At 38.4% G+C, this 57,671-nt stretch carries 44 protein-coding genes, 1 tRNA gene and 3 pseudogenes (1 of these 48 cut by a window edge); 33 read left to right on the forward strand and 15 right to left on the reverse strand.

The features are described 5' to 3' along the window. The 3 genes in view from PVV57_RS00805 to lpdA are tightly spaced (at most 32 nt apart) and all read left to right on the forward strand, a layout consistent with a single transcriptional unit that may run on beyond the window. Positions 1 to 2,231, forward strand: partial view of a 2-oxoglutarate dehydrogenase E1 component gene (locus tag PVV57_RS00805; protein WP_273717398.1) — the 3' portion only. 769 nt of this gene lie to the left of the window's left edge; 2,231 of the gene's 3,000 nt are visible here — the last part of the coding sequence; the start codon falls outside the window, past its left edge; the stop codon is at positions 2,229 to 2,231. Between the two features lie 32 nt (positions 2,232 to 2,263). Beyond that, positions 2,264 to 3,475, forward strand: a complete 1,212-nt coding sequence (odhB, locus tag PVV57_RS00810) for a 2-oxoglutarate dehydrogenase complex dihydrolipoyllysine-residue succinyltransferase (RefSeq protein WP_273717397.1) — start codon at positions 2,264 to 2,266, stop codon at positions 3,473 to 3,475. Between the two features lie 31 nt (positions 3,476 to 3,506). Continuing rightward, positions 3,507 to 4,913 carry a dihydrolipoyl dehydrogenase gene (gene lpdA, locus PVV57_RS00815; RefSeq protein ID WP_273717396.1) on the forward strand — a complete coding sequence of 469 codons (1,407 nt, stop codon included), beginning with the start codon at positions 3,507 to 3,509 and terminating at the stop codon, positions 4,911 to 4,913. A 1,264-nt stretch (positions 4,914 to 6,177) separates the two neighbouring features. On the opposite strand, the gene PVV57_RS00820 is transcribed toward lpdA, so the two are convergent. Continuing rightward, positions 6,178 to 7,416 carry a saccharopine dehydrogenase family protein gene (locus tag PVV57_RS00820; protein ID WP_273717395.1) on the reverse strand — a complete coding sequence of 413 codons (1,239 nt, stop codon included), beginning with the start codon at positions 7,414 to 7,416 and terminating at the stop codon, positions 6,178 to 6,180. 53 nt (positions 7,417 to 7,469) lie between these two features. Then, the gene (locus PVV57_RS00825; RefSeq protein ID WP_273717539.1) at positions 7,470 to 8,567 is read right to left on the reverse strand and encodes a carboxynorspermidine decarboxylase; all 1,098 of its coding nucleotides are present in this window, start codon (positions 8,565 to 8,567) and stop codon (positions 7,470 to 7,472) included. A gap of 160 nt (positions 8,568 to 8,727) precedes the next feature. Here PVV57_RS00825 and PVV57_RS00830 point away from each other — a divergent pair, with 160 nt between their 5' ends. The 7 genes from PVV57_RS00830 (at position 8,728) to mnhG (ending at position 15,509) form a co-directional block, all read left to right on the forward strand. Beyond that, positions 8,728 to 9,225, forward strand: a complete 498-nt coding sequence (locus PVV57_RS00830; protein ID WP_273717394.1) for a BA14K family protein — start codon at positions 8,728 to 8,730, stop codon at positions 9,223 to 9,225. A 232-nt stretch (positions 9,226 to 9,457) separates the two neighbouring features. Continuing rightward, complete coding sequence (locus PVV57_RS00835) at positions 9,458 to 12,379, forward strand: monovalent cation/H+ antiporter subunit A (protein ID WP_273783253.1); 2,922 nt, start codon at positions 9,458 to 9,460, stop codon at positions 12,377 to 12,379. Beyond that, positions 12,379 to 12,720 carry a Na+/H+ antiporter subunit C gene (locus tag PVV57_RS00840; RefSeq protein WP_012232609.1) on the forward strand — a complete coding sequence of 114 codons (342 nt, stop codon included), beginning with the start codon at positions 12,379 to 12,381 and terminating at the stop codon, positions 12,718 to 12,720. Before PVV57_RS00835 ends, PVV57_RS00840 begins: the two co-directional genes overlap by 1 nt. Further along, positions 12,720 to 14,342, forward strand: coding sequence for a monovalent cation/H+ antiporter subunit D (locus PVV57_RS00845; RefSeq protein WP_273717392.1), 1,623 nt, complete (start codon positions 12,720 to 12,722; stop codon positions 14,340 to 14,342). The genes PVV57_RS00840 and PVV57_RS00845 overlap by 1 nt, the downstream gene beginning before the upstream one ends. Then, positions 14,339 to 14,824: a Na+/H+ antiporter subunit E gene (locus PVV57_RS00850; RefSeq protein WP_273717391.1), complete on the forward strand. Its 486-nt coding sequence runs from the start codon at positions 14,339 to 14,341 to the stop codon at positions 14,822 to 14,824. Before PVV57_RS00845 ends, PVV57_RS00850 begins: the two co-directional genes overlap by 4 nt. Beyond that, entirely contained in the window at positions 14,821 to 15,102 is a 282-nt protein-coding gene (locus tag PVV57_RS00855) for a K+/H+ antiporter subunit F (protein ID WP_120121498.1), read from the forward strand. Before PVV57_RS00850 ends, PVV57_RS00855 begins: the two co-directional genes overlap by 4 nt. Beyond that, the gene (gene mnhG / locus PVV57_RS00860) at positions 15,099 to 15,509 is read left to right on the forward strand and encodes a monovalent cation/H(+) antiporter subunit G (protein ID WP_273717390.1); all 411 of its coding nucleotides are present in this window, start codon (positions 15,099 to 15,101) and stop codon (positions 15,507 to 15,509) included. The genes PVV57_RS00855 and mnhG overlap by 4 nt, the downstream gene beginning before the upstream one ends. A 16-nt stretch (positions 15,510 to 15,525) precedes the next feature. Here the strand turns inward: mnhG and PVV57_RS00865 are convergent, their stop codons facing one another. From PVV57_RS00865 to PVV57_RS00880, 4 genes and pseudogenes are all read right to left on the reverse strand, one after another. Continuing rightward, the gene (locus PVV57_RS00865) at positions 15,526 to 15,918 is read right to left on the reverse strand and encodes an MliC family protein (RefSeq protein WP_273717389.1); all 393 of its coding nucleotides are present in this window, start codon (positions 15,916 to 15,918) and stop codon (positions 15,526 to 15,528) included. Between the two features lie 17 nt (positions 15,919 to 15,935). Then, positions 15,936 to 16,319 (reverse strand): MliC family protein, encoded by a 384-nt coding sequence (locus PVV57_RS00870; RefSeq protein WP_273717388.1) that lies wholly within the window; start codon positions 16,317 to 16,319, stop codon positions 15,936 to 15,938. A 403-nt stretch (positions 16,320 to 16,722) separates the two neighbouring features. Then, positions 16,723 to 17,856: a 3-dehydroquinate synthase gene (gene aroB / locus PVV57_RS00875; protein WP_273717387.1), complete on the reverse strand. Its 1,134-nt coding sequence runs from the start codon at positions 17,854 to 17,856 to the stop codon at positions 16,723 to 16,725. Beyond that, positions 17,831 to 18,464 (reverse strand): annotated as a pseudogene (locus PVV57_RS00880) (shikimate kinase). Before PVV57_RS00880 ends, aroB begins: the two are co-directional and overlap by 26 nt. Before the next feature lie 254 nt (positions 18,465 to 18,718). Between PVV57_RS00880 and PVV57_RS00885 the strand changes: the two are divergent. The 3 genes from PVV57_RS00885 (at position 18,719) to PVV57_RS00895 (ending at position 21,482) form a co-directional block, all read left to right on the forward strand. Further along, positions 18,719 to 19,657, forward strand: a complete 939-nt coding sequence (locus tag PVV57_RS00885; RefSeq protein ID WP_273717385.1) for a site-specific tyrosine recombinase XerD — start codon at positions 18,719 to 18,721, stop codon at positions 19,655 to 19,657. Between the two features lie 79 nt (positions 19,658 to 19,736). Further along, positions 19,737 to 20,693, forward strand: a complete 957-nt coding sequence (locus tag PVV57_RS00890; RefSeq protein WP_273717384.1) for an acetyl-CoA carboxylase carboxyltransferase subunit alpha — start codon at positions 19,737 to 19,739, stop codon at positions 20,691 to 20,693. A 39-nt stretch (positions 20,694 to 20,732) separates the two neighbouring features. Then, positions 20,733 to 21,482, forward strand: coding sequence for a murein L,D-transpeptidase family protein (locus PVV57_RS00895; RefSeq protein ID WP_273717383.1), 750 nt, complete (start codon positions 20,733 to 20,735; stop codon positions 21,480 to 21,482). An 864-nt stretch (positions 21,483 to 22,346) separates the two neighbouring features. Here the strand turns inward: PVV57_RS00895 and PVV57_RS00900 are convergent. The 3 genes from PVV57_RS00900 to PVV57_RS00910 all read right to left on the reverse strand — a co-directional run bounded on the left by PVV57_RS00900 (position 22,347) and on the right by PVV57_RS00910 (position 27,348). Then, positions 22,347 to 23,405: a GTP-binding protein gene (locus PVV57_RS00900; RefSeq protein ID WP_273717538.1), complete on the reverse strand. Its 1,059-nt coding sequence runs from the start codon at positions 23,403 to 23,405 to the stop codon at positions 22,347 to 22,349. 409 nt (positions 23,406 to 23,814) lie between these two features. Further along, positions 23,815 to 24,906: a D-alanyl-D-alanine carboxypeptidase family protein gene (locus PVV57_RS00905; RefSeq protein ID WP_273717382.1), complete on the reverse strand. Its 1,092-nt coding sequence runs from the start codon at positions 24,904 to 24,906 to the stop codon at positions 23,815 to 23,817. 1,635 nt (positions 24,907 to 26,541) lie between these two features. After that, positions 26,542 to 27,348 (reverse strand): 1-acyl-sn-glycerol-3-phosphate acyltransferase, encoded by an 807-nt coding sequence (locus tag PVV57_RS00910; RefSeq protein ID WP_273717381.1) that lies wholly within the window; start codon positions 27,346 to 27,348, stop codon positions 26,542 to 26,544. A gap of 129 nt (positions 27,349 to 27,477) precedes the next feature. Between PVV57_RS00910 and thiD the strand changes: the two genes are divergently transcribed. Next, positions 27,478 to 28,332 (forward strand): bifunctional hydroxymethylpyrimidine kinase/phosphomethylpyrimidine kinase, encoded by an 855-nt coding sequence (gene thiD / locus PVV57_RS00915; RefSeq protein WP_273717380.1) that lies wholly within the window; start codon positions 27,478 to 27,480, stop codon positions 28,330 to 28,332. Between the two features lie 564 nt (positions 28,333 to 28,896). Here thiD and PVV57_RS00920 read toward each other — a convergent pair. Continuing rightward, the gene (locus PVV57_RS00920) at positions 28,897 to 29,613 is read right to left on the reverse strand and encodes a GNAT family N-acetyltransferase (protein ID WP_273717379.1); all 717 of its coding nucleotides are present in this window, start codon (positions 29,611 to 29,613) and stop codon (positions 28,897 to 28,899) included. Between the two features lie 804 nt (positions 29,614 to 30,417). Next, positions 30,418 to 30,492 (reverse strand) — tRNA-Gly (locus tag PVV57_RS00925). Positions 30,493 to 30,678: 186 nt separating this feature from the next. Here PVV57_RS00925 and PVV57_RS00930 point away from each other — a divergent pair. The 8 genes and pseudogenes from PVV57_RS00930 (at position 30,679) to PVV57_RS00965 (ending at position 38,523) form a co-directional block, all read left to right on the forward strand. After that, positions 30,679 to 31,656: an ABC transporter substrate-binding protein gene (locus PVV57_RS00930; RefSeq protein WP_273783254.1), complete on the forward strand. Its 978-nt coding sequence runs from the start codon at positions 30,679 to 30,681 to the stop codon at positions 31,654 to 31,656. Positions 31,657 to 31,718: 62 nt separating this feature from the next. After that, positions 31,719 to 32,615 (forward strand): ABC transporter permease, encoded by an 897-nt coding sequence (locus PVV57_RS00935; RefSeq protein WP_273717377.1) that lies wholly within the window; start codon positions 31,719 to 31,721, stop codon positions 32,613 to 32,615. After that, positions 32,608 to 33,402, forward strand: a complete 795-nt coding sequence (locus PVV57_RS00940) for an ABC transporter ATP-binding protein (RefSeq protein WP_273783255.1) — start codon at positions 32,608 to 32,610, stop codon at positions 33,400 to 33,402. Before PVV57_RS00935 ends, PVV57_RS00940 begins: the two co-directional genes overlap by 8 nt. Before the next feature lie 4 nt (positions 33,403 to 33,406). Beyond that, positions 33,407 to 34,447 carry a DNA polymerase III subunit delta gene (gene holA / locus PVV57_RS00945; RefSeq protein WP_273717375.1) on the forward strand — a complete coding sequence of 347 codons (1,041 nt, stop codon included), beginning with the start codon at positions 33,407 to 33,409 and terminating at the stop codon, positions 34,445 to 34,447. A gap of 48 nt (positions 34,448 to 34,495) precedes the next feature. Beyond that, positions 34,496 to 34,746, forward strand: a pseudogene (locus PVV57_RS00950) (hypothetical protein); the annotation flags it as partial. 327 nt (positions 34,747 to 35,073) lie between these two features. Then, the gene (locus PVV57_RS00955; RefSeq protein ID WP_273717374.1) at positions 35,074 to 36,006 is read left to right on the forward strand and encodes a prephenate/arogenate dehydrogenase family protein; all 933 of its coding nucleotides are present in this window, start codon (positions 35,074 to 35,076) and stop codon (positions 36,004 to 36,006) included. 1,153 nt (positions 36,007 to 37,159) lie between these two features. After that, the gene (locus PVV57_RS00960; protein WP_273717373.1) at positions 37,160 to 38,011 is read left to right on the forward strand and encodes a YihY/virulence factor BrkB family protein; all 852 of its coding nucleotides are present in this window, start codon (positions 37,160 to 37,162) and stop codon (positions 38,009 to 38,011) included. A 35-nt stretch (positions 38,012 to 38,046) separates the two neighbouring features. After that, entirely contained in the window at positions 38,047 to 38,523 is a 477-nt protein-coding gene (locus tag PVV57_RS00965; RefSeq protein WP_273717537.1) for a YaiI/YqxD family protein, read from the forward strand. Position 38,524: 1 nt separating this feature from the next. Here the strand turns inward: PVV57_RS00965 and PVV57_RS00970 are convergent, their stop codons facing one another. Continuing rightward, positions 38,525 to 39,223 (reverse strand): TlpA disulfide reductase family protein, encoded by a 699-nt coding sequence (locus PVV57_RS00970; protein ID WP_273717372.1) that lies wholly within the window; start codon positions 39,221 to 39,223, stop codon positions 38,525 to 38,527. A gap of 33 nt (positions 39,224 to 39,256) precedes the next feature. Between PVV57_RS00970 and argH the strand changes: the two genes are divergently transcribed. From argH to PVV57_RS00995, 5 genes are all read left to right on the forward strand, one after another. Beyond that, positions 39,257 to 40,657 (forward strand): argininosuccinate lyase, encoded by a 1,401-nt coding sequence (argH, locus tag PVV57_RS00975; RefSeq protein WP_273717371.1) that lies wholly within the window; start codon positions 39,257 to 39,259, stop codon positions 40,655 to 40,657. 51 nt (positions 40,658 to 40,708) lie between these two features. Further along, on the forward strand, positions 40,709 to 40,891 hold the full coding sequence (locus PVV57_RS00980) for a hypothetical protein (RefSeq protein WP_273717370.1): 183 nt from the start codon (positions 40,709 to 40,711) through the stop codon (positions 40,889 to 40,891). Between the two features lie 9 nt (positions 40,892 to 40,900). Continuing rightward, the gene (gene lysA, locus PVV57_RS00985) at positions 40,901 to 42,175 is read left to right on the forward strand and encodes a diaminopimelate decarboxylase (protein WP_273783256.1); all 1,275 of its coding nucleotides are present in this window, start codon (positions 40,901 to 40,903) and stop codon (positions 42,173 to 42,175) included. 116 nt (positions 42,176 to 42,291) lie between these two features. Continuing rightward, positions 42,292 to 44,703 (forward strand): TIGR02302 family protein, encoded by a 2,412-nt coding sequence (locus PVV57_RS00990; RefSeq protein ID WP_273717368.1) that lies wholly within the window; start codon positions 42,292 to 42,294, stop codon positions 44,701 to 44,703. 225 nt (positions 44,704 to 44,928) lie between these two features. Then, positions 44,929 to 45,699, forward strand: a complete 771-nt coding sequence (locus PVV57_RS00995; protein ID WP_273717367.1) for a class I SAM-dependent methyltransferase — start codon at positions 44,929 to 44,931, stop codon at positions 45,697 to 45,699. A gap of 765 nt (positions 45,700 to 46,464) precedes the next feature. Here PVV57_RS00995 and PVV57_RS01000 read toward each other — a convergent pair. From PVV57_RS01000 to tsaD, 3 genes are all read right to left on the reverse strand, one after another. Next, entirely contained in the window at positions 46,465 to 47,145 is a 681-nt protein-coding gene (locus PVV57_RS01000; RefSeq protein WP_273783258.1) for a response regulator transcription factor, read from the reverse strand. Positions 47,146 to 48,045: 900 nt separating this feature from the next. After that, the gene (locus PVV57_RS01005; RefSeq protein WP_273717365.1) at positions 48,046 to 48,474 is read right to left on the reverse strand and encodes an EVE domain-containing protein; all 429 of its coding nucleotides are present in this window, start codon (positions 48,472 to 48,474) and stop codon (positions 48,046 to 48,048) included. A 675-nt stretch (positions 48,475 to 49,149) separates the two neighbouring features. Continuing rightward, complete coding sequence (gene tsaD / locus PVV57_RS01010; protein ID WP_273717364.1) at positions 49,150 to 50,244, reverse strand: tRNA (adenosine(37)-N6)-threonylcarbamoyltransferase complex transferase subunit TsaD; 1,095 nt, start codon at positions 50,242 to 50,244, stop codon at positions 49,150 to 49,152. Positions 50,245 to 50,620: 376 nt separating this feature from the next. Here tsaD and PVV57_RS01015 point away from each other — a divergent pair, with 376 nt between their 5' ends. The 6 genes and pseudogenes from PVV57_RS01015 to PVV57_RS10480 form a co-directional block, all read left to right on the forward strand. After that, positions 50,621 to 51,799: a COG4223 family protein gene (locus PVV57_RS01015; RefSeq protein ID WP_273783259.1), complete on the forward strand. Its 1,179-nt coding sequence runs from the start codon at positions 50,621 to 50,623 to the stop codon at positions 51,797 to 51,799. An 11-nt stretch (positions 51,800 to 51,810) separates the two neighbouring features. Beyond that, positions 51,811 to 53,373 (forward strand): heme biosynthesis protein HemY, encoded by a 1,563-nt coding sequence (locus PVV57_RS01020; RefSeq protein WP_273783260.1) that lies wholly within the window; start codon positions 51,811 to 51,813, stop codon positions 53,371 to 53,373. Positions 53,374 to 53,522: 149 nt separating this feature from the next. Continuing rightward, positions 53,523 to 54,269 (forward strand): glutamine amidotransferase, encoded by a 747-nt coding sequence (locus PVV57_RS01025; RefSeq protein WP_273783262.1) that lies wholly within the window; start codon positions 53,523 to 53,525, stop codon positions 54,267 to 54,269. Positions 54,270 to 55,203: 934 nt separating this feature from the next. Beyond that, positions 55,204 to 56,190, forward strand: coding sequence for a DUF2125 domain-containing protein (locus PVV57_RS01030; RefSeq protein WP_273783263.1), 987 nt, complete (start codon positions 55,204 to 55,206; stop codon positions 56,188 to 56,190). A gap of 308 nt (positions 56,191 to 56,498) precedes the next feature. Then, on the forward strand, positions 56,499 to 56,780 hold the full coding sequence (locus tag PVV57_RS10475) for a hypothetical protein (RefSeq protein ID WP_404977233.1): 282 nt from the start codon (positions 56,499 to 56,501) through the stop codon (positions 56,778 to 56,780). Between the two features lie 83 nt (positions 56,781 to 56,863). Beyond that, positions 56,864 to 56,998, forward strand: a pseudogene (locus PVV57_RS10480) (integrase); the annotation flags it as partial. Positions 56,999 to 57,671 lie beyond the last annotated feature (673 nt).

Raw genomic sequence — 57,671 nt, forward strand, 5'->3', positions numbered from 1 at the left:
CGAAATATAAAGGGACAAAACGTTTTGGACTTGATGGTGGTGAGGCGCTGATTCCTGCTCTTGAGCAGATTATTAAATGCGGTAGTGCTTTAGGGGTGCGGGAAGTTATTTTAGGAATGGCCCATCGTGGTCGTTTAAATGTTCTTTCACAAGTTCTCGCTAAGCCGCATAGAGCCATCTTTCATGAATTCAAAGGGGGATCTTATAAGCCAGACGATGTAGAGGGATCAGGTGATGTTAAATATCATTTAGGAACGACGGCTGATTTGGACTTTGATGGGAATAAAGTGCATTTATCACTTTTGGCTAATCCCTCGCATCTTGAGATTGTTGATCCGGTTGTTATGGGAAAAGCACGTGCTAAACAAGATCAACTTGTGGGACCTACACACACTGATTCACTCCCATTAAGTGAGCGTTCAAAAGTGTTGCCATTGCTTATTCATGGTGATGCTGCTTTTGCAGGACAAGGCGTTATCCAAGAAACTTTTGGTCTTTCAGGTCTTAAAGGTTATCGTGTTGCAGGCTCACTTCATGTTATTATCAATAATCAGATTGGTTTTACAACAGCGCCACGTTTTTCACGTTCTTCGCCTTATCCATCTGATGTTGCAAAAATGATTGATGCTCCTATTTTCCATGTGAATGGTGATGATCCTGAAGCTGTTGTTTTTATTGCAAAAATAGCAATGGAGTTTCGTCAAATTTTCCATAAACCGGTGGTCATTGATATGTTTTGTTATCGCCGATATGGACATAATGAAGGCGATGAACCTTCCTTTACGCAGCCACTTATGTATAAAGCAATTCGTAGTCATAAAACAACACTTCAGCTTTATAGTGATCAATTGATAGCAGAAGGAATGGTTTCTTTAGAAGAGATTGAGCAACAAAAAAAGCTCTGGCGTGATAAACTTGAAGGTGAGTTTGAAGCAAGTGCTTCTTATAAGCCTAATAAGGCTGATTGGCTTGATGGAAGCTGGACGGGCATTAAAGCTTTTAGTCATACTGACGAGCAACATTCTAGAACAACGGGTGTTGAGTTAAAGACTTTAAAGGAAATTGGTCAGAAACTTGTCGAAGTTCCAGCAAATTTTAATGTTCATAAAACGATACAGCGTTTTTTAAACAATCGTGCTAAAATTTTTGAAACGGGTGAGGGGGTTGATTGGGCAACCGCTGAAGCTTTAGCTTTTGGTTCACTTTGTTTAGAAGGAGCGCCAGTTCGTCTTTCCGGTGAAGATGTTGAACGGGGAACTTTTTCACAACGTCATTCAGTTCTTTATGACCAAGAAAATGAAGCGCGTTATATTCCTTTGAATCATTTACAAAAGGGGCAAGCGCTTTATGAAGTTGTTAATTCTATGCTTTCTGAAGAGGCTGTTCTTGGTTTTGAATATGGATATTCTCTTGCTGAACCACGGGGATTAACACTTTGGGAAGCTCAATTTGGTGACTTCTCTAATGGTGCGCAGGTCATCTTTGATCAATTTATTTCATCCGCAGAGCGTAAATGGCTTCGTATGTCTGGTCTTGTGTGTTTATTGCCTCATGGTTTTGAAGGACAAGGACCGGAACATTCTTCTGCACGTCTAGAGCGGTTTCTTCAACTTTGTGCGGAAGATAATATGCAGGTTGCTAATTGTACAACCCCTGCAAATTATTTTCATATTTTGCGTCGACAAATTAAGCGTGATTTCCGTAAGCCTTTGATTTTAATGACACCAAAATCACTTTTGCGTCATAAGCGGGCTGTTTCTCTTCTCAGCGAAATGGGGCCAGAAACGAGTTTCAGTCGTGTGTTGCTTGATGATGCAGAATGTCTCAAAGATTCTATCGTTAAGTTGCAAAAAGATAATAAAATTCGCCGTGTCGTTCTTTGTACGGGTAAGGTTTATTACGACCTTTATGAAGAACGTGAAAAAAAGGGTATCGATGATGTTTATCTCCTTCGTGTTGAACAATTGTATCCTTTCCCTGCAAAAGTTTTGGTGAATGTGTTGTCGCGCTTTTTGCAGGCAGAAGTTTTTTGGTGCCAAGAAGAGCCAAAAAACATGGGGGCTTGGTCATTTATTGAGCCTTATTTGGAATGGGTTTTGACGCATATTAATGCGCAATATTCACGTGCTCGTTATGCTGGACGTTCGGCGAGTGCGTCACCGGCCTCTGGGTTAATGGTGAAACACCTTGAACAACTGACTGCGTTTCTTAAAGACGCGTTAGGTTCTTAATTTGTTACTACTCTGATGTATGGAAAAATATTATGACTACTGAAATCCGTGTTCCTACTTTGGGCGAATCGGTTACTGAAGCAACGGTTGGCAAATGGTTTAAAAAACTTGGCGAAGCTGTCGCTATGGATGAGCCTTTGGTTGAATTAGAAACTGATAAGGTAACCGTTGAAGTTCCTTCTCCTGTTGCTGGGAAATTATCTGAAATCATCGCAAAGGAAGGCGATACGGTTAAAGTCAATGCTCTTTTAGGAGCGGTGGAAGCTGGCAAAGCTGGTGTCTCCCAATTATTTTCGCCTTCTGCTACACCTGTTCCAGCGGCTTCATCTGAATCGGAGAAGTCTGCTTCGAGCAGTACCATGCCTCCCTCACCCTCAGCCGCAAAATTGATGGCTGAAAATAATGTTGCAAAAAGCGATATTTCAGGTTCTGGAAAACGTGGACAAATTCTTAAAGAAGATGTTCTTGGTGGATTAGAACAAAGGACAAGCACTCCTACACCTTCTTCCTCTGTGACGAGCTCTTCTGTAACTCCTGTTTCAGAAATGCGTGAAGAGCGGGTTCGTATGACGAAATTGCGTCAAACAATTGCGCGCCGTCTTAAAGATGCGCAAAATGTAGCAGCAATGTTAACCACATTTAATGAGGTTGATATGTCAGCGGTGATGGATTTGCGCAAGCGTTATAAGGATCTTTTTGAAAAGAAACATGGTGTTAAACTTGGTTTTATGGGATTTTTTACCAAAGCTGTTTGTCATGCATTAAAAGAACTTCCTGCTGTTAATGCCGAAATTGATGGAACAGATATTGTTTACAAAAACTATGTCAATGTTGGAATTGCTGTTGGAACGGATAAAGGACTTGTCGTTCCAGTGGTGCGTGAAGCAGATCAAATGTCATTGGCAGAGATTGAAAAAGAGATTGGCCGTTTGGGACGTCTTGCACGTGATGGAAAATTAGCCGTTTCTGATATGCAAGGCGGAACTTTTACCATTACCAATGGTGGTGTGTATGGGTCGTTGATGTCAACACCGATTTTGAATGCACCACAATCTGGTATTTTGGGAATGCATGCGATTAAAGAGCGAGCAATGGTTGTTGAGGGCCAAGTGGTAATCCGCCCTATGATGTATTTAGCGCTTTCTTATGATCACCGTATTGTGGATGGGCAAGAAGCTGTAACTTTCCTTGTGCGTGTTAAGGAGAGCTTAGAAGATCCAGAACGCCTTGTTCTTGATTTGTAAAATACAGTTTTCAGGATGAAAGGAGAAACGGATGTCTTATGATGTGGCTGTGATCGGAGCGGGTCCAGGTGGTTATGTAGCAGCAATAAAGGCGGCACAACTAGGGCTTAAAGTAGCGATTATTGAAAAGCGTACAACATTAGGGGGAACATGTCTCAATGTTGGTTGTATACCTTCTAAAGCGTTGTTGCACGCTTCAGAAGTGTTTGCTGAAACCCAGCATGGTTTTGAAACGCTTGGTATTTCTGTTGGCAAATCTAAGCTTAATCTTGAACAAATGATGGTTCATAAGAAAGCTGTGGTGACAGCCAATACAAGTGGCGTTTCTTTTTTGATGAAAAAAAATAAAGTTGATACTTTTTTGGGGACAGCCAAAATTTTGAGTGCGGGTCATGTGGAAGTTGTTGCCAGAGATGGTAGTCAGCAAACAATTGAAACAAAAAATATTATTATTGCTACGGGTTCAGAGAGTTCGGGCATTCCAGGGGTAAATGTTGAAATTGATGAAAAGACGATTGTTTCTTCGACGGGAGCCCTTTCACTTGAAAAAGTACCAGCGCGTATGATTGTGGTTGGTGCTGGTGTCATTGGTTCAGAACTTGGATCGGTTTGGAGCCGTTTAGGGGCTAAAGTGACCATTATTGAGTATCTTAATAAAGTTTTGGGCTCAATGGATGGTGAAGTTTCACGTCAATTTCAGAAATTAATGGAAAAACAAGGGATTCAATATAAAACGGGTGCAAAGGTAACAGCTGTCACAAAATCTGATTCAACAGCTCAGGTGAGCTTTGAATCTGTCAAAGGTGGCGAATCTGAAACCTTAGAGGCTGATGTTGTGCTTATTGCGACTGGGCGTTCTCCTTATACGCAAGGGCTTGGCTTAAGTGAGGCTGGTGTTCAGTTAGATGAACGCGGATTTATTGGAATTGATGCCCATTGGCAGACGAATATTCCAGGAATTTATGCGATTGGTGATGTCGTAAAAGGGCCAATGTTAGCACATAAAGCAGAAGAAGAAGGCGTTGCTGTGGCAGAAATTTTGGCAGGTCAAAAAGGGCATGTTAATTTTGATGTTATTCCTAGTGTTGTTTATACGCAGCCGGAAATTGCGAGTGTAGGAAAGACAGAAGAAGAACTGAAAGCAGCCGGTATTGAATATAATGTTGGCAAATTTCCTTTTATGGCTAATGGTCGTGCACGTGCGATGCAAAGGAGTGATGGGTTCGTTAAAATTCTTGCTGATAAAAAAACAGATCGGGTTTTGGGGGGGCATATTCTTGGATTTGCTGCTGGTGAAATGATCCACGAAATTGCAGTTTTAATGGAGTTTGGTGGTTCATCAGAAGATTTAGGCCGCTGTTGTCATGCGCACCCTACCTTATCAGAAGCAGTGCGTGAAGCAGCGTTGGCAACATTTGCTAAACCGCTTCATATTTAAAAATCTTTTAAAAAGTACATTTTAAAAGGCACAAGGCGCAGTAAATATTTGTGAAGCATGCAACCAAAATTTTAGAAAGAATGAAACCAATAGTATGAGGTGTTTCACTTAATTTGTTGTGTGCTTTTCAATAATTGTTGTTTTAGATTTCAGTTGTGCAGTTCTGATTGATTATCTTGTTGTGCACACTCTGTTTAGAGTGATGGTATTTAGTCGCATTTAGTCTATGTAAAGTTTTACATATGAGGTATTTTTATGCTGTTATAAAATATTCAAGATAGGATTTTCAGCCTATTTGCGTGCTTTGTTTTAAGAAAACAGCTCTCAAAACCCTCAAGTCTATTTTGCGAGAGTATGCTTGTGGACGGTATAATCGTAAAGTTTTTCGTGAAGTATATAAAACCCATTATGCACTATTATCTTTATGCTTAATAAAAGGTATAAGTCGGTACCATAAGTTATATTTACGAGCCTTCAATTATACAATTTTTGGTTATTTGAAAGCGTTTATAAGAGGTATTTTTTCTTTTCTTGCTCTTTTATTTACACGGACCTCTTCCGCTTGTGACATGTAAAAGAAATGGTTTTGATTAATTCAATATAAACAGATTTGAAGTGAGAGAATCCTAGGGTATTAGGGCCCTCATTCAACGTGCAAAACAATAAGTTATATTTACAGTTTGTTGGATATTCAGAGCAAAGTTTGCTTATAGCGTTCAATGGAGTGTAAAGCTAAGCGGAAGGTTTTCGATCAGAAGCTGGATTATTTACAGACTATTGTGTTTATAGAAACGATATGTTAATGATTATAAATCAATAGGTTATATATAACATGAATCTCGATGAGAAGAGAAGCCAAGGGGAATTTTCTTAAAGAAATAGGATTGTTTAATGATTGCTGCGGATTGAGGGTCTTTGTCCTTAAAAAGGAAGAAGCCGATCAAATATTTCACAAAATACCACTCTTTTAAAAAAAGAGCGGTATTTTTATATCTTTTGTTGAGACACTCTCTTTTTGATGACAATAGCAGATCATACAATGTGATTAAATCAGTTTTGCTTCTTTGTTCTTCTTGATCATTGTTTGCTGTGTCTTAAAAAGGTGATCTCGATTTCCTTTAAGGTTTTTAAGAAATCCCAATGTTGCCAAAATATAACCTATAGCTGAATTTTTCGGAAAAACATAATTTCATAAGAACATTAAGTTTGTTTTCATTTGACAGTTTTGTGATAATTTAAAAAATCAAACCTAATAAGGATAAATCTAAAATTGTAATTTTTTATCCTCTTCTTGTTCTCTTATAAAGGTGGAAAGCCCCATATGATCAAGATATTTGAGGAAAGGGTGGGGTGGTAATTCTTCTACGTTGACCATCGTTTTAACATCCCATTCGCCTGTGGCAATGAGAAGAGCAGTTGCGGCTGCTGGTACACCAGCTGTATAGGAAATACCTTGTGCTCCTGTTTCATGAAAAGCTTGTTTGTGATCGGCTACGTTATAGATAAAAATTTCTTTTGGTTTTCCATCTTTTTCGCCTTTGATCAGATCTCCGATACAGGTTTTTCCTGTGTAGTCTGGAGCAAGAGAGGAGGGGTCAGGTAAGACAGCTTTTACAACTTTTAAAGGGACGACTTCTTGTCCTTCTGCGGTTTTAATGGGCTGTTCGGATAAGAGACCAAGATTTTTCAAAACGGTAAAAACAGTGATATAACGATCACTAAATCCCATCCAGAAGCGGACATTTTGGACATCAAGATTTTTGGAAAGTGAATGAATTTCATCATGTCCTGTCATATAGGTTTTTTGTTTTCCGACAACGGGAAGATCCCATTCATGGCTGACTTCAAACATTTTATTGGAAGTCCATTTTTTATTTTGCCATGACCATACTTGTCCTGTAAATTCACGGAAATTAATTTCTGGATCAAAATTTGTAGCAAACCAACGCCCATGACTTCCAGCATTAATATCAATAATATCAATATCTGTGATTTTATCAAAATAACATTCATGTGCTAGCGCCGCATAGGCATTTACCACACCTGGATCAAAGCCTGCGCCTAAAATAGCAGTGATACCCGCTTGTTCACATTCTTGACGCCGAGGCCATTCATAATTGCCATACCAAGGGGGTGTTTCACAAATTTTAAGAGGATCTTCATGAATGGCAGTATCGATATAAGCGCATTTTGTTTTTATACAAGCTGAAAGAACAGACATATTAAGAAAAGCTGAACCAACATTAATGACAATTTCGCATTTGGTTTTTTGGATGAGCTTTACAGTTTCTTCTACATTCATGGCATTGAGCGAATGGCCTTTGAGAACACCTTGTTCTTTCATGGTGTTTTTTTCTTTAATAGAAGCAATAATGGCCTCACATTTTTTGAGTGTTCGTGAAGCAATATGAATTTCACCAAGAATATCGTTGTTTTGAGCACATTTGTGCGCAACAACTTGTGCAACACCTCCAGCACCAATAATGAGAACATTTTTTTTCATTGTAGGTTCATCTCCTTTTTAATACTGTTATATGACGTTTTTTGTGGTTATCTTTATGAAAGGCTTGTCCGATAGTCATTGTAGCTAAATTGGCGTTGCAGCGTTAATGTACCATCGCATTCTTTGAGAACAATAGCAGGCATTTTCACACCATTAAACCAGTTTTTCTTGACCATTGTATAACCTGCTGCATCTTGAAAAGACAGTCTATCCCCTATTTTAAGAGGTTTTTGAAATTGAAATGTTCCAAAAATATCGCCAGCAAGACATGATTTTCCGCAGATCATAATTTCGTGTTCTCCTTGATTGGGTTCTAATTTAGCATTTTCACGATAAATGAGAAGATCAAGCATATGGGCTTCAATTGAGCTATCAACGATGGCAAGATTCTTTTCGTTGTACAATGTGTCAAGAACGCTGACTTCTAGAGTGGTGCTTTTGGTGATGGCGGCTTCTCCTGGTTCTAGAAAAAGAGTGACACCATGGGTTTTGGAAAAACGCTTTAAGCGTTCTGCGAAAGCTTCTAGAGGATAATTTTCAGCCGTAAAATGAATTCCACCGCCAAGGCTTATCCAGTCTACAGCAGCAAAAAGCTCTGAAAACTTTTCTTCCATAATCCCAAGCATTTGGTTAAAAAGATTAAAGTCAGCATTTTCACAATTGTTATGGATCATCAAGCCATTGATGAGAGGCAAAACTTCTTTAATAGCACTTTGGTTTGTTTCTCCTAAGCGACTAAAAGGGCGGGAGGGATTAGCAAGATCAAAATTGGATGCACTTATTCTTGGATTTAATCTTAGACCTCGTTGAATGGTTTTTGTTGCATCAGAAAAGCGTTGAAGTTGTTGGATTGAGTTAAAGATAATTTTATCTGCATAACCACAAGCTTCATCAATTTCATGATCGGCCCAAGCAACCGAATAGGCATGGGTTTCTTTGCCAAATTTTTCTCTTCCTAAACGAAGTTCATAAAGGGATGATGAGGTGGTTCCATCCATGAATTCAGACATTAAATCAAAAACACTCCACGTGGCAAAACATTTCAAAGCGAGTAAAACTTTTGCTTCTGACATTTCTCGTAAACGAGAAATTGTTTGCATATTTTTGATGAGTTTCGATTTGTCTATAAGGTAGTAGGGGGTTTTTATCATCATTTATTCATTCTTTTTTGAAGGATCTTATTGCTAAGATTAGCGTTTAGTACAAAGAGTAACAGAATGTTTCAAGAAAAAAGAATCTTAAGAAAAGAATCTGTTTCTGTCTAGCAATAGAAAAGCTTTCTGTAACGGCTGTTGTTTATTGTTTTGAGTTTTGCGTATGAAAAAAAAATTATATTATGCTTTAGCTTTTGTATTTGTGAGTAGTTTTTTCCTTATAACAACTGCTCTTGTTCATTGGGGGCAAAATAGAGGTGATGCTAAAGCAAAACTGGTCTCTCAGACCTCTGTCCAAGAGAGTTTGGTGCCTTTGATTTTTACGGGGCGTAGAGAACTGAATGGTTTTAAGGGTTATCATCATTATCGGCGTGGTTATGTTAAGTATAAAGATAATTGGTGGTATCCTGAAGCGGCTTTTGTTACATCACCGCACTTAAGCACAAAAGGCGCATCATTAAAAGTTGTATCAGATGCTAACAGAGTGTTTTTAACTTCCTTCTCAGAAAAGCCAGAAAAAAAAGAGCCATGGATGCTTAAACAACATATTGAATCTTGTCGTGCCCGTTATCGCTCTTATAATAAAAATGATAATAGTTTTCAGCCTTTTCATGGGCCTCGTAAACAGTGTTTATCGCGCTTTTTTAAAGGATAGAAATGATTAAATAAAATTTCAATTGCTTCTTGTCGTGAGCGTTATTGTTCTTACAATAAAAAGAAAACTTGTGTGGTACGCTGCATTTCCATGCAAGGGTTGTTTTTTGAAAAATTTAAGTGCTTTTAAGTTTTATTAAATCTTATTATCATTAAGTGTAGAATGGGGGGTGAAAATATAAATTTTTGTTTTGTCAATGACAAAATATTAAGGGCAAGATGGAGCTGAAAAAATGACAACACGGGAAGCAATGTTGATATTGCTCATTTTGCTTCCCTTTTGTGGAAGTGCTGTTATTGGCTTTTTTCGTTCGACAGCAAAAAATAATGAAGCTTGGTTTGCTGGGGGGATTGCTCTCTTTAGTCTTCTTTTTACAACCATGCTTTATCCGGCAATTCGTGGCAATCACATTATCCGTTTAAATATTTCTTGGCTTCCAGAATGGGGGGGTAATTTGATCCTCCGGATGGATGGTCTGTCGTGGCTTTTTTGTTTGCTCATTACAGGAATAGGGCTGCTTGTCGTTGTTTATGCTCGTTATTATATGGATCCCGCGGATTCTGTACCACGATTTTTTTCTTTTTTTCTAGCCTTTATGGGCTCAATGACAGGGATTGTTTTATCAGGGAATCTCGTGTTTTTGGTTGTTTTCTGGGAACTCACCAGTATTTTCTCTTTTTTGTTGATTGGTTACTGGTATCATAATACGAGTGCGCGTGAAGGGGCGCGTATGGCTTTAACGATTACAGGCTTTGGTGGTTTTGCCCTTTTTATTGGGGTTTTATTGATTGGGTATATCGTTGGTAGTTTTGATCTGGATAAAATTTTGCAGTCTGGAGATGTGATCCGATCAAATTCGCTTTATTGTCCTGCCCTCATTTGTATTTTATTGGGCGGACTAACAAAAAGCGCACAGTTTCCTTTTCATTTTTGGTTGCCTAATGCGATGGCAGCTCCAACACCGGTATCAGCTTATCTGCATTCGGCAACGATGGTAAAAGCTGGGTTATTTTTGCTGGTTCGTTTATGGCCCGTGCTCTCTGGGACAGAGACTTGGTTTTGGTTGGTTGGCTTTTCAGGACTTTCAACACTTCTTCTTGGCGCTTATTTTTCTATGTTTCAGCAAGATTTAAAGGGATTATTGGCTTACTCAACGATTAGTCATCTTGGATTGATTACCACGCTTTTAAGCCTTGGGAGTCCCCTTGCATGTGTTGCAGCGATTTTTCATATGGCCAATCATGCTACTTTTAAAGCTTCTTTATTTATGGCCGCTGGCATTATTGATCACGAAACGGGAACTCGTGATATGCGTAAGCTGACAGGTCTTTATCGCTCTATGCCGATTACAGCGACTCTTGCTTTAGTCGCAAGTGCGGCGATGGCTGGTGTTCCTTTGCTCAATGGTTTTTTATCGAAAGAAATGTTTTTTGCTGAAGCTGTTGCAACGCATATGGAATCATGGCTTGATTGGATTGCTCCTTATGTAGCAACGCTTGCTAGCTTGTTTAGTGTAACCTATTCTATACGTTTTATTCATGGTGTTTTTTGGGGACCAAAATCTCATACATTACCTAAAATTCCCCATGAACCACCGCATTTTATGCGTTTACCCATGGAGCTTTTGGTGTTTATTTGTTTGGCCGTTGGTATTTTTCCTAATTTAACAATCGGGCCTATTTTAGATAATGCTGTTGTGTCTGTTTTAGGACCGATGACGATTTCTTATAACTTGGCTGTTTGGCATGGGGTTAATACGCCATTAATGATGAGTTTGGTGGCTTTATTAGGAGGCGGCTTGCTCTATGTTGTCGGGCGGCCTTATTTTTTATCTTGCGATGATGGTGCTCCCTTTTTTCGTCATTTGAAAGGACCGCGTATTTTTGAACGTATTCTTGTGATTATTTCTTGGAAATGGGCTCGTGCGGTGGAAGCTGTTTTGTCAACACGTCGTTTGCAAATCCAGTTGCACTGGATTTTTGCTGTTTGTTTTATTTTTGTTGGTCTTTTGCTTTGGCGTGATGGTTTAATTGCACCAGGAGGGTTATCGCTTTTTCCACTTGATATTCCTTTTCTCGCGCTTTGGCTGGTCGGTGGATTGTGCGCACTTTTAGTCGCTTGGCAAGCAAAGTTCCATCGTCTTGCATCACTCATGCTTTTGGGGGGAGCGGGTTTGATGACGTGTGCAACCTTTTTATGGTTTTCTGCGCCTGATTTGGCTATAACGCAATTGGTTGTTGAAGTGGTGACAGTTGTCTTATTATTGCTTGGTTTGCGTTGGTTGCCTAAGCGTGTGCATAATCCTGCTCTAACGTCTGTTCATTTTGGGGTGCGTTTACGTCGCGCCCGTGATTTCATCATAGCAATTATGGGAGGTTCTGGTGTTGCATGGCTCTCTTTTGCAATGATGACACGTCCTCAAGGGACAACAGTTTCTAATTTTTTTCTGAAAAATGCTTATTGGAGTGCTGGTGGTCGCAATGTTGTGAATGTATTGTTGGTTGATTTCCGTGGTTTTGATACGATGGGAGAGGTTGTGGTTTTGGGCGGTGTTTCTTTGACTGTTTTTGCTCTTTTACGTCGATTCCGTCCTGCTCCTGAAAGTATTGAGCCGCCATTTCAACAACGTGTTCAGGAAGCTTTTGATAAGGCACAGCCGGAACGAAATGTGGGGGATACAGTATTGAATTATCTCGCTATACCTTCTGTTATTATGGGGTGGCTTTTTTCCGTTATTATTGCTTTTTCTTTTTATTTATTTGTGCGGGGACATGATCTTCCAGGTGGTGGGTTTGTTGGCGGTGTGACTTTAGCAATAGGCTTTATTTTGCAGTATCTTGCACGGGATATTCGTTGGGTGGAAAACCATTTAAGAGTTCTGCCTTTACGCTGGATGGGCTTTGGCTTATTGCTATCGGTTGTAACGGGAGCAGGGGCTTTGTTTGTTGGGTATCCTTTTTTAACATCATTTTTCCAATATATTCATGTGCCATTGATTGGAAAGGTTCCTGTAGCATCTGCTTTTTTGTTTGATTTTGGTGTGTTTTCTCTTGTGTTGGGAGCAACGATTCTCATTTTAATTGCACTTGCTCATCAATCAATACGCAGTTACCGAATCGGTAAAAAGCCTGCTTTAAAAGAGAAGGAAAATTAATGGAAATTATTCTTTCTTTGGCCATTGGTGTTCTTGTCGGATCTGGAATTTGGCTCATTTTGCGTCCCCGAACTTTTCAAGTCATTCTTGGTTTGTCTTTGATATCTTATGGTGTCAATCTTTTTATATTTGCAATGAGTAGACCGCGCAGTAATGCAGCGCCAATTGTGGATCCTACGATGGTGATCAATCCAGCGAATTATGTTGATCCTCTTCCACAGGCTTTGGTTTTAACTTCAATTGTGATCGGCTTTGCAACGACAGCTTTATTTTTGGTTATCTTATTGGTTTCACGCGGTTTAACGGGTTCAGATCACGTTGATGGACGTGAGGTACAGTGATGGAAGCTTGTGTGCATCATCTGCTTATTTTGCCGATTCTTTTGCCGTTAAGTACTGGAGCCCTTCTTCTTTTCTATGATGAACGGCGTTCAAAACTGAAATCACTCATAAGTGTTTTTTCTGCCGCATTGTTAGTTGTCGTTGCTGTTTTACTGGTTATGCGTGCTCTTGAAGTTGCACCAGCTGTGGATGTTTATCGGCTTGGTAATTGGCCTTCTCCTTTTGGTATTGTTTTGGTGCTTGATCGCTTAAGCGCTATGATGCTTTTGCTTTCTAGCTTATTGATCAGCGCGGCGTTGGTTTTTGCACGGGCACATTGGTATAAAGCGGGTCCTCATTTTCAGTCATTGATGCAATTTTTCATGGTTGGAATAAACGGCGCTTTTTTAACAGGTGATTTATTTAATTTATTTGTATTTTTTGAAGTGATGTTAACAGCTTCTTATGGCCTTGCGTTGCATGGTTCTGGTCCGTTACGTGTGCGCGCTGGGTTGCATTATGTCGTGGTTAATCTGGTTGCTTCGTTGTTTTTTCTCGTTGGTGCAGCGCTTATTTATGGAATCGTGGGCACCCTCAATATGGCTGATTTGGCTGTAAAAATACAATATATAGCTTCTAGCGATATGACTTTATTCGAAATAGGGGCTGCGCTTTTGGGAATTGCTTTCTTAATTAAAGCAGGGGCGTGGCCATTGAATTTTTGGTTAATGCCAACTTATAGTGCAGCAGTAGCCCCTGTTGGAGCTTCTTTTGCACTTTTAAGCAAGGTCGGTATTTATATTATTTTACGTTTAACATTGTTATGGTTTGGACCAGAAAGTGGACATTTTAGCCATTTTGGTCAAACGGTTTTGTTCTACGGTGGGCTTGCCACTATGGCTTTTGGTTTTATTGGGGTGTTGGCAAGCCAAGTCTTGGTACGTTTGGCAGCTTATAGTGTTTTGGTTTCTTCTGGGACATTGTTGACAGCAATCGGGATCGGCAATACAGCACTAATCGCAGGTGTACTCTTTTATATTGTTTCTTCAACTTTGGCACTGGGTGCTTTTTTTCTTGTTGTAGAATTGGTTGAACGCTGTCAAGATGTGGCAGCCAATGTTTTGACGGTTACAATGGAAGTCTATGGGGACGATGAAGAGGAGGAGGAAGATGAAGTAGGGACTTATTTACCGGTAACTTTGGCCATTCTTGGGGCTTGTTTTGGTCTTTGTGCACTTTTGATTATTGGTCTGCCCCCTTTTTCTGGTTTTGTTGCTAAATTTATGATGTTTGTCGCACTCTTAAACCATAGTAAAGAAAATATTTCTACCTCTCTACCCGTTTATCACGATTGGCTTTTTATAATTTTTGTCACTCTATCTGGTTTTGCTGCTTTGATTGCGATGACACGAACGGGCATTCGAACTTTTTGGGTTTCTCTTGAAGGGAGAATTCCACGGGTGCAGGTGATTGAATTTGCACCTGTTGCTGTTCTACTTGCTTTGTGTTTTCTGATTACAATTGTCGCTGGTCCTGTTAGTCGTTATATGTTTGAAACAGCGAAAGGCTTGTATGAACCTCAAAATTATATTGGTAGCGTTTTAGATGATTTTTCTCTTGAAAATAGGAGGATTCATCAGTGAAACATTGTTATTTTTTCCCTTTTTCTAGTGTGGCAATTATTTTTATGTGGCTGATCTTAAATGGCTTTAGTTTCGGTCAATTGCTTTTAGGCGTTATCATTGCTTTGTTTGGGGGGTGGGTGATGCGGCTTCTTGAGCCGGAAAAAATAACGATTAAAAGTTGGCGTGCCGTTTTTCAGCTGCTTTTTCGTGTGTTTATTGATTCTATCGTTTCAAATATTGCTGTGGCTTGTTTCATTTTAACCAAAAGATCTAAAAAACAGCAGTCTGGTTTTATTGTGGTGCCCATTTCGCTTGAAAGTCGCACGGCTTTAGCTGTTTTGGCATGTATTCTTTCTGCAACTCCAGGAACTGTTTGGATTGCCTATAATAGAAAGAATAGTGAACTTTTGCTTCATGTCTTAAATTTTAAAAATGGATATGATTACCAAAAATTGATCAAAAAACGCTATGAACAATTACTTTTGGAGATTTTCTCATGAGTATGGTGATCCTTTATTGGGGGCTTTATCTCTCGCAGTTTTTTTTAAGTTTGGCAATGATTCTCGCACTGTTTCGGTTGATTCGTGGTCCACGGGCGCAAGATCGGATTGTGGGATTGGATGCTCTTTATATAATCACTATTCTTTTGTTTCTTACATTCGACATCCGTTCAGGAACAACCATTTATTTTGTGGCAGCGCTCATTGTTGGCTTATTGGGTCCTGTATCAAGTATTGCGTTGGCAAAATTTCTTATGCGGGGGGAGATTATTGAATGAAGGATGATGTATCGCTTGTTGTTGCACTTGCTGTTACGGTTTTTTTGATATTAGGATCTGGTCTCACCTTGATTGGAACGATAGGGTTGGTGCGTCTTCCCACTTTTTATAAGCGTTTACATATGCTTTCGTTGAGTACAAGTTGGGGCGCTGGCAGTATTCTTATTGCGTCGTTTCTTTATTCAACTTTTGTAGATCATCATTTTGTTTTTCATGAATTTTTGTTGATGATTTTTTTACTTGTAACAACACCGGTCGCTTCAATGTTGGTATCACAAGCAGCGGCTTATCGGCACTATTCAGAAAATAAATTAGAAAAACCCCTGGCTCTTTTATCACGTCAAATGGAAAAACAAACATCTGCTTCCGATGAAATATCATGCAATACGAGCCAGAGCGATTTTTAAGATACAATGAGCTTTTTTATTCTGTTTTTTGTTCTTCTACACATTGAATAAGATTTTTTTCTTCTGGATCATTAATGAGATCAGAAAGTGTGGCTTCGTTTCCTTTTGTCCACCATATATAGGGACCTCCCATATATTTTACTCCAGAAGCACTTATGCTGCGGGAAGCGATGATACGCTGTCCTTTCCATGTGAAATCAACAAGCGAAATGTTACCAGCATTGAGATAGGTTACTTCAACGTGCTCTTTACTTGTACCTGTCTCACATTGATAGGCTGTAACTTCTGTTGTTGGTTCTGGATCATCTGGGACCTCAACAACTAAAGAGCCAGCAAAAGCATTGACTGAACCGAATAGCGGTAGGCTTAAAGCAGCAAAAAATCCTACAATAAAAGCAATTTTTTTCATGACGTTTCCTCAGTTATTTAAAATAATAACAGTGATTCATCCTTACAGAGGATGGGTTTTTTTTCTTCTGGGTCTTGTGTCAGATCATAAAGTGTTACTTCTTTATTTTTCTCCCACCAGATATAATGCTCCCCTACATATTTTGCTCCAGAAGCAGCAATAACATTCGCAGCAATAATACGATCGCCTTTCCATTTGAAATTGACCAATGAAATATCGTCAGCGTTGTGATAAGTTGCTTCAACGCGTTCTTTATTTGCTCCCATATCACATTGATAGGTTATGGTTTGTGTTTCTGGCTTACCTGACACTTCAATGACTAAAGCAGCAGCTAAGGTACTGCTGACATTGAAAAATAATAAAGAGGAAAAAAATCCTAAAATTTGTAGAGTTTTTTTCATAATGCTTCCCTATATGAAAAGTAATTTGACTTATGTGATGGTGTCTACGGCAGGATTCGAACCTGCGACCCCAGGATTCATACCACTTCGGTTTTCACCGCCAGCTTTACAAGCTGTTTGTGGTCTGGACTGTCTCTTCACCTTGAAGCTTGCGCCTTTTAGGTGCTGCCCGTTCAGTCTCTACACCTTCCTCTCATGCGAAAAGAGGCTTGGCTCGGGATTGGCATATAGTTTTGCCCATGAAGCTTTCCCCGAATTTGAGCAGATCCGCTTTGAGAATTTCTCCTCAAGGCGCCCAATTTCTTTAGGAATCCTGTGCTCTATCCTACTGAGCTACGCAGACATCATCATAACTATTCCTTTAATAGAAGTATAAAAACGAATCAATTATATTCAATATGAATTAACGAATTTCTGTTAATTTTTGTTCCAAAAAGGATAAAACTGCATCTGGTGGAACATTTTTTGCAATAAATGATTGGCCAAGTCCGCGTGTCAAAATAAAGGTCAAACTATTTTGTGAAACTTTTTTATCTTGAGTGATGAGAGTCATCAATGTTTCAGCATTTGGTAGACGTCCTGGAATATCCTTTAATTGCGTAGGTAAACCTACAGCTTTAAGGTGTGCTTCGATACGATGTATGAGGGTGGGAGCTACTAGATTTAGTTGTGCAGAGAATTGATGTGCGAGAATCATTCCAATTGCTACAGCTTCACCGTGAATTAAACGCTTTGAATCATAAGCTGTTGCTGTTTCAAGCATGTGTCCAAATGTATGACCAAGGTTTAAGAGGGCACGCTCTCCTATCTCATATTCGTCACGTGCGACTATGGCTGCTTTAAATTGGCATGAGCGAACAATGGCTTGTGTTCTTATCGCGCCATTAGAAAAAATTTCTTGTCCGTTTTTTTCAAGCCATTCAAAGAAATCAGGCTGGTTAATGAGTCCATATTTGACCATTTCCGCATAACCTGCGCGAAATTCACGTGGTGGTAGCGTATCAAGGACAGATGTATCAGCAATAACGCATTGCGGTTGATAAAAAGCACCAATAAGATTTTTACCATATCGGCTGTTGATGCCTGTTTTTCCACCAACAGAGGAATCAATTTGTGCAAGAAGCGTTGTGGGCATCTGAATGAAGTTCATCCCGCGGCGGATCATACTTGCTGCAAATCCTGCTAGATCTCCAATGACACCGCCACCAAAAGCAATAACACAGTCACCTCTTTCTAAGTGTGCAGCAAGAATTTGGTCGATGACAACTTGCAGGGTTGAAAATGATTTTGATTGTTCTCCTGCTTCTACAATGATAGGGACAGTATGGATTTTATTTTTTGTTAACTCTGCTTGTAATGGATCCAAATGGAGCGATGCAACATTTGTATCTGTAACAATTGCCAAGCGCGTTTGATGAAAATCTTTTTGCTTAAGAGAATGTTTAATCTGTAAAGCAGCTTGCGCAATAAGATCTGGACCAATGATGATATCGTAACAATGCTTGTCTAATTTAATGGTAACGGTTTTGGCTTGCATGCTTGTTCTTTCTATCGTTATCTTTTTGTATGAAGGTAGTACTGTAGAGATCGTATGACATTTTTTGCTACACTGTAGGGGCTTTCTTTATGACTGTTAATTGTTAAGTTTGCTTTTGCATAGAGAGGATAACGCTGTTCCATGAGTTTTTGCATTGTTTCTTTGGGATTTGCTGTTTGAAGAAGCGGTCGTGTTGGACGCTTGGAAACACGTTGCATAAGGATATCAAGATCTGCTTTGAGCCAGATAGATATTCCATTTTGATGAATAGCTTTTCGTATCTCTTGATTTATGTAAGCACCGCCACCTGTTGCTAAAACAAGAGGGCGTTTTTTTATGAGGTTGAGAATAACACGCTGTTCAAGGGAGCGAAATTCCGCTTCACCGTAGATTTTAAAGATTTCTGTGATAGACATTTGTGCTGCTTTTTCGATTTCTTGATCAGAATCATAAAAAGGTAAATCAAGCATGGTGGCAACACGTTTTCCAATGACTGATTTTCCTGCTCCCATAAGGCCAACGAACACAAGCGCTTGGTTATCGAGAGATGATAAGATTTGTCTTTTTATTTGTGACAGGGGGGGATGTTGGGGTCGATTACTTTTCATAGCTCATTTCGGCATTTATCTGCTTTAAAGTCAATTCCTGTTAATCTTTATAAGGTAGGATAAGAGATAGAGTATTTTGGAAAAGTTTATTATTTTATGCCAACATTAACCAAACTTTTGATGATTCTTTTCATTTTGTTTGCTATTCTTTTTAGTATAATGATCATTCTTGTCGTTTTTGTTGAACCCGTAACTGTGGATATGTCTGTTGATGTTCCTTTGGATTCGCTGACTCTTTCCTTGAGAATGAATCAATGAAAAGTAACATTGTGATAGAGCGTTTTCTTGAAATGATGAGTGCTGAGCGAGGCGCTTCTGCCCATACGCTTGCGGCTTATCAGCATGATTTACAGTGGGCGCAAGACGAATTGTCTTGGCATTCGGTTTCGCTTTTTTCAGCACAAAAGGAAGATTTAATCGGTCTTTTGTCACTCATGCATACATTTGGTTTTGCTGCAACTTCACAAGCGCGCCGTTTATCAACGTTGCGTCAATTCTATCAGTTTCTTTATGCAGAAGGATTAAGAGCAGATGATCCTTCTCATGATATTGATACCCCTCGCCAAGGACGCCCTTTGCCCAAAATTATCAGTGAAGATGCGGTGACAAAATTGCTTGATTTGGCGCAGTTGGAGGTTAATCAAGCAGATTATGGATCTAAGGATTATCTGCGCGCATTGCGTCTTCAGCTGTTGAGCGAAATGCTTTATGCAACAGGATTACGCATTAGTGAGTTGGTGAGTCTGCCTGTGCAGGCTGTTCGGGGGAAAGCATACAGTATTTTGGTTCGCGGTAAGGGAAAAAAAGAACGAATGGTGTTGTTATCAAAAAAAGCCTATCAAGTTCTTTTGCAGTGGTTGGATTTGCGTGATCAAGGGAAAGATGCGACAAGTCTTTATCTTTTTCCGGCGCATTCAGAAGCAGGCTATATTGCGCGTCAAGTTGTTGCACGGGAGTTGAAAAATCTTGCTAAAAGGGCTGGAATAAAAAGTGAAAGCTTTTCTCCCCATGTGTTGCGCCATGCTTTTGCTAGCCATCTTTTGCAAAATGGTGCTGATTTGCGTGCCGTTCAACATTTGTTAGGCCATTCTGATATTTCTACCACTCAGATTTATACCCATGTGTTGGAAGAAGGACTTTATCGTTTAGTCAATGAGCATCATCCACTTGCCGATGCGCAAAAGGCTCGTTAAAGAATGAGGTGATGTTTTGGAAAAAGACTTTATAAAGCAAATTATAAGTGTATAAGTGACACTGAATGAGTTGGTACAAATGTATAATTATCTTGATTTTGAAAAACCAGTTGCTGATCTTGATGGGAAAATTCTTGAATTAAAAAAAATTTCTCAAGAAAAAGGCAGTCTTGATATGAGTGACGAGATTGCGCGTCTTGAAACACGTTCAAAAACGGCATTGCACGATATTTATAAAAAATTGTCGCCGTGGCAAAAAACACAAGTCGCTCGTCATCCTGATCGTCCGCATTTTATGGACTATTCTAAACGCTTATTGAGTGATGTTACACCTTTGGCAGGAGATCGAAAGTTTGCCGAAGATGAGGCTATTCAAGCTGGGTTCGCACGCTTTAAGGGAGAAGCAGTTGCTTATATCGGCCAAGAGAAAGGTCATGATACGCAAACACGTTTGCGCTATAATTTTGGTTCTGCACGTCCAGAAGGATATCGTAAAGCTGTACGTATTATGGAAATGGCTGACCGCTTTGGTTTGCCACTCCTTACTTTCGTCGATACGGCAGGTGCTTATCCTGGTGTAAGCGCTGAAGAACGCGGGCAAGCAGAAGCAATTGCTCAATCAACAGCCGCAACTTTGCGCCTAAAGGTTCCTGTTGTATCTGTTGTTATTGGAGAAGGCGGTTCTGGGGGGGCGATAGCAATTGCGGCTGCCAATAAAGTTTATATGTTAGAACATGCGATTTACTCTGTTATTTCTCCAGAAGGAGCGGCTTCTATTTTATGGCGTGATCCAGCCCGTGCAAAAGATGCTGCAATGAATATGCGTATTACCGCTCAAGATTTGTATCGCTTAAAGATTATTGATGGCATTATTTCAGAGCCTTTAGGAGGAGCGCATCGTGGTAAAGAGATTGCCATTGATGCAACGGGGGAGATTATTTCAGAGGCTTTAAAAGCTATGGCTGGAAAAGATGGTGAAGTTCTTAAACAAGAGCGAAGGGAAAGGTACCTTCAAATTGGTCGGTCATTAGCATAAGTCATTTTTTATGAGGGGTGTTGGATTGGAGTTTCTTCGATGACATTTAACAGATTCCTTGCTGTGTGTGTGTTGTTTGTAATGGGAATATTAACGGCCTGCGAAGGAAGATTACCAGCTTCTATTCGTGCTAAAGTTGAGCAGCCTCTACCGCAAGAAATCCAGAATAGAATGGTTTTGTATGATATTGATCCCTATGCACCAATTGTGATGCGATTTTTCAAGGAAGAAAATGTTGCTGAAATTTGGAAGCAATCTCGTTCAGGTCCTTTTATCTTGGTTGCTCGCTATGGTATTTGTAAATGGTCTGGTAAGCTTGGACCTAAATATAAAGAAGGGGATCTTCAGACACCGGAGGGTTTTTATACGATTACTGCAAACCAAATGAATCCTTATTCAAAATATTATCTTTCTTTTAATATAGGATTTCCTAACCTTTATGATCAAGAAAATGGTCGTACAGGGAGCAATCTTATGGTGCATGGTTCTTGCTTTTCCGCTGGTTGTTATTCTATGAGTGATAAGAACATGGCTCAAATTTATGCGTTCGCACGGGATGCTTTTAAAGGAGGGCAAAGAGCATTTCAGTTGCAGGCTTTTCCTTTCCGCATGACTGATGATAATATGGCACGGCATAAGACTGACCCTCATTATCAATTTTGGGTTATGCTTAAGAAAGGTTATGATTTTTTTGAAGAAAATCGCCAACCTCCAACTGTTGAAGTTTATGGAAAACGTTACATTTTCAATCGCGATATTGATAAAACTTCAGTTTCCTTAATGCAGTGAGTGTTATTTTATCCTGCTACACTGTAAAACACCATCGCTTATGGGGGGGCGATACAGAACATGCAAAAACTTTATTCATGGGGTGCTTAAGGGAGTCGTCAATAGTTTTTAAAGTGCTGTGTTTTTTCATAGAGCTTTATGTCTATAAATCAGATGAAGTGGGAGGACCAAGAGGAATTCGCTCAGAGAAGTTGGATTGTTTGCAGATCACTATGGATGGCAGTCTTGGTTTTTTAGTGGAGAGCAAGTTAACATAAAATGTCTCTCTTTTTACTTTCAAAGGATTTTATTATTTTATTGCTGTAAAATGTTGTTTTATCGTGCTGGTCTATAAGATACATGCATACATCTAAAAATAGGATATTGCCTCTGTCTGATTTTAGTTTTTTGCCTAAACTTAAGAGGACTTTGTTTTAATCAGCTGGACGAATATAGGGTTTAGCAGAATATTTAAAACCAAGAATTTGTTCAATGGGGTTGTAAAATGAATCACATGAAGCGCTTCGCAGATGAAGCGTATGCCGAGAGAAAATAACCTGATTACAGATTGATGGACATTAAAAAATTTCATCATAACACTTTGATTTTATAATTATTCAGTTTGAATAGGAGCCTGAATGTCATAAGATCTTTTATCTGAAAATCTATTTATCTTGAATCAATCAAAATCATTCGCTTGCACGTTACAAGCGGGAAGCGCCGCATGGATAAAACTGTAACAATAAAAATGTCTCTAATGAATCGCCTCAAGTGCCAAGAGCTGTCATACATTGGGGCTGGCAAAATCTATGGTGGAGCTGTTTTGCTTCTTTAAAAGCGTAGTCTAATTCAATGGATTTAACATTATATCATTGAAGGGGAGAATTAAAACTTTATTCCTGGAATGATCAGAGGGTTTTCCAAGAGAGCTGTTTTGTCTGCAGTATCTATTGCTGGTTTATTAAAAAAAGCATTGAGAAGTTTTTGTATTGCTTCTTTTTCAACACCATCGGCAATGATGACAAAACGTGTTTGTTTTATTCCTTTTGGCCATGTTGGCAGTCTTATGGGGGGATGGAAAAATGTTTGTACACCATGCAATACAAGTGGGCGATAAGGATCATCACGCAAGGCGATAATTGCTTTGATACGGAGTAATTTTGTACCATAACGCTCTTGTAGAAGATCTAAAAAAGCTTCAATTGTGGCATAATCAACAAGATCCTCACAGTCTAGTGAAAAAGTACGAATGGTTTTATGGGGGGGATGATCATGTGGAGCTGTCATAAGATTTTGCTTAAGTTGTGTATTTTCTCCTTTTTCATTCCATAATGTGTTCTTTATTAATAGATTTGAGCAGAAATCTTCAGAATGGGCGTCAATAATTTGTGCTGTAGGATTCATTGTTTTGAGTGTGTTAATAAACTCATCTGAAAGCGTTGGAGCTGTAAGATCTGTTTTGGTGAGAATAATTTTATCAGCAAGGATTAATTGTTTATATATTTCAGGATAGCGCTCACATATGGAAAGAGTGCTTAATGTATCAAATGTTGCAAGAACAGCATTTATGGACAATGTTTGAATAAACAACGGATGGCTTAAAAGTATTTGTAAAATAGGGGCAGGATCAGCCACCCCTGTTGTTTCAATGATAATGTGATTGAGTTGTTTAATCTGTCCTGTTTGGACTCGATTGATTAAATCAATTAATGTATCGACGAGATCACTGCGTAAATTGCAGCATAAGCAACCATTGGCAAGCTCAATAATTCCTTCTGTGGCCTTTTCAACCAGTAGGTGGTCAATACTGATTTCGCCGAATTCATTGATGATAATAGCACACTCCGTTAAGAGAGGATCTTGTAGCATACGGTTGAGCAAAGTTGTTTTGCCAGAGCCTAAAAAACCAGTAATAAGCGTGAGAGGAATGCGCTTCATTTTCATCTTAATCATCAATCGTGGTTTTGTTTTAAAGAAACATATCTTATGACGTTAACTCCATTCATAATGGTGTCTGTGAGGGATTAAGGGTCAATTCCCAAATCTATTTTATCACCATTTTTACGCTTATAAAGGTAAGTGTGGGCACAATCATACACTTTCTCGGTGCCAATGTTATGATAATTCTTGGCACTTGAAAGACTTTATAGGAAGAGTTTTAATTTCTTGCTTTAATTATTTTATCTGTATGTTCTCATCCACCTTGTGACGTGCAAGAGACGGATTTTAATTGATTCAACAAATATAGATTTGAAATAAGTCAATCTTACGATATTTGTGGTTCTGACATAAGGTGCAAAATAATTAATTATCATTACAAATCAATTCATTATAATTAATCATAGATTATGGCTTACGGCTTTTTTATAGAATAGTTTGCGCGTCTTTTATATGGACTAGGGGGCTTTCTTAGTGGTTTTACCGTCATTTTAGGTGTCTGTGGCGTACGAATGAGGTGTACTGCTAAAGGATGAGAAAAAGAAGGTGGCGCAGTGATAAAAGGTGAGGTGAGAATAATATTTCCTTGATCATCATATGAATTTGCATGCATTTTTATGGCTTCAGGCGTGCATGTTTGTTGTTTCATATTGTTGGCTTGTGTTATGTTGCTTCCGTAAGGTTTTAATGTTGCTATTGTTAATTGGGGGCTTCCTTGATGCAAAAATCCTATTTCAAGAAGTTGTGCCGCTTTTTCTTCCCTTTCACTTATGTTGTTCGCGCCTAGAATGACAGCAATAATTGTACGTTTATTGCGGGTGGCTGAGGCAACAAGATTAAAACCAGAGGCGCAAATAAAGCCTGTTTTCATGCCGTCTATTCCATAAAAACGACCAATGAGGTTGTTTGAATTATGCTGGATTTTTCGGTTATTACCAAAATCAATGGCTGGAATAGAAAAATAATGAGCATATTGTGGAAATTCACGACGTATTTGGACGGCTAAAAGAGCAATATCGCGTGCGGTGGAATAGTTTTGAGGGTCTGGTAAACCGCTTGCATTTGCAAAATGGGTGCCAAACATGCCTAAACGTTTAGCTTCGTTATTCATTTTGCGTACAAAAGCTTTCTGTGAACCAGCAACGGCTTCACTCATGGCAATGGCCAAATCATTGGTCGATTTAACCATGGTGATACTTAAGGCTGTATCAAGTGTGAGAACAGAACCAGCTTTATAGCCGGAACGATACGAGGGAGCCTTTGCGGCATATTCGCTGAGGGTGATAGGTTTGTTGGGTGAAATTTCCCCTCGGCTCATTGCGCGAAAAATAACATAAGCGGTCATTAATTTTGTTAAGGAAGCTGGATACCAACGCTCAAAAGCTTGATTATGTTTTAAGATATGTCCCGTTGTAACATCAACGGAAATAAAAGGCTGCGCTAGAGCAACAGCGCTAGACAAACTCAAAACGAAAGAAAAAAATAAATTATAGAAGAGACGTTGCATTAATTTAAATCCCCCTCCTTTTTATTCGTTATTTGGAATTGTTTTAATGTAGCACACAAAGCTTTTGAGTCCAGGATAGAGAGGACAGATGGTTAATTACTGTATCAATTGTGTTTTAGGGATAAAACCAACACTCATCTTTATTTTCCCCTTGAATTTGGTTTGATGGCTTAAGAATCTCAAGAAATACTTTTTAAATAATGAAGATTGTAAAAAATTTCAGGTTCTTGAGGCAATTGCTGTTTTTTTAGGAAGGACAAGCTAGTATCATCATATATTTTGCCTACTATTCTATTCGTTAATATATTTGATTTATAATGATAATTTTCTGTTGTACATGTTGAATGAGTCCCCCAGAATATTGTCAGACTCTTTCATGCTAAATCTATGCCGGATTGAATCAATAAAAACTATCCGTTTGAACGTTACAAGCCAGGAAGCCTGCGTAGATAAAAACTGTACAATAAAAATGCTTCTTATGAAAACCGTCTTAAGTGTCAAGGACTATCGCAACTTGGGGATTGGCAAAGTGTCTAATGGTGCAGGCTTGCTTCTTCAAAAACATAAAAAAGGCTGTTCAACGACTTGACCATTATACCACTCATCGTCAACGTTGTGAAAAGGGCTGGGATGTATCAAGAGATGTCTCTTTAAGATACCCCCTTATATTGATATGGCTTATAAGAAGTGTTTGTGCCCTTTGCTTTAATAATTCTTGCTTACATATTAATTTGAGTTGTGACGATAGATAATTGGTTTTAATCAACTCAATATAAGAAGAAAAAATCATTTTTCTATATGGGTTGTGATTGCTCAATATCAAATATTATTTATCATTATAAATCAATATATTATATATGAAAAACAGCACGCTATTTATATTATTGATTGATGTTTTTTCTTTAAAGAAGTTGTTTGTTTTTCTCTTTATTTCATCCCTTAGCGAGCATTTTTAACACTGTTTGTGAATAAGTATAAAATCCTGCGGCTCATTTATGAACTTTCTTTAACAGGGGCACATGTTTCTTATACAAGACAGAACGCTCAAAACAAAATATTGTTGCGTTTCTCATTCACGTGCTCATTTTAAAGAAATATCTACCAATTTTCATATCTCTTTTAAGATATCGTTCTTAAGAGTTATAATCTTTATGTTTATGAAGAAAGATGTTGGCACTTATCATGCATTTATTTTCTATCAATGTTGTAGTTGTGAAGAAGAAAGCCAGCATTATCAAACACTTTTCCAGCCTATAATGTTACTGACAGCCCTTGGCCCTTGAGATGGTTGATAAGAGGCATGCCTTTCTTATACGGCTTTTTCCGCTTGTAATGTGTAAGCAAATGCTTTTGATTGATTCAACATGAAACAAATTTGAAATGAGAAAATCTTACGGTATTCAGAGTTCTCATTCAAGTTGAATAGTGATAAATTATCCTTATAAATCAAAATGCTGTATGTCATTTAACGATTTTAAAGAGAGGAAGAATTCCCTCTTAAAAAAATTCATACATTGTTCATTTTTGATAATGTAACATGGGTTTTATAATTTTGAATGGGAAAGTTTGTAATATCTCCCTTATATTTTTGTTTTATATGCTTCATTTAATATACAAAGTGATGTTTTTTATCAATCAAGGTTGTGCTTCATGATGTTTCAGTTTTTGAAGCTTTTGAACAGCAGATGGTGGCATAGGAGGAGGGGTAGGATCTTGAGCTGCTAAGAGGAGCAGTTCATCACACGCTTCTTCAGTTTTTTGGATCAGTTGATCTAGAAAGTCACGTTTGCTTAAACCAGCTTCTATTGGAGGAAGAATACGAACACGAATTGTTCCGGGATAACGGCGAAAATTATTGCGTGGCCAATATAATCCCGCATTGTGCGCAATAGGGACAACTTGAAGTCCTAATTCATTATAGAGCGCGACGATTCCTGATTTATAATCTGGTTCTTGACCGGGTTTTCGACGTGTTCCTTCGGGAAAAATTAAAATTTGGCGTCCTTGTTTTACTTTCTCTTTTGCTTTTTGTATAACCGTTTTTAAGGCTTTGATGGGCGTTGTACGGTTAATGGGGATAATTTGTGTTTTTGCCATATACCAGCCAAACAATGGAATCCACATCAATTCACGTTTTAAAATGAGAGTGGGATCGTCAAAATAGGGAACAAGGCTGAAAGTTTCCCATGCAGATTGATGCTTTGGAGCAATGATATAGGCCCCTTTAGGGAGATTTTCTAATCCTTCAATTTCATAACGTGTGCCCGCGATGTATTTTTGCAAAAAGAGTGTAACACGCGCCCATGTTTTAGGGACAATCCATGCCTTTTTGCGGGGCATTAAAAAATAAATGGGAGCGTAAAGAATCATTTGTATGAAAGTTGTTGTATAAAAAGCGAACGTAAAAAGAATAGAACGAAGGATAAGCACTATATTTTCCATTTTATATCTATAAAAAGACTTCGTATATAATATAATTCATAGGAGAAAACATCTTCTTTATGTTTTTTCAAGCATCTATTTTTTCGGTAACTCATTTTCCGATATTTAAAAACAGAAGGAAAGAGGTTAATGGAATTACAAAAAGATAAACTTTTTATTCCACGGATTTTATCTATTGCGGGAACAGATCCTTCTGGTGGCGCTGGAATGCAGGCGGATTTGAAGGTTTTTTCAGCTATGAAAACTTATGGTATGAGTGTGGTTACAGCTGTTGTTGCACAAAATACTCAAGGTGTGCGTTCTTTTCAGGCATTAGATGCTTCTTTTGTTGCGGATCAAATTGATTCTGTTTTTGAGGATATCCATGTTGATGCCGTTAAAATTGGTATGGTTGCAAATGCTCAGATTGCACAGACTATTGCAGAACGTCTTGCTTATCATAAGGCGCGTTTCATTGTTTTTGATCCGGTTATGGTGGCAAAAAGTGGTGATGTTCTTTTAAAGCCTGATACCATTGAAATTATGCGTGATGTTCTTGTACCGATGTCAACTTTGATTACACCAAATTTGCCTGAAGCTGCACTGTTATTGGGATGTGAAGTGCAATGGTCTTTAGAGACTATGTATCAATATGCTCCACGACTTTTAGCGCTAGGGTGTCCTGCAGTTTTATTGAAAGGGGGACATTTGAATGCGCTTACCAGAAATAGTACAGAAAATTACGATTGTTCTAGTCCAGATCTTTATTGCGATTGTGAAAATCTTGTTATGCTTGAAGCTTCTCGACTTTCAACCACTCATGATCACGGGACAGGGTGTACTATTTCTGCCGCCATTGCAGCTCTGTTACCTACACAGCCTTTGGACTGTGCTGTTAAACAAGCAAAAGATTATTTACATGGCGCTTTAATGGCTTCAAATGCTTTAAAAGTAGGGAAAGGTCGAGGGCCGCTTCACCATTTTTATGCATTGTGGAAAGATTGATACAACAATTGATTGTAAAAAATTTTCACTCTATGAATTTGTTTCGTCATTATATGTTGTTTGGGACTTAGGCTGATAAGTGTTGGCGCATTGTAGCTTAAAAGTTGTTTTTTATTGAAGAAGAATTAGAGAGAAAAAAGTTATATCTTGTTGCTTTTATATATTTTTTTACGATTAATGTATCCTATTCCAGAGTAAATTTTGAATGTAAAAAAAGAAAGCAAGAGACTCTGAAAGTCAAGATTTGATGGCAAAAAGGGTAAAGGAATTTTGAAAGGCTTTTTACAAAGCGATATTGAAGCTTGTTGATTCCATTATATTCGTTATTGTTTATATTTATTGGTGGCAAAAGAAGGTTAGCCAAAATCATTATTAAAATTATGGAAGACATCCCTCTTAACATTTATGCTGAGCCTTTTCCATGCTGAAAATAATAAATTCTCTTCATTGATGAGCAAAAAAAGTTCGTCACTAAATGATCATGTGTTTATTGGAATAAACTTTAAATTCACCAAAGTTTATAAAACCCAATTTTTTATAAATGCCAATTCCCTCGTGTGAGGCTTACATACCAATAACATGACATTTCTTTCTTTTTAAATGCTCAATAGCAATTTTTGTCATGAATGTCCCAAACCCTCTTTTTTGAAAATCTGGATTGGTGACAATATCATAGACTCCACCAATTTCATCCGCTTTAATACAAAAACATATGGCTACAGGATTGTTATTTATATAACCAACGAACAGATCTATATTAGGATCTTTTTTATAACAGCTTCCTATTGTTTTATAAAATATGATCGCTTCTTCATCAAAAGGCTCGAATACTGACGCCATAACATTTCCGTAATCTATAAAATCTTGAAGTGATTCAACTTCCTTTATTTTGAAGTTATCCGGTGTAGAACTAATATGTGAATCTATATCTTGCGCTAAAGCCGCCATTCCTACCTTTGTTTCAACATGCTCTAAACCAATGATTAAGAGAACTTCATCAACTTTGTAATGAGACGAATGAGGTCCAACCCACCAAGCTAAAGGTCGTTTCTGTGTATTAAAGGAATCAATTATAGACTTTGCTTGGTCTACAGATATCGTTTCTTGTAAATTTTTAGCAGAGATAACGTTGAATGTGTCTGAAGCAAATGTTGAATTAACAGAAGAGACTCCATTTGAAAAATCAATAACCTGCATTTGAGGACACAATTTTGGTAAAAAACGTACCTTTGAGAAAAAATTATTCTCTAATGATAAGTTAATTTTTGATTTGTTTAACATTTGTTTTCCTTATCATTATTCATTGAGCTTTTAATACTGGGGCTGTAAAAAAATCTGTTAGCTCAAAGGTAATTCCAAATTCTTTTACATAAGCTGATATAACCTGAAAGGTCGCAAAAGATCTGCTGCTAATACTAAAAAATTATTCTCGGGATGGTAAGAAACTCTTGATTAATGCTTTTTGGAAAAATGCTACTGGCAAAGCTAAAGTTATTGTTGCTAAACAACGTCATAAACCAATGGGAAGTATCATCTCACTTTTCAAGCTTTAGCGGTCTAGCAGATCACACAGATTTCCTAGAAAATCCCGCCTGAGATAGAAATTGTTATCTGATGATCTAAGATCCAAATCTAATAGATGCTTTACAAGAAATTACGAATCTTAAAAAACTTTGAAATGCCCCTGAAGCTTTTTTAGAGAATCTTTTAAAAATGATTTGAAAAAAACGAATCGATATAGAATCTAATGCCAAAATAGAGAAAATCGACCGGCAATGTAGTTTGACAGTAGGTCTTACATTAAGTGGGAAGAGGTGGGATTAGGTAGGAATACTTGATAATTTATTGTTTTTATGTATAAAATCTAGCTTTAAATACGCGTTTTGTCAAAATGAATTTTGACACCTAAAATGGCTCAAAAGAGCGAAAATCGGAATTTGAGTGTGAAAATAAGAAAAGGCTTTGAAAGACCTTTGAAGACCCTTTGAGAACCCCTTAAAAATCATGTGAAACAAAATAAATTGGTAGAAAACCTAGTGGCAAAATATACAAAACCTGCTGGCAAGCTACAAAATCAAAATTCAATGGAGCGGGCGATGGGATTCGAACCCACGACCCCAACCTTGGCAAGGTTGTGCTCTACCCCTGAGCTACACCCGCTCACCGATTCGACATATATGTTGTTTGTATGGCGTAGGCTTCTACGAATTGCAACAAAAAAATATCATTTTAGTTTGATTTATTTTGTCTCTGTTTCGATAAAATGAAATAAAGATTGATTTTAGAAAATTCTTCAGTAATAAATTATTCCTTTTTTAATTTTTGCGTGGATAGGGGTGGAATATCATGTTGAAGAAAGTAAATATATTAGGGGTTGTCATTGCAGCGGTTTTTCTCATGAACAGTGTTGCAAAAGCTGACGATCAAGTTAAACACGTTAAAGTTGCTTTAACACAAATTATGGTCCATCCTGCTGCGGATGCTGTTCGTAAAGGTGTGGAAGATGTTCTTGCAGAAAATGGTTATAAGCAAGGTGAAAACTTTCAACTGACCTTTCTATCAGCGCAGGGCAATATTTCAACAGCAACGCAAATTGCACGTAAATTTGTTGGTGATAAACCTGATGTTATTGTGGCGATTACCACGCCTTCAGCACAAACAATGCTTGCGGCAACCAAAACAATTCCTATCGTCTTTGCAGCGATTTCTGATCCTATCGGAGCTAAAATCGTTTCTTCGCTTACCAAGCCTGGTGGTAATGTGACGGGGAGTTCTGATCGTATAGATGTTGCAGAAAGTGTTAAACTTTTGCACGAAGTAAAACCAGATTTAAAAAAAATTGGTTATCTTTATAATGCTTCTGAAGCAAATTCTGTTTCAACACTTAAAGTGTTAAAGGATGCGGCAAAAAAAGCTGGAATTGAAATCATTCCTTCATCGGCACCAAAGCCTTCAGATGTTCAGGCAGCAACACGGGCTTTAATCGGTAAGGTAGATATCATTTTTATTCCCGCTGATAATACAGTTCTTTCTGTTTTAGAGGGTGCTGTAAAGGTCACGCAGGAAGCAAATGTGCCTGTGTTTACTGTTGATGCTAATTCTATTGGACGCGGCCCTTTTATGACGCAAGGTGTGAATTTCTATGATGTAGGGGGCGATGCTGGGAAGTTGGTTGTGCGTATTCTAAAGGGTGAAAAGCCTGGTGATATTGATGTTGTGCAGGCGGCTAATAGTGACATTCGAATTGATCTGAAAGCAGCAGAAAAAGCGGGGATTGTTATTCCGCAGGCGGTTATTGATCGTGCAACAAAAGTGCTTCAATGACTTTTGTTGATAGGATGTTGATACAATAAAAACCGTTAAGTTTTCATGGGGATTGTCTTTACATGAATATATTTGCCTTTTCTGGCGCTGTGGAATTAGGCCTTATTTATGCGTTTGTGGCTATAGGAGTTTATCTCTCATTTCGCGTTTTAGACTTTCCTGATTTAACAGTTGATGGCTCGTTTCTTCTTGGGTCCTGTGTCTGTGGCGTCTTGATTCTTTTAGGTTTTAATGCATGGACAGCTATGGCATGCGCTTTTTGTGCAGGTATGGCTGCTGGCTTATTAACAGCCATGTTGAATTTGCGTTTTGGCATTTTGAATCTTTTGGCTTCTATTTTAACAATGTCAGCGCTCTATACGGTTAACCTTCGTATTATGGGAATTATGGGAGGGTCTAATGTTAATTTAGCGCTTGCTGATACAGCCTTAACACCTTTTTATAATCTGTTTGGGTTGTCCGATATCTTTGTGCGCCCTCTTTTTGTTGGTGCTGTATTGCTGGTTGTGGCATTTTTTATTTGGCGCTTTTTGGAAAGTGAAATTGGTCTCGCTATGCGCGCAATGGGAGCTAATCCACGCATGGCGGCGGCGCAAGGTGTTCATACATCGGCATTGATTTATTTTGGTATGGGGCTTTCTAATGCCTGTGTTGCACTTGGTGGTTCTCTTTATATTCAAACTGCAATTGCGACGGATATTACCGGTGGAATTGGTACAATTGTTTTCGGATTGGCCGCCGTGATTATTGGAGAAACTCTCTTTCGTACGCGCAATATTTTCTGGATTATAATCAGCTGTATTGTGGGGTCTGTGCTTTATCGTGTGGCGGTGCAATTTGCATTCGAGGCTAATGGAATTGGTATTGATACGTCGACAGATCTTCAGTTGATTACTTCGCTGTTGGTAGCGTTAACTCTTATTGTGCCACGTTATTGGAGGAGGCGTAAACGTGATTGAGTTTTTTCATGTTGGGGTTACATTTAAACCGCAAACGCCTTTGGAAAAACAGGCTTTAATTGATATTAACCTCAAAATTGATCAAGGTAGCTTTGTTACGGTTATCGGCTCAAATGGTGCGGGTAAATCAACGTTGCTCAGTATTTTGGCGGGGGCAACGCTTCCCTCGACAGGAAAAGTGGTTATCAATGGACAAAATGTTTCCAGGCAATCAGTTAGCGAACGCGCTGGAAGGGTTGCTTGTGTTTTTCAAGATTCGTTAAAGGGAAGTTGTGGTTCTTTAACAATTGAAGAAAATTTGGCTCTTGCTGCTCTTCGGGGAAATAGTCGTAGTTTGCGTTCAGCTTTAAACCAGGAAAAAAGGCAATTTTTTCGAGAGAAAATTGCTCAATTAGGCATTGGTCTTGAAGCATATATTCACAATCCTATGGATAGTTTATCCGGTGGACAACGCCAAGCCGTTTGTCTTGTGATGGCAACGTTAGCCCATGCAGATGTTTTATTACTTGACGAACATACCTCAGCACTTGATCCTGGAATGGCTGATTTTGTGATGCGGTTGACTGAAAAAATCGTTGAAGAGAAAAAATTAACGACTATTATGGTAACCCATTCTATGCGTCAGGCTCTTGACTATGGCGATCGCACATTGATGTTGCATGGTGGAAAAGTGATTTTGGATGTCTGTCATGAAGAGCGTAAGGGCTTGGATGTCAATGATTTAATTGGTATGTTTCAGAAAGTGCGCGGGGAAGTTCTTGATGATGATGAAATGTTAATGGATTAATAGTGTGGCTCAGAAAAAAGCACATGAGGTTGATCAGTTTCTAACGCGTTTCTCACGTGCTTTTTCTATTATTCTCATTTATGGGCCAGATCGTGGTCTTATTTGTGAACGTGCTCTACGTTTTGCGAAGCTTACAAAGGTCGCAATAGAAGATCCATTTTCGACAATTCGTTTGGATGCTGCTGAAATTGATAAAGATCCCGCATGTTTGGAAAATGAAGCGCGTACTTTCTCGCTTTTTGGGGGAGACCGTTTAATATGGGTCTCTAATGCTGCTAACCAAAAAGGTTTTCTTGCAGCCTTGAAGCTTTTAATTGAGAAGCCACCAGAGAAAAGTTTTATTCTCATTGAGGCAGGGGATTTAAAAAAAGGAACAGGGTTGCGCAATGTTATTGAAACAGCAGCAAATGCAATGGCTTTGCCTTGTTTTGCCGATGATATACGTTCTCTTGACGGTTTGATTGATGAGGTTTTAGGGCAGTTTAAGAAGACTCTTTCTTTGGATGCACGTAGATGGTTGCATGAAAGTTTAGGGGTAGATCGTCTTGTATCACGCGGCGAATTAGAGAAGCTTTGTCTTTATGCTTCAAATGTTCATATTACTCTTGAAGATGTGAAAACTGTTGTAAGCGATGTAAGTGCTCTTTCTCAAGATGAAATTATTGATGCTCTTTTATTGGGCGATATATCAGGCTTTGAAGTGCATTTTAACCGACATGCAGCATTGCAGGGAGCACTTTTTTTTATTTTGAGTACAGCACAAAGGCATTTCCAGCAATTACAGCTCTTGCGTTATCAGGTAGAGGTTGAAGGAAAATCGCCTTTTACGGTGGTTTCTCAAGCGCGTCCTCCCATTTTTTTTCAACGGAAAAAAACCGTTGAACAAGCTTTAAAATATTGGAGTCTAGAACAGATTTCTTACGCAATGGAAAGAATTCAGAGTGCTGTTTTAGACAGCCGTAAAAATCCGCTTTTGGGTGAAGCTATCATTCGTCAAGCTTTGTTAGGACTCACAATTATTGCACGACGCCAAATGGCAGCTTAACATTTTAAAATATTATGATTTTTTATTTTAAGTACAGTACAGAGGTATTTTCAGCAATTACAGCTCTGACGTTACCAGGTAGAGGTTGAAGGGAAATCAGCTTTTACGGTGGTTTCTCAAGCGCGTCTACTCATTTTTTCAACGGAAAAAAAATTATTGAACAAGCTTTAAAATATTGGAACTTAGAACAGATTTCTTACGCAATGGAAAGAATTCAGACTGCTGTTTTAGACAGTCGTAAAAAGGCATGTGGAGAAGAAGTTTTTATTGTGAGGTGCAAAAGACATGATTTTGATTAAATTCAACATAAGAAGATTTAAAATAAAATAATTCTGCGGTATTTTAAGGGATCTTTTTCAATATAATAAATAATGTCATTATCTTTATGAATCAATGCGTTGTATGCAGTTAAGCAATGAAGTGGGAATTTTAAGTTTGGTGTTACATTTTTCGTATGTTTTATAGATAAAAATGATCTGTTGTTTATTTACGCAGGGTAAACTGTATTATTCTCTCGTTGTAGTTTTTTAATATTTTGCGCATAACTCTTAGACGAACAAACAGAAAAATTATGATTGTTACAGCTGTCTTTGTTGCTGTTTGCAAAGAATCTTTAAAGGTGAAAGATGCCCCCTATTCAATTTGAAAGAATAGCGCTCATAGGGATTGGTCTGATTGGATCTTCTTTAGCACGCGTGATTAAAAAGAAAAATCTTTCAGCTCAGGTTTCTATTGCAACGCGTCGTCAAGAAACTTTGGGAAGAGCGCGCGAATTGGAACTTGGAGATTTTTATACAACGAATAATGCAGAGGCTGTTGAAGGGGCTGATCTCGTTATTATTTCTGTTCCTGTTGGAGCGAGTGCAGAGGTAGCAAAAGACATTCATGATCATCTAAAGTCGGGGGCGATTGTGAGTGATGTTGGTTCTACAAAAGAGTTGGTTATTGCAGAAATGGCACCTTTATTGCCAAAAACGGTTCATTTTATTCCGGGACATCCTATTGCTGGAACGGAATATTCGGGGCCGGATGCTGGTTTTGCTGATTTATTTATCAATCGCTGGTGTATTTTAACACCTTTTGCAGAGAGTGACGCAGCGGCTGTAGCACGATTGACAGCGTTTTGGGAAGCTTGTGGAGCGCGGGTCGAAAAGATGGAGCCTAAGCATCATGATCTTGTTTTAGCGATTGTTTCGCATTTGCCACATTTGATTGCGTATAATACTGTTGGGACAGCGAGTGATTTAGAAAAAGTAACAAATTCAGAAGTTATTGCTTATTCTGCTTCCGGTTTTCGTGATTTTACGCGTTTGGCATCTTCTGATCCCGTTATGTGGCGAGATATTTGTTTGCATAATAAAGAGGCTATTTTAGAAATGCTGAGTCGTTTTAGTGAAGGGCTTGCTTTTTTAGAACGGGCAATTCGTTTGGGTGATGGTGAAACGCTGTTTAATTTTTTTACGCGTACGCGTGCTGTGCGCCGTAATATCATTGCGGCGGGACAGGAAATTGATGCCCCTGATTTTGGGCGTCATAGTGTTTCTAAAGAGGGAATGTAAAATAAGAGATTTTTGGATTTTGCGCTGTTGTTTTTCTTATTTTTATCATGCCCCTTCAGACATCTGTTCTTTTAAATTGTTTGTTATGATGAAGATATGGCGCTGTTCTTAGTCGTTTGTGCGACGATAACTGGTGCTGCTTACCTTTATCTCCCATCCTGTGCTCTAAAATAATTTTTGTACCCCCATGAGGGGTGCTTTGTTGTTTTGGTTAGAAAGTATGCATAAATGAGAGCGAAAAGAGATATGCTTTAAGTTCAATTTATTTCATCAATGGACATGCTATTAAAAGGATCACGACGGTCAGAAGAAAGAAATCATTTTTTGAAAGATAAAGGCTTTGTTCAATAATCTTTCGTATTGCTGATGGTAAAGATCTATAAAACTCTTCCATAGTATTACTCTTCACATTATCAAGCCAAGAATTATATTCTTATCAATTTGATTTTCACGAATATCACCTAAGAGATTTGCGAAGAATTTTCCAGGGAGAGGGATTTTTATGAGTGCCTGTAAATCAATGCAAATCGGGGGCTATTATGGGTGTTGTTTTGCAAAGTGTTCTATAAAAAGCAGGGGGCATTCTCCAATCGATAGCCAATATATTTTTCATTTTATGATGTTGTTTTCTTCATAAAGTTTGTAATTTTGCTGTCAATTGTAAACGAATATTCAAATCTCATGTAGCAACATGTTTGAGAAAAATATTATGATGATTCAGTGTATTCGTTTTTTTAGTTTTTGTATGTCGGTTTGGAGCGGGAATATTCTATTTGTTTGATTTATCTTTTGAAGCGGGAAAACAACTTTATTTGAGAATAATATAAAAGGCGTAAATGTAAAAACTCATTTCTGTTTATTCTCTTTTAATTTAAGCGTTAAAACATGAAAAAGAACTCATGGAAATATTCTGCCTCAGATTTTATTTTTTTGTATTTTTAATGGGGAGGCGGCTCTCATGTAAAATAAAACGCTTCAAACAGAATACACTTGATTGGTAAAGTTTGTTGGCTTTTCAGTTTTTGGATAGGGTGAGTCTTGACGACATGGATTATTGCCCTTTATACTGAAAAATGTTTGTTTTTAACGTTTTGATGGTTTTTATAAAGCATGAGATAACTGAAAAAAGAGTGTTACCAGAAAGTATTGAGGTTTGTTAAGAAATATCTTTTGGTATAGCTATCGTGTTTTGGGTGACGCAATAAGTCATTATTGGCGTGATAATGGAAGTGCTTTCGCAAGCCATGTTGCGCTATCGGGTCTTTTGGCATTTTTCCCTTTTTTTATTTTTGGAACATCTTTTGCTCGTTTTCTCGGGGCTTTTACCTATACACCGCAAAAAATTAAAGCGCTCATACAGTTATTGCCTGATGTCATTGCTGAACCTTTATCGCAGGAAATTGTCAATGTTTTAACCCTCCATCAAGGAGGTGTGTTGACGCTTTCTGTTATTGGAGCGGCTTATTTTGCTTCCAATGGAATAGAAGCTTTGCGTACGGCTTTAAATAAAGCTTACCGTGTGACGGATCAACGGAGTTTGTTGTTTTGTCGTTTTCAAAGTTTGTTTTTTGTGATCCTTGGCGCTTTTGGTCTTGTTGTGATGAGCTTTTTATTGATTTTATCGCCCTTGCTGATCAAAATTATGCAAAATAATTCTTTTTTTATGAATGAATATATTGGGATCATTCGTTTATGGCGTTATACAATTGCAGTCGTTATTTTGTTTATCAGTCTTTTGATTGTTCATAAATGGCTTCCAGCAGGACAGCGGAAATTTATAGATATTTTACCAGGAATCGTGGTAACTATATTTGTATGGTTTATGGCTTCTCTTGCTTTTGCGCAATATTTAACGATGTTTGATTATATTTCAACCTATGCGGGGTTAGCGTCTATTATGGTTGCCATAATTTTTCTTTACATCTTAAGCGCAATTTTTATTTTAGGAGGTGAAATAAACGCTGCAATAATGTTTTATCGTAATTATTGGCAATCTCCTCGATGAATGAAAAAACTTGTAGATCGCATGAAAGTCAAAAGATGGGACAAGAAATAAGACCAGCCATTACTTTATTGGTTGATGCAGATGCCTGTCCTGTAAAAGCTGAAATTTATCGTGTTATGAATCGTTATCAGCTTAAAACATTTATTGTCGCAAACCGTTTTCTTTCTCTTCCCCACGAAGAACTCATTGAAAGAATTGTCGTTTCTGATGGGCTTGATAGTGCTGATGATTGGATTGTAGAACATGTCCATGAGGCGAGTATCGTTATTACCAGTGATATCCCTTTAGCAGCACGGGTTGTACGGTCTGGAGGTCTTTGTCTTTCGCCAACGGGGCGTATTTTTGATGACAATTCAATCGGTGAGGCCTTAGTTATGCGTAATTTGATGGAAAATTTGCGAGAGCAGGGGCATGTTACAGGAGGACCACGTCCTTTTTGTGGTAAAGATCGTTCTGCTTTTTTATCAGCATTGGATTTGGTAATTCAACGTTTTAAAAGGCGTGGTTATTAGGTTATTGTCCTTCTTTCATGACAGCTTTTATAAGTGCTTTGGCATCATCATTGGCCCATGGCGCTGCGCCATTATAGGAAGCAATGAGATAACCATTTTTATCAATGAGAAATGTGATGGGGAGTCCTAAAGCAAGTCCTTGTTTTCTCATGTCGTTAAAGATATTCATGGTTTCATCGCGATAGTAAACTAAGTTATCCGCATGAATATCTTGCAAAAATCGCTGAATTTTTTCAGGAGAAGCGGCTTTATCGACATTAATTGCTATGACGTCGAAGTTTTCTCCACCCAATTCGCGTTTTAATTGCGCCAGTTCAGGCATTTCTATGCGGCAGGGCATGCACCAGATAGCCCATAGATTGATGAGTATCGGTTTTCCGTTAAATTCAGTGAGTGTGTGGTCTTTTCCTTGAATATCCTTAAAAGAGAGCGTGTTCATATCTAAAGGTGTATCAATAAATCGCATGTGAGCAAAAAAGCCTGTTGCGGCTTTTTGGATTGTCATCATTTTTTTGTCTGGTATTTTTTCGGTATTTTCTTTTGAAATAAAGTTAGAAGAAAAAAAGGCACTCTTGTCATGATGATTTTTTATTGCGTATAAACTGATACCAATTAAGATAATGGCAACAAAAAAGGATGCTATGAAGATTTGCCACTTTTTGTTTTTCTTCTTTGAGCTATTAATATTTTGAGGAATCATGATTTTTATCCTTTTTATCGGTGTTTTTAGAATATGACAGATGAGACGTTAAAGAACCAAATGTGGGGAGGAAGGTTTATCGCAGGACCTGCTGCTGTTGTGGAAGAAATTAACGCCTCAATTGAGGTTGATCAAAAACTCTATCGGCAAGATATTGAAGGTTCGCTCTCTCATGCTGCGATGTTAGCGCAAACGAAGATTATTTTACAGTCTGATTATGAAAAAATTTCTCATGGTTTAAAAATTATTTTACAAGAAATTGAAGAAGGAACATTTGTTTTTTCACGCAATCTTGAAGATATTCATATGAATATTGAAGCACGACTAAGCGCGTTAATTGGTCCTGTTGCTGGGCGTTTGCATACGGCGCGTTCACGCAATGATCAAGTGGCTGTTGATTTTCGGTTGTGGGTACGTGAGACATTGCAGAAAATAGCACAAGCTTTAAAAGAGTTGATAAAGCAATTGCTTGCTCTTGCAGAACAACATGTCAATACCTTTATGCCAGGCTTTACGCATTTACAATTGGCTCAACCTGTAACATTGGGTCATTACATGATGGCTTATGTTGAGATGTTTGGTCGAGATTTATCGCGGATGCGTGATGCTATTGAGCGAATGAATGAATCGCCTTTGGGGGCTGCGGCTTTGGCAGGAACAAGTTTTCCGATTGATCGCTTTATGACAGCACAAGCATTAGGTTTTCGCGAACCTACGCGCAATTCGATTGATAGTGTTTCTGATCGTGATTTTGCATTGGAATTTTTAAGTGCTGGCGCTCTTTGTGCGATGCATCTTTCACGTTTAGCAGAAGAAATAATCCTTTGGTCAAGTGAACAGTTTCGTTTTATTCGTTTGTCAGATGCTTTTTCAATGGGTTCGTCTATTATGCCACAAAAGAGAAATCCTGATGCGGCAGAGTTAGTCCGGGCGAAAGCAGGTCGATTGAATGGGGCGCTTATGGGATTGTTAACGGTGATGAAAGGATTACCGCTTGCTTATTCAAAGGATATGCAAGAAGATAAAGAATATGTGTTTGATGGGGCTTTGAGTTTGGAATTATCATTAGCAGCAATGACAGGGATGATTGCTGATTTGGAAGTGAATAAAAAAGCCATGAAACAAGCAGCGGATTTAGGGTATGCAACAGCTACGGATTTTGCTGATTGGCTTGTTCGCGAACTAGGGATTCCTTTTCGTGAGGCACATCATATGACAGGGCAAGCTGTGGCATTGGCAGAAAGAAAACAGTGTCGTCTTCAGGATCTATCATTAGGGGAACTTCAAGCAATTTGTCCTGATATCAATGCGACGCTTTTTGATGTTTTGACTGTTGAAAAGTCTGTTGAAAGTCGCAAAAGCTTTGGGGGAACAGCTCCTTCAGAGGTTCTTCGGCAAATTGCATATTGGAAAAAGCGTCTTGTGAGCGCTTGAGTGATTGTATTTTAAAGGTAATAAAGAGATCGAGATAAGGAAAGAGGACAGATGAAAATTATAGTAAAGGGGTTGATGATTGTCCTTTTGGGGGGCGTGGGTGTCGTTGGCTGTGGGCGTAAAGGGTCATTGGAGGCACCTCCTCTTACAAGTGTGGAAAAGTCTATGCAGGGAACATCTGCTGCTAAAAGTGAAGATGATCAACCTTTTATTCTTGATCGTTTGATAAAGTAGGAGGAAAGTATGAATTTTTTCCCCTACCATCAAGGTATGCTTTATGCTGAGGGTTGTTCGCTTACTGATCTTGCGCAGGAGGTGGGGACACCTTTTTATTGTTATTCGGCCAATTCATTAGTCACACGTTTTAAGGATTATCAAAAGGCATTTCAAGGGATGCCTAGTCTGATTGCTTATGCGGTTAAAGCTAATTCTAATCAAGCAATTTTACGGCTTTTAGCGGCAAATGGGGCGGGAGCTGATGTGGTTTCAGAAGGTGAATTACGGCGAGCCCTTGCTGTTGGTATTCCGGCGCATCGTATTGTTTATTCTGGTGTTGGTAAAACCGTGAGAGAGATAGATTTTGCCCTTTCTCAGAATATTTATTGTTTTAATGTTGAATCAGAGCCGGAACTTGAACAGTTGTCGCAACGTGCTGTTGCGCTGTCAAAGATGGCGCGTGTTTCATTGCGCATTAATCCAGATGTTGATGCAAAGACTCATAAGAAAATTACAACCGGAAAATCTGAAAATAAGTTTGGTATTCCATTGTTGTTGGCAAGAGAGGCTTATAAAAAAGCTGCTTCTTTACCTGGATTGCAGGTTTGCGGTATCGATATGCATATTGGCAGTCAAATTTGTGATTTAAAGCCGTTTGAAGAGGCTTTTCTTCTTATTGCAGATTGTGTGCGTCAATTGTGGAGCGATGGTTATGCAATAACGCATATAGATATTGGCGGCGGGCTTGGTATTGCCTATGGTTGTGAACAATATACTGTACCCTCTCCTTTTGAGTATGCTGCGCTGGTAAAGAAGCATATTGCTCCTTTAGGGATTGATATCGTTGTGGAGCCGGGGCGGAGCATCGTGGGGCAAGCTGGTGTGTTGGTAACCTCTGTTCTCTATTTAAAAAAGGGACAAGGGCGGAATTTTGTTATTGTGGATGCGGCGATGAATGATCTGATGCGTCCAACGATTTATGATGCTTGGCAGAATGTTGTCCTTGTGAAACAAGCAGCAAAAGACGCTCCCCTTATTCGTGCAGATATTGTGGGTTCCGTTTGTGAAACCGGTGATTATTTAGCATTAGATCGTTGTTTACCGATTTTGGCTCCCGGTGATCTTTTGGCAATTACGCAAGCTGGGGCTTATGGTGCTGTGATGGCGAGTACTTATAATAGTCGACTTTTGATCCCTGAGGTTCTCGTTCAAGATACGCGTTATGCGGTTATCCGCCCGCGTCTTGATTATGCGCAATTGATGGGATGTGATCATATTCCTGATTGGGTTGAGCATTCTTAAATGTTTTTGGTCTTATTTTTACTAAACTTTGATGAAACAATTTATTTTCTGGAAATTGTCTTGTATGGGTTTTATGATCTTAATACACCGCGGTAAAAGGGGAAGAATGCTTGTTCGTGAAAAATAAAAACATCAAAGGCTTTGCAATGAAGCTTTTGTGTGTGCGCATTTTGGTGTGGGGGATCCTTTCATTTGAACGGATATGGGTACGGTTGTTGCCATTGTTCCTTGTTCTCAGTCTCTTTTGTTCGTTTAGCTGGTTGGGGCTCTTTGGCGTTTTAGGCTATTGGTTCCATTTGTTCTTACTTGGGGTTTTGCTTGTTTGTGCTGGGGTGAGTTTATTTTTTCTTATTGGTTTTCGGTTTCCCACAATGCGGGAAGTGGATCAACGTCTTGAGCGCGTTAATGATCTTAAACACCAACCTTTGAATATTCAGACAGATCATTTATGTTCTGAAAATGAGGAGGATTTTAGTGCTGTTATTTGGCGTGAGCATCAACGTCGAATGGCAAAACAATTAGTCCATTTAAAAACTGGATTTATCTCTCTTAATAGTGCGGCTTATGATCCTTTGGCTTTGAGAGCTTTGTGTGTTCTCCTTTTTGTGTGTGCTTTTAGCTTTTCTTTTGGTTCACGAGGGGGGCGTTTGGCTGATGCTTTTGATTTTCGTCCTGTTGTTGATGAAAAATTCATGCGGATTGATGCTTGGGTAACACCCCCTGCTTATACCGGTATGGCACCGATTTATTTGACAAAAGATGAGAAGACACAACTGGAAATTCCTGAAGGGAGTGATGTGGTGGTGCGTGTTGTCAATGGGGCTGGTGTTACAGTCAAAGCAAAAACTGTAGAAGAAGGGCAAAACGTTTTGTTTTCAGAGAAAAATGAAAATCCAATCGTTCATTTTGAAACTCATTTAAAGCATTCAATGGATTTGTTTGTATCATCACGTCGTAAAAAACAGCAGTGGCATTTGCAGATGATTAAGGATGCGTTTCCGACAATTGATTGGCTGGAAAAACCAGGGCGAATTTTAACGGGGTCGTTAGAGTTACGGTATATGTTGGATGATGATTATGGTGTGACAAAGGCTTTTGTTGAAATAGAGCCTCTTTTTCAGAATAAAAATGCTTCTTCTCTTTATAAAGCACCGGAAATAAAGCTTCTTCTTCCACGGGGAGGAAAAGGTAAAATGCGGACAGTATACGATGTATCAGCACATCCATGGGCGGGTTCGCAAGTCAAAATTACTTTGGTGGCAGAAGATGGCGCAGGGCAGAAAGGGCGTAGCAAAACTTTTGTTATGATATTACCGCAGCGTATTTTCTCAAATCCTGTTGCGCGTGCTGTCAGTGAATTACGACGTTTACTTGCTCTTGATGTGTCTGCGAGAGAGCGTGTATTGGATATGCTTTCTGCTTTGTTTGTGCGTCCAGAAAAGGGGCTTCAAAATGCAGCGCATTTTCTCGTTCTACAAAGTGCGTGGACAAGGCTTTCTTTGGCACAAACAGAAGAGGATTTGCGCGGTGTGGTGGACTATTTATGGCAGATTGCTTTAGGTATTGAAGGGTATCAGCTTGAATCCGTGCAGAAAAATTTAAAACAGGCACAAGCTGCTTTACGTGATGCACTGCGATATGGTGCTCCAGCGGCGGAAATCGAACGGCTTATGGCTGATTTACGTCAAGCTATGGATGCGTATATTCAAGCTTTGGCTGAAAAAGCACCAGATGGTCAAGTTTCTAAAAATTCTAAAAGCTTAAAAAGTCCCAATCTTTCTGAAGATACATTACAAGAAAAGCTGAATCTCATTGAGGAAATGGCTAAGACGGGCTCTTCTCTAGCAGCCGAACAGCTCTTGGCGGAAATTGAACAGACGCTTGACCATTTGCATGTGCAAAAAGGCAATCAAAATGAGGGAGAAAAAAGTCAATCTGCACAAATGAAAGAAAAGATGGACCAACTTGGAGATTTAATGCGTCGTCAGCAAGAAATTCTCAATGAAACACATCAGTTAGAGATGGAACAAAAACGTGGGGAAAATGTACCGGAAAAACAAAAAAAATCTTTAAAAAAACGCCAAGCTGAATTGCAGTCTGAATTATCAACATTAGAAAAAGAATTATCAGAACAGGGATTTGAAACAGGTGAGGCATTGAAAAGGGCAGAAGAAAAAATGAATTCTGCAAAAGATGCTCTTGATCATGGAAATCATCAAGCATCGATACAAAATCAGTCTGATGCTTTGGAATCTTTGCGGCAGGGTGCCCAAAGTGTTTTGAAAAAAATGCGTGAAACACTCAAAGAAACAGGAAATGATCAAGACGCTGATTCTGGTCAGAAAGATCCGTTAGGACGTCCACTTTCTTCAAAAACAGGTGAAGGACAAGAAGGTAAGGCACTTCCACAAGAAAGTGATCAAATGCGTACACGGCAAATTTTGGATGAAATTCGCAAACGCCTTGGTAAGGAACATATTCCAGAAGCAGAAAAAAACTATCTTGAAAGGTTGCTTCATTTTAATTAACCAATTGTTGGTTTTTTTCTTAATTGATGTCAGAAACAGCGTATGAAAAACCTCTATGGAGTTCACCTCAAAAGAGAATGATTAAAACGCTTGTAACGCAATAATCATCCTGTTGCGCTGCTTTTTTTGATCATTTAAGTTTAAAATGTGAAATATTAAAATGTTCGCTATTGCGGAGAAAGAGTAGAAGTCCATATAGGTTTAGTATATGAAAATCTGTAATATTTGAAATTTATTTCTACATGGTATGTTGAGTTGGATATCGTCACACTGAAAGATTTTTATGCTTCTGCACTTGGACTGCGCGTGCAAAAGACGCTGTGTGACCAATTGAATTTGTGGTGGCCTGATCTTGCGGATAAACGGGTTATGGGGTTGGGGTACACGCTTCCCTATCTTTCTGCATTGCGTGAACGTGCCCAACAATGTTTTGCTTTTATGCCAGCTAGACAAGGTGCTTCGTCTTGGCCTTGTGTTGAGCAAGTTGCTACAGCGCTTGTTTTTGAAGAAGATTTGCCGCTTCCTGATGCATCAGTTGATTGTATTTTATTGGTCCATGCATTAGAATATACAGAGAATTCATTTGAAACGTTGAATGAAATATGGCGGGTTTTAGCCCCCAATGGTCACTTGATTGTTATTGTTCCTAATCGCTCTGGTTTTTGGGCGCGCAATACGACCACGCCCTTTGGTTATGGCGAACCCTATACTCGGCAACAGATTACTCGTTTGTTTGAAAAAACAAATTTCGTTTCTGAACCAATAGAAGAAATTGTCCATTATATGCCCTCTACAGGTTATGTGTCGCGATTGTTCTCATTTTTTTATGAGCCATTTGCACGCTATCTTTTTCCTTATTTTGGTGGACTCTTAATCTGTCAGGCACAAAAACGTGTTTATCAGGGCGTGCTCGTACAGCGGCGTCAGTCGCGACGTGTTTTTATTCCTGCTTTATCTCCACAGACAAGAAATATTTTAATTTATAAAGATCATTAATCATTTTGTCATTGGCATAAGAACCGCAAATGTATGAGGCTTCTCTCATCTCAAATTATTCTCATATTGAATCAAACAAAATTATTTGCTTGTATGTCACAAGCAGGGAGAACCTGTGTGGATAAAAATTGGACAAGAAAGGACATGCTTCTTATGGACTTCTCCCAAGGGCTTGTAGGGCTGTCCAACATTTTAGAGCAGGCTCAAATGTGTGATGGTGCTGGCTTACTCTTTTGTTAAGCATAAAGATGGTGGGGCTCAATGGTTTTCTTTATTGTTGGGATAAACATATCATATAATTCATTATTCTGTCTCTTAAGAGGAGATAAGTAAAGGATGGCGCAAAAATATAAGAAATATCTCTCAATTTAGGCGAGTAAATGTGAGATAAAGCAGTGCGTAAAGCGGTATCTTTAAAAAACAATCATAAATATCAATATGCTAAAGAAGATGGTTACGATAAAGAATGTTGCTAAAAGATAGTACAATTATTTGTATGCGAAATATATTTAAAATTTTAAAGAGAGCAAAAACATATGAAGCAGAAGTTGCCAAGTGTATCGTGAAAAGCATTTCTTGTGCGGGTTTTGTGTTAGAATATTTTTATGATTGTTTTTTTGTATTGTGTCATAAGAGTGCTGATAAAGAAAAGTTCTATACGGGACCACCCAAATTGCATGTGAGCGTTTTTTTTCATCTCGCTTTTGTTTTAATGCAAAGAAGAGTGAGAATATTAAAATTATTTTTGAAACGATTCATATCAAATTAGAGGTTTAAACGATAACCATTTTGATCTGTCATAAGAATTTGTGCATTGGAGGGATCATTTTCGATTTTTTGTCGTAAACGATAGATATGGGTTTCTAAAGTATGGGTGACAACGTTTTCATTATAACCCCAAACTTGTTCTAATAATGTTTCACGGCTGACATTTTTATCATTCGCATAATAGAGGCATTTGAGAATTGCTGCTTCTTTTTCTGTGAGATAGATTTTATTGTTGCATTGATCAAGAAGGAGTTTTTGTCTTAATTTAAAAGTATAGGGTCCGATATGCAAGATTGCGTCTTCGTTTTGTTCATATTGGCGTAACTGTGCTCGAATTCGCGCTAATAACACCGCAAAGCGAAAGGGTTTTGTCACATAATCATTGGCGCCTGTTTCAAGATCTAAAATGGTATCGCAGTCTGTATCATTATTCGTTATCATGATAATGGGGGCACGAAATCCTTGGGTGCGTAATTGTTTAACGGCTTTGCGACCATCAAGATCAGGAAGTTCAAGTCCCAAAATAGCAAGATCAATATTTTCTTCTTGGACTATTTTCATTCCCCCTTCAGCTGTTTTTGTTTGGAAAATTTCAAATTCTTGATGCATTTGCAATTGTTCTACCAAAATGGGGCGCAGATCATCATCTTCAACGATTAAAAGAGTATAGTTGTTCATATTTTTCCTTGTGGGCATGTAATACACTGATTGGTGAAGAGTAGTTTCATGAAAAATGAGCCTTCATGCAAGAAAAATTAAAAGAGGAAAATTAAAAAAGGGAGTCTCTAAAAACTGAACTTTTATGATTTCTGTGATTGCTTGCTAAAAAAATGTAGCGTTGTGCGCAGAATATATACATATTGATTGGAAGCGTTGTTTTATACTCTGGGGTGTGCTTTTTCCATTGGCGACTACCATCTTTATACTTATATTATAGAGCAACAAACTGGCACCATCATATACTTTTCTTTAAAATGTTGATACCCTTGGTATTTGAGACTCTTTATAAGAGGCATGTTTTTGATTCACGCAGGCTTTTCTGTTTTTAACGTGCAAAAGCCATGATTTTGATTGATTCAACATGGAATAGGTTTGAAATGAGAGAAATTCTACGGTCTGAAGGGGCTCTCATCCAACATGCAAAATAATAAACACTCTTTATAAATCAATATGATATAAATCAAAATGATGCGTTTTTTAGTGTGAAGAGAACTGTGTAATTCTAGCATATAGGCACTGTTGAGGAGAATTTCATGGTTATTTTTATTGTTTTTTTATCTACGTTCAGTTTTGTTTTTTCGTCGCATTTGTATGCGAAATGGTCGATGTTGTGCTTGTGGTGTTGTTCATTATAATCGCTGAGTAAGCCTTCCCTTGAGCTATGTTAAAAAGATGCATCATGAACAGAGTGTTTGTGCAATTTTAGGAGAAATTGTATTGATAAAGGATGCAGAATAAAAAATAACAAGGAAAAATATATTAGCGTGAGAACACGCTGAGGGATGCGTTGTGCTTGTTCTTCTGCGTTATGAGGGACTTTTCCTATGCGTTAATGAATAAAAAATTATTGTTTTAAGATTAAAGGATTTCTTTTTTAAGATTGCCCATCAAACAGACTTCTTTCCATTCATCTTCTGTCACCGGTTGTACTGATAAGCGGCTGGCATTGACCAGCACCATATTTGCCAGTTTGGGATTGGCTTTAATTTGTTTTAATGAAACAGGTGTTGGCATGTCACAAAGTGCACGGATATCCACACACTCCCAGCGAGGATCAGAGCTTGTAGAATCAGGGTGTGCTTCAGCACATATTTCAACAATGCCTACAATTTCTAAACCTTTATTTGAGTGATAAAAAAAACCTTTATCGCCATATTTCATGGCGCGCATATTATTACGGGCTTGATAATTACGGACACCATCCCATTGTTCGCCATCAGCACCTTTTTTCTTTTGCATCTCCCATGACCATTTATGGGGTTCAGATTTAAAAAGCCAATAAGCCATGTGTTCACCTTTTTCATAGACTGTTATGCATTCATTATGTCCATTTTTTTATAAGCATCTTTGTAACATCATCAATGATGATTTTTAAAGTGGAATAAAGAACGGGCATTATCTATTTTTTGTTTCAAAATAATTTGTAATAGAGGAATATGATCCAATTGATAATATTGCATTTTTTTTATCTTTTAGCAGAAAAATACATCAATGTATCAGAGAATAGACTTACTGAGCTATTTAGAGGCTTAATCATCTTTTCGGCTATGGTTTGAAATGCAGTCATGAGAGACGCATTACATTAGAAAAACTTAGCAGGAAAATTAGTTCTGAAAAGTTACTCCAATGGTCGTGAAACAAATAGATGATTAAAGGTGAAGATGGCAAAGGAGGGCTTCATATTATGCTTTGATGGGGTAGGGTTCGTCTTATGATGCCATAAAATACTGTCATTTGAAGTGTGGTGATATAAGGTCGTCTTCTTGAAAAGAAATGTTTTTAGAATGTGTGGTGAATATTTAAATTTGCGTATTGCGCTTTGGGTGCAGTGAATTGTTGTGAAATAAGAAGCAGATAAAATCGTTTGTGGGTGGGAGATTGATTCAATAACAATCTGGATTATTTACAGACCGGAATGAGTGAAAATCTTCGTTTTTTGAAAGGTGAGGGAAATCAATTTTCTTATGCTTTTGTTCCACGGCGTCCCATTCCGATCAAGGGCATGGCTTTTTCATCTAATGGCCAGCGGGAGCGAGGAGCAATATCAAGAGAGCTTGTTTCTCCTTGTGCGAACTTTTGTGCACCGGCAAAAGCAATCATTGCTGCATTATCGGTACACAAGGAAAGAGGAGGGGCTATAAATCCAAAACCATGTTGATGGGCAAGTTCTTGCAATGTAGAGCGAAGTGCTTGGTTTGCGGCAACGCCGCCTGCAACAACTAAAGCAGGAGAATGCTTTCCTTGATCATGAGAGAGAGGATATTGGTTGGTGAAGTGTTGTAGAGCCAAATGAACACGATCACGCACTGTATCGGTCACGGCGGCTTGAAAACTTGCTGCAATGTCAGCAACATCATTTTCTGTAAGAGGCGCTATGGCTGTTGCGGCTTGTCGCACAGCCGTTTTAAGACCTGAAAAAGAAAAATCTAATCGTTTTTCACCTTTTAAAGGTCGTGGAAGAGGGATACGATTTTTATCACCCAATAAAGCTGCTTTTTCAAGTGCTGGCCCACCAGGATAAGGAAGACCTAAAAGTTTGGCAGTTTTATCAAAGGCTTCTCCTAATGCATCATCAATGGTAGTACCTAAACGTTGATAGTTGCCTATTCCATGAACAAGGATTGTTTGTGTATGCCCCCCTGAAACTAAAAGTAACAAATAAGGAAACTTGACATTGTGCGTTAACACAGCTGTTAAAGCATGTCCCTCTAAGTGATTGACGGCAATAAATGGTTTTCCAGTGGCAAGAGAGAGTGCTTTTGCGCTCATAACGCCTACCAATAGCCCTCCTATCAAACCGGGGCCACTGGTGGCTGCAATGCCATCAATATCTTTTAATGTTGTGTTTGCTTCTGTGAGGGCTTGCAGAATTAAATGATCAAGAATTTCAACATGGGCACGAGCAGCAATTTCAGGAACAACACCGCCGTAAGGTGCATGATGATCAATTTGACTCCAAACAATATTGGAAAGAATTCGGCTGCTTGATTCATTGTTGTATTCAATGACAGCCGCTGCCGTTTCATCACAACTTGTTTCTATTCCCAACAGACGCATTTTAAACAAAACCTTATTTTGAAGCTTCTTTCCTGCGTGCGTACCATGAACAGAAAAAGATGCAAAGTATTTCTATTTAAGAATTGGGTTTTCTATGAGAGAATGATTTTCTTTGAATTTTATGGCATTGTTGATTAAAAAATGAAGCTGTATTTTTGAGTATAAAATTCAGATGTGTTTTTAAAAACTTGTCTATTAAAGTGTGTCATTGTAAATATTATTGAGAAAAATGCGATTTAGAAAATTTCTATAAAGTTATACTCTTTGTAAAAAGTGTATAATGCAAACCAAGATATTTGAGAAAAGCTTCATTTTTAAAACTTTTTTCATTTTATTATTTTATCATTAAAAAAAGTGTGCACAAAAAGTGACAGAGATGGTCGATTCTTCAAAACCAAAAGTTAAATCACATTATGCTGGTACGCACCGTAAGAAGCCAGTCATTGAACATGAAGCTGTTTCCCATGATTCAGAGGAAAAAATACACAATTCTGTAGAAGCTCATGCACGAGAAAAACAGAATATGCAAGGCCAGGATAAAAATACTTCTCGTACGGTTTGGCTTTTGTTGCCCCTTTCAGGGATTTTAGGGGGCATCATTGCTTTGGGAATTTTTGTGGGGCTTCAATGGGCAGGTTTGTTTTCTTCTGTGGAAAATTCTGCTGGAGGGAAAAAGGTTCTGCAGATTGCTGAAGCAGCAAAAAGCCAAGGTGAAGAAACAAGAGAACAATTGGAGCGGATGATTCAAGAGATCGATGCATTAAAAACAGAGTTTTCTTCTTTTTCATCACAACAGTTTAAAACAATGAAAAACGATGAACTCTTGCAAAAAGAAAGCAGAAAAGCTTTTGCGATTTTAGAAGAAAAAGTAAAAGCTCTTGAAGAGGCTGTACAAACTTTTGTTGGAGAGTCAAAAGAGATAGAAACGGCTTTGTCTGTCGGGCAGAGCAATGCAAATGATCTTGCTTCGTTAAAAAAACAGTTAGAATCACTACAGGAAGAAATTACTGTTAAAAATAGTGAGAAAAAAGAAATAAATACGGCACTTTTTACAGCGATCAGTTCGTTAAAAAATGCTGTAGAGCGGGGAGGATCTTATAACAATGAATTAAAGCTATTACAGCAGTTATCGCCCTCGATTGATGGACTTGATGTGTTGCAAAAGACAGCTACTGTAGGTCTTCCAAGTTCAGCACAACTTTCAGTTGATTTTGCTCATGTTGCCGATGCAATCGTTGGTACGCAAAATATTGTTGCGTCAGATGCTGGTTTTTTTGACCGAATTTTAGCGTGGATAAAAGGGCTTGTTGTTTCTCGACCAATTGGAAATGTTGAAGGGATGACGCTGGGGGCTATTGTAGCGCGCATGGAAGTTGCTATTCAAGCCGGTGATCACGAAAAGGCTTTGAGCGAATGGCAATCATTACCCCAAACTGCAAAAGATGTTTCAAAGGATTTTGTTCAGAAGCTTGAAAGGCACATTGCTATCCAACAATTGCTGCAGCAATTGTTGTTGTCTGTGCCACAAGGGGCTTTTAAGGCAACAAAGATGTAAATAGGCTCTAGATGATACGTGTTTTTATTTATACTTTTGTTGTTTGTATTATTGGGTTAGCTTTTGTGTGGGTTGCTAATCACAATGGTATTTTTGTCCTTACATTTTTGCACTTCAGATTTTCTGCTTCATTGCTTACAGTGTTAAGTGTGCTTACTTTGCTGTTTGTAGCGCTAGTGCTTTTATGGTGGTTATTGTCTTTCTTTTTTTCCATACCGAGTGCTCTTTCCAATTATTTTTATAAACGCCATCGAAAGCGCGGTTATGAAGCTCTCTCAAAGGGGATTCTTGCAACTTTTGCTGGTGATGGTATGGTTGCGCAAAAAATGGAAGCACGGGTTGCTAAATATCTTGCAGGAAAACAAGAACCGTTGGTAAAACTCTTAAAAGCACAAACTTTGTCATTACAAAATAACTCCGTTCGCGCCATTAGTCTTTTTGAGGAGATGAGAAAGGAAGATCCAACAAAATTGGTTGGACTTTACGGTTTATTTCGTGAAGCGATGAAGAGTAAAGCTTATGAGGCAGCACAACAATACGCAGAAGAAGCGCTAACTTTATCGCCGGCACTTTTATGGGCGCATCAGGCGGTGCTTGATCGGTTGGGTGCTGAGGGTAAATGGGATAAGGCACTTACTGTTTTTGAAAGAGCGCAAAAAGCTCTCCCGCGTTCTGTTCGTTCGACTCCAGAGCGGCAGCATATCGAGGTTTTACTGTTAAGTGGGCAGGCTCTTCATCTTTTTGATACACATCCTGTACAAGCACGTGAAGCCATTTTGAAAGCCCATAAATTGGCGCCTGATTTTGTTCCAATAACAATTATAGCGGCTGATATTCTTTATAAATTAAATGAAACGCGTAAAGCGGATAAAATGATTATAGCGGCTTGGCAGAAGGAACCTCATCCTGATTTGGGGACACTTTATATTGAAAGAGAAGAAGGAGCCATTGGACGGTTGAGAAGGGCTAAGACACTTGCTTCTTATAATAAAGATGCATTTGAGTCTGCTTTCCTTATTGCCAAAGCTGCTTTGGATGCTGGTGAAACGACATTAGCAAGAGAGCAGGCACAAAAAGCATTGCAGTATCATCCACGGGAAAGTGTTTATTTATTGTTGGCAGATATTGAAGAGGCTAAGGGAAACAATCAAGGCGCTGTGCGTCAATGGCTTTCCCTAGCACTTCGTGCTGAACGTGATCCTGTATGGATGTGTGAGGGGTCCATTTTTTCTTCTTGGTCAGCTGTTTCTCCAATCAGTGGACGTTTGGGCTGTTTTGAATGGAAAGCGCCTCCCCGTGTCCCTTCTCTTACATTAGAGGCAGTCAATATTGTGCCAAAAAAGCAAGATAAAGAGGACGTTGTGGAAGAAAGTGAGGGTGTTGAAGATAAGAAGCTTGAAAAATTAACGCCTATAGACGATTCTTTTTTGCATAATACGCAGGTGGAGAAACAAGATATCAAAGAACAAGATGCGAAAACATTCAGCCAAATTCATTTAAACGTTGATGATCCAGGGATTAAAACAGAAGAAGAAGGAACGTCGTTATCAAGGAAAAAATTTCGTTTATTTTAAATTGCGTCAATAGGATAATTTGAGTGTTTTCTCACAAGAAACAATGAATGTAGAAGAAAAAACTTATCGTTAATCTTGTCCGATAAAATTATTCTCTTATGCTTAAAAAAATGAAGTTTTGCTTGGTTGCAGAGGTGATTGGGTAGGAAATGTTTTTAAATCAGAGATGTCTTGATAAAAAGCAAAAAAATAGCAAACCAAGGATTGCTGTCGTTATTCATCGGCGGTCTACCTATACTGGTCGCTTGGGGAAATTTTTACAACAAAATGGTTTTGTTCTTGATGTTTATCGTCCTATTTTTGGACAAAAACTCCCTGATACATTAGAGCACTATGTCGGTGTTGTTATTTTAGGGGGACCGATGAGTGTGAATGACAGCGAAGCTTATATTGGTGAGGAAATTGATTGGATTTCGTTATCGCTAAAGGAAAATAAGCCTTTTTTGGGTATTTGTCTTGGAGCACAAATGTTAGCGCGAAATTTAGGGGGGCGTGTTGGTACAAGAAGTGATGGGATTGTTGAAGTGGGCTGGTATCCACTAGAAGTGACCCCGCAAGGAAAGGAATTGATGAATTGGCCAGAAATGGTCTATCATTTTCATGATGAGGGTATTTATGATTTACCAAAAGAGGCAATGCTTTTGGCAACAGGGCATACATATCCTACGCAAGCGTTCCGTTATGGAAACAATGCATGGGGTTTGCAATTTCATGCTGAATTTACACGCGCTATGATGCGGCGTTTGTTGGTACGTTCGGCACATAAATTAACCGAAAAAGGCGCTCAACCTGCTTGTGCACATTTAAAAGGGCGTTTAATCTATGATCGAGCTTTAAGCCAATGGTTTGAAGGTGCATTACGGCAGATCTTTTGTACACCGACCGCACTTGTGTGAGTGTGCACTTATTCTTGAATGGGGGCACGACCTTCACGTAAAATAGAACGTCATTTGGTTGCATAGTTACGGGCTTGTTTTAAAGAGACATTTCTCAAAGCACACCCAAGCACATTTTACGGCGCTGACTTATGAATAGTATAACGATAAAGCTCCCATGGATAATATAAAATCTATAGAGCATTGCCATCTTTACGCTTGTGAAGAAGTAAGTCGGTATCATCATACTATTACTATCTGCCAGTCCCCAATATTGCGACATCCCTTCAATCATTGAGACGGTTCATAAGAGGCGTTTTTTCCTTTCTTGTACAGTTTACCCATATGTTCGCTCCGCTTTTGACGTGCAAGCAAATGGTTTTGATTGATTGAATATAAACTGGATTTGAAATGAGAAAATCTTACGATATTCGAGACTTTTATTTAATATGCAAAATAGGTATTTATCGTTATAAATCAAAATCTTGACATTGTTATCTTGTTTTACAGTAAAATAGTGTCGTTTAAGGTGAAAGAGAGAATACTCATGTAAAACTTTACATATAAGATGTTTTTTGTTAAAGAGTTTTCTTAAGGGGATCTTGCTTCTTGAGATCATGAGATGCTGTATTTTAGGACGATGAATTGTGGACACCATGAAGTGGTCAAAAAATAGAGCCCTATGGATTAAGAAGCTGGATTGTTTATAGATTGGTGAATGTTAAGAATCTTTGTCCTTTTTAGGGTGGGGTGAAAATCAAAAGATAAAGAAAGTTTTAAAGTTGTCTACATCCTCTCAAATACCATCATCACAAAAAAGTTTTTCTTTGCGCTATTTATTTTGTGGGCTGTTTTGTCTTGCCCTGGTCCTTATTTATAGCGCTTTCTGGTTTTTTTTTCACGTAAAATAGAGAACTATGTCTCTGATATATCCGCAAAAGCATCTTCCGATAATATGGCGGCAGTGTGTGAGAATGTGCGTAAGAATGGTTATCCTTTACGTATCGGTGTGGTTTGTGACAAGTTTCAATTTTCTTGGCCTTTATATGGGGTTTCTTTATCGACGGGGCGTTTGACGGCTGGTGCACCAATTTATGCTCCTCATGTAGTCGAGTTTAATATTGATTCTCCTGCATCAATCATGTTTTCTGATAAAACTTCCATAGTATCTCGTTGGCGCAATTTGGTGATTGAAACAGAGCCTTATTGGAAAACAGGTCAGACATTGAAGTTTATCGCTGAAGGGCTTGAATTTTCTCCTCTTTCCTCTTCTCGTGAGGATCGAAAGCTTCAAGAAGCATTGGGATCACAAACGGCAGATAAAAAGACGACACAACAAAATGTTGAAGATAAGGTATCTTTGCAAGATGCTCCTGATGTGGCTGTTCAGAAGTTAAAGCCAAAAAATGTCTCTCAAAAAATAACGGCAGAATTTTTACGTCTTGATCTTAAGCGTGAAAAGAATCATTTCTCAGGAAATATGACTTTTGACGGTTTTGATGTTTCTCCAATTTTTATCTCTTCTTTTGTTGAAGTTCCAAAAATTGATGGCAATTTGAAATGGATTTTAAATGATGTTTCTTTTCTGGCTGAAAATGAAGGAAAAAATTGGAAACAGCATCTCTATGGGAAAAGTGGCATTTTAAAGCATGGTGAATTGGCTTTTCATACAGGTGGTGGGATGCATATCAGTGGACCTTTTTCTTTTGATGATGAAGGATATTTGACAGCAACATTTGAACTTGCTTGTATACAGCACATGAAGTTTCTTGAGACTTTGCAACACTTGTTTCCTGAAGAAGCGGATAATTTTCAAGCGTTATTTTTTATTTTGAGTACACTTCCTAAAAATGCAGATGGCGCTCCCGTTCTTTCCTTGACTGTTAGCCATGGCTGGGTAAAACTGGGATTTTTAGAACTTGGTCGTCTTGATCCACTTTAGGTTTGAGAAGAAATTGGCAAGAGCGTCTGTATGGCAAGATATTGATTGATAAAAAGTGTTCACTGTTTTGCATGTTGAATGATAATTTTGAATGATTCTCTCATCTCAATTCTGTTTATATTGAATCAAACAAAACTGTCCTTTTGCACTTCACAAATGGAAAAGCCATGCGGATCACTTGTCAAGAAAGGACTAAAAATACCTCTTATGAATCGTCTCAATGATTCAAGGGTTATCGGCAACATTAGGGACTGGCAAATAACAATGGTGTGATGGTGCCGGCTTACTCCTTCACAAGCGTAAAGAGAGTGGCGCTTAATGGACATTATACCATTCACGGGGGCGCGTTGGCGCAAAATGGACTTGGGTGCGCTTTGAGAGATATCTCTTTAAAACAAGCCCGTAAATATGCAACGCAGTATATTTGGGGTGCTTTGTTTTACGTGGAGGGCATGCCCCCATTAAAGAACAGAAAAAACAAAAGCGTATGTATCATCCATTATTTAAAAGACATTGCTCTAGAGACTTTTGAAATCCGTAAAGCTAAATTAAAAAATGAAGGTAGCGATGGAACAAGTTTATCGCTTTAAAATTTCACTTTCTGCCTAAATTAGGTTGTCTAGCTGTTTCAGAGATTACACAAACAAATACATGCAATATTCCCGTTCCAGTTTAGCATATAAAAGCTGAGACAGCTCGTAAAACACTGAACCGTTTTAATATTTATCTCAAATATGCTGCTGCATTAGGACTGAATGTTGATTTGCAAGCAACAGAAAAAGCACGCGCTCTCTTGGGAAAAAGTCAACTTCTAAAGAAAGATGAATTGATTTTTCACATAGGTAGTAGATTGCGTATTAGTAAGCCTTTTTTTATGATAGAGCAAGCATATTGCGTATCTCTGTGTGGCTAATCTCTGAAATAGGTAAACAGCCTAGTTGGAGGAGAATATGAAGTCATAAAAGGGAAAATCAATGTCCATTTTTATAGTTATTTTTAATTTGATTGTATGTTTTCAAAACTATTTACAGCCATGTCTTTTAAATAATGGATGATACATACGCTTTTGTTTTTTCTGTTCTTTAATGGGGGCATGCCCTCCACGTAAAACAAAGCATCCCAAACAAAATATACTGCGTTGCATATTTACGGGCTTGTTTTAAAGAGACATCTCTCAAAGTGCACCCAAGTCCATTTTGCGCCAACGCGCCCCCGTGAATGGTATAATGTCCATTGAGCACCATCCTCTTTACGCTTGTGAAGGAGTAAGCCGACACCATCACACTATTACTACTTGCCAGCCCCTAATGTTGCGATAAGCCTTTGAGATAGTTCATAAGAGGCATTTTTAGTCCTTCCTTGATAAGTGATCTACTCTTGATTAAGTGATCTACATGGCTTTCTCATTCCCAACATGCAAGGGGGAGGATTTTGATTGATTCAATCTAAATAGATTTGAAATGAGAAAAACTTAAAATACT

Origin of the sequence: Bartonella sp. AU15XJBT (assembly GCF_028618615.1) — a bacterium.
Lineage (GTDB): Bacteria > Pseudomonadota > Alphaproteobacteria > Rhizobiales > Rhizobiaceae > Bartonella.

Bases quoted from the DNA above. Each gene is read 5' to 3' on its own strand.
- argH (WP_273717371.1), top strand. From the start codon at position 39,257: ATGACAGATGAGACGTTAAAGAACCAAATGTGGGGAGGAAGGTTTATC.
- PVV57_RS01015 (WP_273783259.1), top strand. From the start codon at position 50,621: ATGGTCGATTCTTCAAAACCAAAAGTTAAATCACATTATGCTGGTACG.
- tsaD (WP_273717364.1), bottom strand. From the start codon at position 50,244: ATGCGTCTGTTGGGAATAGAAACAAGTTGTGATGAAACGGCAGCGGCT.
- PVV57_RS00870 (WP_273717388.1), bottom strand. From the start codon at position 16,319: ATGAAAAAAACTCTACAAATTTTAGGATTTTTTTCCTCTTTATTATTT.
- PVV57_RS00910 (WP_273717381.1), bottom strand. From the start codon at position 27,348: ATGGAAAATATAGTGCTTATCCTTCGTTCTATTCTTTTTACGTTCGCT.
- PVV57_RS00855 (WP_120121498.1), top strand. From the start codon at position 14,821: ATGAGTATGGTGATCCTTTATTGGGGGCTTTATCTCTCGCAGTTTTTT.
- PVV57_RS01025 (WP_273783262.1), top strand. From the start codon at position 53,523: ATGTTTTTAAATCAGAGATGTCTTGATAAAAAGCAAAAAAATAGCAAA.
- PVV57_RS00835 (WP_273783253.1), top strand. From the start codon at position 9,458: ATGACAACACGGGAAGCAATGTTGATATTGCTCATTTTGCTTCCCTTT.
- PVV57_RS00890 (WP_273717384.1), top strand. From the start codon at position 19,737: ATGTATAATTATCTTGATTTTGAAAAACCAGTTGCTGATCTTGATGGG.
- aroB (WP_273717387.1), bottom strand. From the start codon at position 17,856: ATGCAAGCCAAAACCGTTACCATTAAATTAGACAAGCATTGTTACGAT.
- PVV57_RS00845 (WP_273717392.1), top strand. From the start codon at position 12,720: ATGGAAGCTTGTGTGCATCATCTGCTTATTTTGCCGATTCTTTTGCCG.
- PVV57_RS00955 (WP_273717374.1), top strand. From the start codon at position 35,074: ATGCCCCCTATTCAATTTGAAAGAATAGCGCTCATAGGGATTGGTCTG.
- lpdA (WP_273717396.1), top strand. From the start codon at position 3,507: ATGTCTTATGATGTGGCTGTGATCGGAGCGGGTCCAGGTGGTTATGTA.
- PVV57_RS00965 (WP_273717537.1), top strand. From the start codon at position 38,047: ATGGGACAAGAAATAAGACCAGCCATTACTTTATTGGTTGATGCAGAT.
- odhB (WP_273717397.1), top strand. From the start codon at position 2,264: ATGACTACTGAAATCCGTGTTCCTACTTTGGGCGAATCGGTTACTGAA.
- PVV57_RS00820 (WP_273717395.1), bottom strand. From the start codon at position 7,416: ATGAAAAAAAATGTTCTCATTATTGGTGCTGGAGGTGTTGCACAAGTT.
- lysA (WP_273783256.1), top strand. From the start codon at position 40,901: ATGAATTTTTTCCCCTACCATCAAGGTATGCTTTATGCTGAGGGTTGT.
- PVV57_RS00930 (WP_273783254.1), top strand. From the start codon at position 30,679: ATGTTGAAGAAAGTAAATATATTAGGGGTTGTCATTGCAGCGGTTTTT.
- PVV57_RS00970 (WP_273717372.1), bottom strand. From the start codon at position 39,223: ATGATTCCTCAAAATATTAATAGCTCAAAGAAGAAAAACAAAAAGTGG.
- PVV57_RS01020 (WP_273783260.1), top strand. From the start codon at position 51,811: ATGATACGTGTTTTTATTTATACTTTTGTTGTTTGTATTATTGGGTTA.
- PVV57_RS00980 (WP_273717370.1), top strand. From the start codon at position 40,709: ATGAAAATTATAGTAAAGGGGTTGATGATTGTCCTTTTGGGGGGCGTG.
- PVV57_RS00840 (WP_012232609.1), top strand. From the start codon at position 12,379: ATGGAAATTATTCTTTCTTTGGCCATTGGTGTTCTTGTCGGATCTGGA.
- PVV57_RS00865 (WP_273717389.1), bottom strand. From the start codon at position 15,918: ATGAAAAAAATTGCTTTTATTGTAGGATTTTTTGCTGCTTTAAGCCTA.
- PVV57_RS00900 (WP_273717538.1), bottom strand. From the start codon at position 23,405: ATGAAAATGAAGCGCATTCCTCTCACGCTTATTACTGGTTTTTTAGGC.
- PVV57_RS00895 (WP_273717383.1), top strand. From the start codon at position 20,733: ATGACATTTAACAGATTCCTTGCTGTGTGTGTGTTGTTTGTAATGGGA.
- PVV57_RS00885 (WP_273717385.1), top strand. From the start codon at position 18,719: ATGAAAAGTAACATTGTGATAGAGCGTTTTCTTGAAATGATGAGTGCT.
- PVV57_RS00920 (WP_273717379.1), bottom strand. From the start codon at position 29,613: ATGTTAAACAAATCAAAAATTAACTTATCATTAGAGAATAATTTTTTC.
- mnhG (WP_273717390.1), top strand. From the start codon at position 15,099: ATGAAGGATGATGTATCGCTTGTTGTTGCACTTGCTGTTACGGTTTTT.
- PVV57_RS01030 (WP_273783263.1), top strand. From the start codon at position 55,204: ATGGCGGCAGTGTGTGAGAATGTGCGTAAGAATGGTTATCCTTTACGT.
- PVV57_RS01000 (WP_273783258.1), bottom strand. From the start codon at position 47,145: ATGAACAACTATACTCTTTTAATCGTTGAAGATGATGATCTGCGCCCC.
- PVV57_RS00935 (WP_273717377.1), top strand. From the start codon at position 31,719: ATGAATATATTTGCCTTTTCTGGCGCTGTGGAATTAGGCCTTATTTAT.
- PVV57_RS00825 (WP_273717539.1), bottom strand. From the start codon at position 8,567: ATGATAAAAACCCCCTACTACCTTATAGACAAATCGAAACTCATCAAA.
- PVV57_RS01005 (WP_273717365.1), bottom strand. From the start codon at position 48,474: ATGGCTTATTGGCTTTTTAAATCTGAACCCCATAAATGGTCATGGGAG.
- thiD (WP_273717380.1), top strand. From the start codon at position 27,478: ATGGAATTACAAAAAGATAAACTTTTTATTCCACGGATTTTATCTATT.
- PVV57_RS00905 (WP_273717382.1), bottom strand. From the start codon at position 24,906: ATGCAACGTCTCTTCTATAATTTATTTTTTTCTTTCGTTTTGAGTTTG.